General features: G+C 67.8%; 63 protein-coding genes and 1 tRNA gene (2 of these 64 only partly in view). 40 read left to right on the forward strand and 24 right to left on the reverse strand.

Annotated features, from left to right (window positions below):
* The 3 genes in view from ACYVF3_RS18975 to ACYVF3_RS18985 are tightly spaced (each overlapping or abutting the next) and all read right to left on the reverse strand, a layout consistent with a single transcriptional unit that may run on beyond the window.
* Window positions 1-164 carry the 5' portion of a methyltransferase domain-containing protein gene (locus ACYVF3_RS18975; protein ID WP_461155562.1) on the reverse strand. Its footprint begins 448 nt before the window's first position, so 164 of the gene's 612 nt are visible here — the first part of the coding sequence; it begins with the start codon at window positions 162-164; its stop codon lies beyond the left edge, outside the window.
* Window positions 161-817, reverse strand: coding sequence for a TIGR04282 family arsenosugar biosynthesis glycosyltransferase (locus tag ACYVF3_RS18980; protein WP_461155563.1), 657 nt, complete (start codon window positions 815-817; stop codon window positions 161-163). The genes ACYVF3_RS18975 and ACYVF3_RS18980 overlap by 4 nt, the downstream gene beginning before the upstream one ends.
* On the reverse strand, window positions 814-1473 hold the full coding sequence (locus ACYVF3_RS18985; protein WP_461155564.1) for a glycosyltransferase family 2 protein: 660 nt from the start codon (window positions 1471-1473) through the stop codon (window positions 814-816). Before ACYVF3_RS18985 ends, ACYVF3_RS18980 begins: the two co-directional genes overlap by 4 nt.
* Before the next feature lie 134 nt (window positions 1474-1607).
* On the opposite strand from ACYVF3_RS18985, the gene ACYVF3_RS18990 reads away from it, so the two are divergent.
* The 3 genes from ACYVF3_RS18990 to ACYVF3_RS19000 are packed head-to-tail and all read left to right on the forward strand — an operon-like array spanning window position 1608 to window position 4647.
* Window positions 1608-2915, forward strand: a complete 1308-nt coding sequence (locus ACYVF3_RS18990) for a hypothetical protein (protein ID WP_461155565.1) — start codon at window positions 1608-1610, stop codon at window positions 2913-2915.
* Between the two features lie 5 nt (window positions 2916-2920).
* On the forward strand, window positions 2921-3619 hold the full coding sequence (locus ACYVF3_RS18995) for a response regulator transcription factor (protein WP_461155640.1): 699 nt from the start codon (window positions 2921-2923) through the stop codon (window positions 3617-3619).
* Window positions 3619-4647 carry a sensor histidine kinase gene (locus ACYVF3_RS19000; protein WP_461155566.1) on the forward strand — a complete coding sequence of 343 codons (1029 nt, stop codon included), beginning with the start codon at window positions 3619-3621 and terminating at the stop codon, window positions 4645-4647. Before ACYVF3_RS18995 ends, ACYVF3_RS19000 begins: the two co-directional genes overlap by 1 nt.
* On the opposite strand, the gene ACYVF3_RS19005 is transcribed toward ACYVF3_RS19000, so the two are convergent.
* Window positions 4621-5673: an NAD-dependent epimerase/dehydratase family protein gene (locus ACYVF3_RS19005; protein ID WP_461155567.1), complete on the reverse strand. Its 1053-nt coding sequence runs from the start codon at window positions 5671-5673 to the stop codon at window positions 4621-4623. The two genes, ACYVF3_RS19000 and ACYVF3_RS19005, sit on opposite strands and share 27 nt — an antisense overlap.
* A 136-nt stretch (window positions 5674-5809) precedes the next feature.
* Here ACYVF3_RS19005 and ACYVF3_RS19010 point away from each other — a divergent pair, with 136 nt between their 5' ends.
* From ACYVF3_RS19010 to ACYVF3_RS19020, 3 genes are all read left to right on the forward strand, one after another.
* Window positions 5810-7318, forward strand: coding sequence for a molybdopterin-dependent oxidoreductase (locus ACYVF3_RS19010; RefSeq protein ID WP_461155568.1), 1509 nt, complete (start codon window positions 5810-5812; stop codon window positions 7316-7318).
* 78 nt (window positions 7319-7396) lie between these two features.
* A complete protein-coding gene (locus ACYVF3_RS19015) occupies window positions 7397-8269 on the forward strand; it encodes an AAA family ATPase (protein WP_461155569.1) in 873 nt (290 codons plus the stop codon).
* Window positions 8266-9612 (forward strand): vWA domain-containing protein, encoded by a 1347-nt coding sequence (locus tag ACYVF3_RS19020; RefSeq protein WP_461155570.1) that lies wholly within the window; start codon window positions 8266-8268, stop codon window positions 9610-9612. The genes ACYVF3_RS19015 and ACYVF3_RS19020 overlap by 4 nt, the downstream gene beginning before the upstream one ends.
* Here ACYVF3_RS19020 and ACYVF3_RS19025 read toward each other — a convergent pair whose 3' ends face one another.
* Complete coding sequence (locus ACYVF3_RS19025) at window positions 9613-10392, reverse strand: alpha/beta fold hydrolase (RefSeq protein ID WP_461155571.1); 780 nt, start codon at window positions 10390-10392, stop codon at window positions 9613-9615.
* A gap of 339 nt (window positions 10393-10731) precedes the next feature.
* On the opposite strand from ACYVF3_RS19025, the gene lnt reads away from it, so the two are divergent.
* Together lnt and ACYVF3_RS19035 are read left to right on the forward strand one after the other, a co-directional pair.
* Window positions 10732-12288 (forward strand): apolipoprotein N-acyltransferase, encoded by a 1557-nt coding sequence (lnt, locus tag ACYVF3_RS19030; protein ID WP_461155572.1) that lies wholly within the window; start codon window positions 10732-10734, stop codon window positions 12286-12288.
* Between the two features lie 52 nt (window positions 12289-12340).
* Window positions 12341-13114, forward strand: coding sequence for a polyprenol monophosphomannose synthase (locus ACYVF3_RS19035; RefSeq protein WP_461155573.1), 774 nt, complete (start codon window positions 12341-12343; stop codon window positions 13112-13114).
* 184 nt (window positions 13115-13298) lie between these two features.
* Here ACYVF3_RS19035 and ACYVF3_RS19040 read toward each other — a convergent pair whose 3' ends face one another.
* The 3 genes from ACYVF3_RS19040 to ACYVF3_RS19050 form a co-directional block, all read right to left on the reverse strand.
* Window positions 13299-13637, reverse strand: a complete 339-nt coding sequence (locus ACYVF3_RS19040) for an RNA polymerase-binding protein RbpA (RefSeq protein ID WP_145735711.1) — start codon at window positions 13635-13637, stop codon at window positions 13299-13301.
* Between the two features lie 478 nt (window positions 13638-14115).
* On the reverse strand, window positions 14116-15522 hold the full coding sequence (locus ACYVF3_RS19045) for an MFS transporter (RefSeq protein WP_461155574.1): 1407 nt from the start codon (window positions 15520-15522) through the stop codon (window positions 14116-14118).
* Between the two features lie 105 nt (window positions 15523-15627).
* The gene (locus tag ACYVF3_RS19050) at window positions 15628-16443 is read right to left on the reverse strand and encodes a glycerophosphodiester phosphodiesterase (RefSeq protein ID WP_461155575.1); all 816 of its coding nucleotides are present in this window, start codon (window positions 16441-16443) and stop codon (window positions 15628-15630) included.
* Window positions 16444-16544: 101 nt separating this feature from the next.
* On the opposite strand from ACYVF3_RS19050, the gene ACYVF3_RS19055 reads away from it, so the two are divergent.
* Together ACYVF3_RS19055 and ACYVF3_RS19060 are read left to right on the forward strand one after the other, a co-directional pair.
* Complete coding sequence (locus ACYVF3_RS19055) at window positions 16545-16898, forward strand: hypothetical protein (protein ID WP_461155576.1); 354 nt, start codon at window positions 16545-16547, stop codon at window positions 16896-16898.
* Between the two features lie 119 nt (window positions 16899-17017).
* Window positions 17018-17650, forward strand: a complete 633-nt coding sequence (locus ACYVF3_RS19060) for a VOC family protein (protein WP_461155577.1) — start codon at window positions 17018-17020, stop codon at window positions 17648-17650.
* 211 nt (window positions 17651-17861) lie between these two features.
* On the opposite strand, the gene ACYVF3_RS19065 is transcribed toward ACYVF3_RS19060, so the two are convergent.
* The gene (locus ACYVF3_RS19065) at window positions 17862-18821 is read right to left on the reverse strand and encodes a tyrosine-type recombinase/integrase (RefSeq protein ID WP_461155578.1); all 960 of its coding nucleotides are present in this window, start codon (window positions 18819-18821) and stop codon (window positions 17862-17864) included.
* 59 nt (window positions 18822-18880) lie between these two features.
* Window positions 18881-20233: a M20/M25/M40 family metallo-hydrolase gene (locus ACYVF3_RS19070; RefSeq protein ID WP_461155579.1), complete on the reverse strand. Its 1353-nt coding sequence runs from the start codon at window positions 20231-20233 to the stop codon at window positions 18881-18883.
* A gap of 121 nt (window positions 20234-20354) precedes the next feature.
* On the opposite strand from ACYVF3_RS19070, the gene ACYVF3_RS19075 reads away from it, so the two are divergent.
* The 5 genes from ACYVF3_RS19075 (at window position 20355) to ACYVF3_RS19095 (ending at window position 24272) form a co-directional block, all read left to right on the forward strand.
* A tRNA-Leu gene (locus ACYVF3_RS19075) sits at window positions 20355-20440 on the forward strand.
* A 113-nt stretch (window positions 20441-20553) separates the two neighbouring features.
* Window positions 20554-21033, forward strand: coding sequence for a hypothetical protein (locus ACYVF3_RS19080; RefSeq protein ID WP_461155580.1), 480 nt, complete (start codon window positions 20554-20556; stop codon window positions 21031-21033).
* Window positions 21030-22082, forward strand: a complete 1053-nt coding sequence (locus ACYVF3_RS19085) for a tyrosine-type recombinase/integrase (protein ID WP_461155581.1) — start codon at window positions 21030-21032, stop codon at window positions 22080-22082. Before ACYVF3_RS19080 ends, ACYVF3_RS19085 begins: the two co-directional genes overlap by 4 nt.
* A 358-nt stretch (window positions 22083-22440) precedes the next feature.
* A complete protein-coding gene (locus tag ACYVF3_RS19090) occupies window positions 22441-22920 on the forward strand; it encodes a hypothetical protein (RefSeq protein WP_461155582.1) in 480 nt (159 codons plus the stop codon).
* Window positions 22917-24272: a pentapeptide repeat-containing protein gene (locus ACYVF3_RS19095; protein ID WP_461155583.1), complete on the forward strand. Its 1356-nt coding sequence runs from the start codon at window positions 22917-22919 to the stop codon at window positions 24270-24272. Before ACYVF3_RS19090 ends, ACYVF3_RS19095 begins: the two co-directional genes overlap by 4 nt.
* A gap of 158 nt (window positions 24273-24430) precedes the next feature.
* Here ACYVF3_RS19095 and ACYVF3_RS19100 read toward each other — a convergent pair whose 3' ends face one another.
* Together ACYVF3_RS19100 and ACYVF3_RS19105 are read right to left on the reverse strand one after the other, a co-directional pair.
* A complete protein-coding gene (locus tag ACYVF3_RS19100) occupies window positions 24431-25426 on the reverse strand; it encodes a hypothetical protein (RefSeq protein ID WP_461155584.1) in 996 nt (331 codons plus the stop codon).
* A gap of 79 nt (window positions 25427-25505) precedes the next feature.
* Window positions 25506-25754 carry a hypothetical protein gene (locus ACYVF3_RS19105; protein WP_461155585.1) on the reverse strand — a complete coding sequence of 83 codons (249 nt, stop codon included), beginning with the start codon at window positions 25752-25754 and terminating at the stop codon, window positions 25506-25508.
* Between the two features lie 463 nt (window positions 25755-26217).
* Here ACYVF3_RS19105 and ACYVF3_RS19110 point away from each other — a divergent pair, with 463 nt between their 5' ends.
* The 3 genes from ACYVF3_RS19110 (at window position 26218) to ACYVF3_RS19120 (ending at window position 28498) form a co-directional block, all read left to right on the forward strand.
* Window positions 26218-27426 (forward strand): helix-turn-helix domain-containing protein, encoded by a 1209-nt coding sequence (locus ACYVF3_RS19110; protein WP_461155586.1) that lies wholly within the window; start codon window positions 26218-26220, stop codon window positions 27424-27426.
* A gap of 91 nt (window positions 27427-27517) precedes the next feature.
* Window positions 27518-27748 carry a hypothetical protein gene (locus ACYVF3_RS19115; protein ID WP_461155587.1) on the forward strand — a complete coding sequence of 77 codons (231 nt, stop codon included), beginning with the start codon at window positions 27518-27520 and terminating at the stop codon, window positions 27746-27748.
* 222 nt (window positions 27749-27970) lie between these two features.
* The gene (locus tag ACYVF3_RS19120; protein WP_461155588.1) at window positions 27971-28498 is read left to right on the forward strand and encodes a hypothetical protein; all 528 of its coding nucleotides are present in this window, start codon (window positions 27971-27973) and stop codon (window positions 28496-28498) included.
* A 424-nt stretch (window positions 28499-28922) separates the two neighbouring features.
* Here the strand turns inward: ACYVF3_RS19120 and ACYVF3_RS19125 are convergent, their stop codons facing one another.
* Genes ACYVF3_RS19125 through ACYVF3_RS19135 form a run of 3 tightly spaced genes read right to left on the reverse strand, consistent with a single transcriptional unit; the run spans window position 28923 to window position 30633 of the window.
* On the reverse strand, window positions 28923-29180 hold the full coding sequence (locus ACYVF3_RS19125; RefSeq protein WP_461155589.1) for a hypothetical protein: 258 nt from the start codon (window positions 29178-29180) through the stop codon (window positions 28923-28925).
* Window positions 29177-30310, reverse strand: coding sequence for a putative T7SS-secreted protein (locus tag ACYVF3_RS19130; RefSeq protein ID WP_461155590.1), 1134 nt, complete (start codon window positions 30308-30310; stop codon window positions 29177-29179). The genes ACYVF3_RS19125 and ACYVF3_RS19130 overlap by 4 nt, the downstream gene beginning before the upstream one ends.
* A complete protein-coding gene (locus tag ACYVF3_RS19135) occupies window positions 30310-30633 on the reverse strand; it encodes a hypothetical protein (protein ID WP_461155591.1) in 324 nt (107 codons plus the stop codon). Before ACYVF3_RS19135 ends, ACYVF3_RS19130 begins: the two co-directional genes overlap by 1 nt.
* Before the next feature lie 522 nt (window positions 30634-31155).
* Between ACYVF3_RS19135 and ACYVF3_RS19140 the strand changes: the two genes are divergently transcribed.
* Together ACYVF3_RS19140 and ACYVF3_RS19145 are read left to right on the forward strand one after the other, a co-directional pair.
* Window positions 31156-31836: an RNase H family protein gene (locus tag ACYVF3_RS19140; protein ID WP_461155592.1), complete on the forward strand. Its 681-nt coding sequence runs from the start codon at window positions 31156-31158 to the stop codon at window positions 31834-31836.
* Window positions 31837-33149: 1313 nt separating this feature from the next.
* Window positions 33150-34622, forward strand: a complete 1473-nt coding sequence (locus ACYVF3_RS19145; protein WP_461155593.1) for a helix-turn-helix transcriptional regulator — start codon at window positions 33150-33152, stop codon at window positions 34620-34622.
* A 33-nt stretch (window positions 34623-34655) separates the two neighbouring features.
* Here the strand turns inward: ACYVF3_RS19145 and ACYVF3_RS19150 are convergent, their stop codons facing one another.
* Window positions 34656-34841 carry a hypothetical protein gene (locus ACYVF3_RS19150; RefSeq protein WP_461155594.1) on the reverse strand — a complete coding sequence of 62 codons (186 nt, stop codon included), beginning with the start codon at window positions 34839-34841 and terminating at the stop codon, window positions 34656-34658.
* A 425-nt stretch (window positions 34842-35266) separates the two neighbouring features.
* Between ACYVF3_RS19150 and ACYVF3_RS19155 the strand changes: the two genes are divergently transcribed.
* Window positions 35267-35596 carry a hypothetical protein gene (locus tag ACYVF3_RS19155; protein WP_461155595.1) on the forward strand — a complete coding sequence of 110 codons (330 nt, stop codon included), beginning with the start codon at window positions 35267-35269 and terminating at the stop codon, window positions 35594-35596.
* A gap of 50 nt (window positions 35597-35646) precedes the next feature.
* Here ACYVF3_RS19155 and ACYVF3_RS19160 read toward each other — a convergent pair whose 3' ends face one another.
* From ACYVF3_RS19160 to ACYVF3_RS19180, 5 genes are all read right to left on the reverse strand, one after another.
* Window positions 35647-36498 (reverse strand): aminoglycoside phosphotransferase, encoded by an 852-nt coding sequence (locus ACYVF3_RS19160; protein ID WP_461155596.1) that lies wholly within the window; start codon window positions 36496-36498, stop codon window positions 35647-35649.
* Window positions 36498-37244: an AAA family ATPase gene (locus tag ACYVF3_RS19165; RefSeq protein WP_461155597.1), complete on the reverse strand. Its 747-nt coding sequence runs from the start codon at window positions 37242-37244 to the stop codon at window positions 36498-36500. Before ACYVF3_RS19165 ends, ACYVF3_RS19160 begins: the two co-directional genes overlap by 1 nt.
* A 7-nt stretch (window positions 37245-37251) precedes the next feature.
* Window positions 37252-38139 (reverse strand): radical SAM protein, encoded by an 888-nt coding sequence (locus tag ACYVF3_RS19170; RefSeq protein WP_461155598.1) that lies wholly within the window; start codon window positions 38137-38139, stop codon window positions 37252-37254.
* A 95-nt stretch (window positions 38140-38234) separates the two neighbouring features.
* On the reverse strand, window positions 38235-38543 hold the full coding sequence (locus tag ACYVF3_RS19175; protein WP_461155599.1) for a hypothetical protein: 309 nt from the start codon (window positions 38541-38543) through the stop codon (window positions 38235-38237).
* Window positions 38540-38911, reverse strand: coding sequence for a zinc finger protein (locus ACYVF3_RS19180; RefSeq protein ID WP_461155600.1), 372 nt, complete (start codon window positions 38909-38911; stop codon window positions 38540-38542). The genes ACYVF3_RS19175 and ACYVF3_RS19180 overlap by 4 nt, the downstream gene beginning before the upstream one ends.
* 209 nt (window positions 38912-39120) lie before the next feature.
* Between ACYVF3_RS19180 and ACYVF3_RS19185 the strand changes: the two genes are divergently transcribed.
* Window positions 39121-40359: an XRE family transcriptional regulator gene (locus ACYVF3_RS19185; protein ID WP_461155601.1), complete on the forward strand. Its 1239-nt coding sequence runs from the start codon at window positions 39121-39123 to the stop codon at window positions 40357-40359.
* Here the strand turns inward: ACYVF3_RS19185 and ACYVF3_RS19190 are convergent.
* On the reverse strand, window positions 40331-40888 hold the full coding sequence (locus tag ACYVF3_RS19190) for an NUDIX hydrolase (RefSeq protein ID WP_461155602.1): 558 nt from the start codon (window positions 40886-40888) through the stop codon (window positions 40331-40333). The two genes, ACYVF3_RS19185 and ACYVF3_RS19190, sit on opposite strands and share 29 nt — an antisense overlap.
* Before the next feature lie 615 nt (window positions 40889-41503).
* Entirely contained in the window at window positions 41504-42016 is a 513-nt protein-coding gene (locus tag ACYVF3_RS19195) for a DUF6624 domain-containing protein (RefSeq protein ID WP_461155603.1), read from the reverse strand.
* A gap of 427 nt (window positions 42017-42443) precedes the next feature.
* On the opposite strand from ACYVF3_RS19195, the gene ACYVF3_RS19200 reads away from it, so the two are divergent.
* The 18 genes from ACYVF3_RS19200 to ACYVF3_RS19285 all read left to right on the forward strand — a co-directional run bounded on the left by ACYVF3_RS19200 (window position 42444) and on the right by ACYVF3_RS19285 (window position 54455).
* Window positions 42444-42914 carry a hypothetical protein gene (locus ACYVF3_RS19200; protein ID WP_461155604.1) on the forward strand — a complete coding sequence of 157 codons (471 nt, stop codon included), beginning with the start codon at window positions 42444-42446 and terminating at the stop codon, window positions 42912-42914.
* A gap of 125 nt (window positions 42915-43039) precedes the next feature.
* Complete coding sequence (locus ACYVF3_RS19205; RefSeq protein ID WP_461155605.1) at window positions 43040-44437, forward strand: ParB/RepB/Spo0J family partition protein; 1398 nt, start codon at window positions 43040-43042, stop codon at window positions 44435-44437.
* A gap of 94 nt (window positions 44438-44531) precedes the next feature.
* Window positions 44532-44723: a hypothetical protein gene (locus ACYVF3_RS19210; protein WP_461155606.1), complete on the forward strand. Its 192-nt coding sequence runs from the start codon at window positions 44532-44534 to the stop codon at window positions 44721-44723.
* A gap of 45 nt (window positions 44724-44768) precedes the next feature.
* A complete protein-coding gene (locus ACYVF3_RS19215; RefSeq protein ID WP_461155607.1) occupies window positions 44769-44957 on the forward strand; it encodes a hypothetical protein in 189 nt (62 codons plus the stop codon).
* Window positions 44958-45089: 132 nt separating this feature from the next.
* The gene (locus ACYVF3_RS19220; protein ID WP_461155608.1) at window positions 45090-45431 is read left to right on the forward strand and encodes a hypothetical protein; all 342 of its coding nucleotides are present in this window, start codon (window positions 45090-45092) and stop codon (window positions 45429-45431) included.
* Between the two features lie 88 nt (window positions 45432-45519).
* Window positions 45520-46428 (forward strand): bifunctional DNA primase/polymerase, encoded by a 909-nt coding sequence (locus tag ACYVF3_RS19225; protein ID WP_461155609.1) that lies wholly within the window; start codon window positions 45520-45522, stop codon window positions 46426-46428.
* 261 nt (window positions 46429-46689) lie between these two features.
* Window positions 46690-47724, forward strand: a complete 1035-nt coding sequence (locus tag ACYVF3_RS19230; protein ID WP_461155610.1) for a DUF4192 domain-containing protein — start codon at window positions 46690-46692, stop codon at window positions 47722-47724.
* Window positions 47725-47892: 168 nt separating this feature from the next.
* On the forward strand, window positions 47893-48450 hold the full coding sequence (locus ACYVF3_RS19235; protein WP_461155611.1) for a hypothetical protein: 558 nt from the start codon (window positions 47893-47895) through the stop codon (window positions 48448-48450).
* Between the two features lie 96 nt (window positions 48451-48546).
* Window positions 48547-48765 (forward strand): hypothetical protein, encoded by a 219-nt coding sequence (locus tag ACYVF3_RS19240; protein WP_461155612.1) that lies wholly within the window; start codon window positions 48547-48549, stop codon window positions 48763-48765.
* A 105-nt stretch (window positions 48766-48870) separates the two neighbouring features.
* Window positions 48871-49296 carry a hypothetical protein gene (locus ACYVF3_RS19245; protein WP_461155613.1) on the forward strand — a complete coding sequence of 142 codons (426 nt, stop codon included), beginning with the start codon at window positions 48871-48873 and terminating at the stop codon, window positions 49294-49296.
* 238 nt (window positions 49297-49534) lie between these two features.
* Window positions 49535-50047: a hypothetical protein gene (locus ACYVF3_RS19250; protein ID WP_461155614.1), complete on the forward strand. Its 513-nt coding sequence runs from the start codon at window positions 49535-49537 to the stop codon at window positions 50045-50047.
* Window positions 50044-50334 carry a hypothetical protein gene (locus ACYVF3_RS19255; RefSeq protein ID WP_461155615.1) on the forward strand — a complete coding sequence of 97 codons (291 nt, stop codon included), beginning with the start codon at window positions 50044-50046 and terminating at the stop codon, window positions 50332-50334. Before ACYVF3_RS19250 ends, ACYVF3_RS19255 begins: the two co-directional genes overlap by 4 nt.
* Window positions 50335-50534: 200 nt before the next feature.
* Window positions 50535-51542, forward strand: a complete 1008-nt coding sequence (locus tag ACYVF3_RS19260; RefSeq protein WP_461155616.1) for a DUF4192 domain-containing protein — start codon at window positions 50535-50537, stop codon at window positions 51540-51542.
* A 66-nt stretch (window positions 51543-51608) separates the two neighbouring features.
* A complete protein-coding gene (locus ACYVF3_RS19265) occupies window positions 51609-51989 on the forward strand; it encodes a hypothetical protein (RefSeq protein WP_461155617.1) in 381 nt (126 codons plus the stop codon).
* Window positions 51986-52234: a hypothetical protein gene (locus ACYVF3_RS19270; protein ID WP_461155618.1), complete on the forward strand. Its 249-nt coding sequence runs from the start codon at window positions 51986-51988 to the stop codon at window positions 52232-52234. Before ACYVF3_RS19265 ends, ACYVF3_RS19270 begins: the two co-directional genes overlap by 4 nt.
* Before the next feature lie 308 nt (window positions 52235-52542).
* Entirely contained in the window at window positions 52543-52986 is a 444-nt protein-coding gene (locus tag ACYVF3_RS19275; protein WP_461155619.1) for a single-stranded DNA-binding protein, read from the forward strand.
* 85 nt (window positions 52987-53071) lie between these two features.
* Complete coding sequence (locus ACYVF3_RS19280) at window positions 53072-53653, forward strand: hypothetical protein (protein WP_461155620.1); 582 nt, start codon at window positions 53072-53074, stop codon at window positions 53651-53653.
* Window positions 53654-53813: 160 nt separating this feature from the next.
* On the forward strand, window positions 53814-54455 hold the full coding sequence (locus ACYVF3_RS19285) for a hypothetical protein (RefSeq protein WP_461155621.1): 642 nt from the start codon (window positions 53814-53816) through the stop codon (window positions 54453-54455).
* A 503-nt stretch (window positions 54456-54958) separates the two neighbouring features.
* On the opposite strand, the gene ACYVF3_RS19290 is transcribed toward ACYVF3_RS19285, so the two are convergent.
* A protein-coding gene (locus ACYVF3_RS19290) for an alpha/beta fold hydrolase (protein WP_461155622.1) crosses the window boundary here: on the reverse strand, window positions 54959-55476 show its 3' portion. The gene runs 427 nt beyond the window's last position; the window shows 518 of its 945 coding nt (coding positions 428-945); its start codon lies off the right edge, out of view — the gene reads right to left on this strand; it ends in the stop codon at window positions 54959-54961.

The raw sequence follows: 55476 nt of genomic DNA on the forward strand, positions 1-55476 counted from the left end.
CAGCCGATGTCCAGGACCGGTCCCCGGCACGCGGCCAGCACGTGCCGGTCGGCGGCGTCGGGCTGGGCGATCCAGCGGTGACCGGGCAGCCTGCGGACACTGCCGTCGCTGGTCTCCAACCTCGCCGGGGCACCGCCGAGCGCCGCGTCGAACTCGCCGCTCACCGGGGGCACCCGGCCACCGCCGCGGCGAAGCGCCCGCGCGGCACCAGCTCAGCCACCGCGCGGGCGTCGGGCATGGTGTCGACGTCGGTGAGCTCGGGCAGTTCGCAAACGCGCAATCCGGCCGCGCGCAGCGCGTTGAGGGTCCGCCTGCCGGTGTCGGGCCGGGACGTCGGGACGTCGGCGAGCAGTGCGGCACACCGGGGATCGCGGAAGCCGACGGCCCACCAACCCCCGTCGGCGGCGGGGCCGTACACCGCATCGGCCGTGGCCAGCCGCTCGCAGGACTCCCCGAGCAGTGCCGCGGTGACCTGCGGGGTGTCCATCCCGATCTGCAGCACCGGCATTCCCGGCCAGGCGGCGGCGGTGTCGGCGTGCGCGTGCGCCAGGCGCTGCGGGAACCCGTCACCGCGCTGCGGCAGCACGCGCCCGGTCGCGAGCCCTTCGCGCAGTTCGGGAGCCCGGGCGGCGAGGTCGAGATCGCCGGTGAGGGCGACCACCGCGCGGGTCCCGTGCGTCGCGCGCACGGCGTCGAGGGTGTCGAGCAGGCTGGCGGCGGCGATCTCGGCGGCCTGCTCAGGCGTGGCCGGTGGGCACAACCGGGTCTTGGCGAGTCCGGCGACAGGCGCCTTGGCAACGACCAGCAGGGCGGTCATCGCAGCACCCGCGCCATGTCGCGGACTGCCCGCAGCGTGCCCCGCGCGGATCCGGAGACCTTCGAGCGGGTTCCCGCGGTGCGCGGCCGGTACTCGACGTCGATCTCGACGATCCGCCAGCCCGCGCTTCCCGCCCTGCTCAGCAGTTCGAGGGGATAGCCGAAGGCGCGGTCAGCGACCCCGAGCTCCAGTAGGTCGGCGCGGCGGGCCGCTCGCAGCGGAGCGATGTCGTGGACCGGCACACCGCGCCGGCGCAGCAGGGCGGCGATCAGCGCGTTGCCCGCTCGCGCGTGCAACGGCCAGGCACCGGAGACGGCCGGGACGCGCCTGCCGACGGCCAGGTCGGCCCCGCGCCGCACCTGCTCCACCAGCTCCGGCAGCGCCGCCGGGTCCAGGGAGCCGTCGCAGTCGGCGAAGCACACGATCTCGGAGCGCGCGGCTTCGAGCCCGGTGTGCACGGCGGCCCCGTAGCCGCGACGGGGTTCGGCGATCACCGTCGCACCCCGGGCCTGGGCGATTCCGGGTGAGGAGTCGCGAGATCCGTTGTCCACCACCAGTGCCCGGTATCCAGGGGGCAACGCCGCGAGCACTCCGGGCAGAGCGGCGGCTTCGTCGAGGCAGGGCAGCACCACGTCCACTTGGTCCACGCGGATCATGAAAGCGCACAGTGGACCCCGCGAAAAGTACTGCGACGCTTACCGAATCATTACGCCCGAGGAGTTGTTACGGGATTCTGACGGATCCCCGCGCACCGTGGCCGGGAGGCAGGTGCGCGACTACCTTCGCGGCGGTGCCCACCCTGCCCCGACGCGCCGAGCTGATCGCGCTCGCCGCCGCCGCGATGGTCATCGCCGCCACGGCGATCGCCGGACACGTCCTCAACCGAGCCGGCGTCCCGCTGCACGCCGACGGCGCCCCGCTCTTCGGCTTCTGGCATCCCCACCTCGGCCCTGGAACGCCCTTGGCGATCGGCCTGGCGGTCGCGGTCGTCGCGTGGGGTCCACCGCTGGCGGCGCGGCTGCCGTGGCGGGGACTGCTGGCGGCCGGGTACGCGGCGGCGCTGGGCTGGACCGTGTCGCTGGCGCTGGTGGACGGGTGGCGCGCGGGGTTCACCGAGCGGCTGACGGACTGGACCGAGTACCTCCACGACGTGCCCCGCGTGCACGACATCCCGATGATGCTCGGCGAGTTCACCCAGCACGTGCTCGCCGGCCGGCCCGGGTCCTGGACGGTGCACGTCTCGGGACACCCACCGGGTGCCCTGCTGGTCTACACGTGGCTGGACCGGCTCGGACTCGGCGGCGGCACCTGGGCGTCGCTGGTGACGGTGCTGGTGGCCTCGACGACCGCGATCGCGATCCCGGTGACCGTCCGGGCGCTGCGCGACGAGAACGCGGCGCGCGCGGTGGTCCCCTTCGTGGTGCTGCTGCCCGGTGCGGTGTGGATGGGCGTCTCGGCAGACGGCTTGTTCGCCGGCGTCACCGCGACCGGCATCGCGCTGCTGGCCCTGCGCCGCGCGCTGCCCTCCCTGCTCGGCGGCCTGCTGCTGGGCTTCGCGCTGTTCCTCAGCTACGGACTGGCGCTCGTCGGTGTGATCGCGCTCGCCGTGGTGCTGGCCCGCCGGTCGTGGAAGACCCTCCTGATCGCCGCGCTCGGCGCGCTGATGGTCGTCGGCGCTTTCGCCGCGGTCGGGTTCTGGTGGGTCGACGGGTACCACCTCGTGGTCCAGCGCTACCACCAGGGCGCGTTCGCCCAGCGGCCCTACTCCTACTGGGTGGTGGGCAACCTCGGCGCCTTCCTGCTCTCCGCGGGCCCGCTCGCCGCGGTCGCGCTGACCGCCGCGCTCTCCGGCCGCCTGAGCCGGGTCGCAGCGGGTGTCGACGCGTTGCGGGTGCTGGTGATCGCCGCGACGCTGGCAGTGCTGGCGGCGGACCTGTCGGGGTTGAGCAAGGCCGAGGTCGAACGGATCTGGTTGCCCTTCGGGGTGTGGTTCGCTGTGGGAGGTGCCCTGCTGCCCGCCGGTTCGCGGCGATGGTGGCTGGGCGCGCAGGCGGTGACCGCGCTGGCGGTCAACCACGCGATGGCGACGAGCTGGTGATGGGGATGCGCGAACAGGCCGGACGAGTGCTGGTCGTCGACGACGACCACGCGGTGCGCGACGTCGTCCGCCGCTACCTGGAGCGAGCCGGCTATCGGGTCGACCTGGCCGGTGACGGCGAGACCGCGCTGCGCCGCAACGCCGAGCTCAGGCCGGACCTCATCGTGCTGGACCTGATGCTGCCGGGCATCGGCGGCTTGGAGGTGTGCCGCAGTGTGCGCGAATCCCGGCCGGTTCCGGTGGTGATGCTGACCGCGCTGGGCGAGGAGTCCGACCGGGTCGCCGGACTGGAGCTGGGTGCCGACGACTACGTCGTCAAGCCCTTCAGCCCGAGGGAGCTGGTGCTGCGGGTGACCTCGGTGCTGCGACGGGCCACCCACGCCCCACCGGCGATGCAGGAGTCCATCGTGGACGGTTCGCTCGTGCTCGACCCGGACGCCCGCCGCTGCACCCTCGACGGCGCGGAGCTGGCGCTGACGACCCGGGAGTTCGACCTGCTCGCCCACTTGATGCGCAACCCCCGCAGGGCGTTCACCCGCGCCGAGCTGCTGGAAACGGTGTGGGGCTGGAACTTCGGCGACCAGTCCACCGTCACCGTCCACATGCGACGGTTGCGGGAGAAGATCGAGCCGAGACCGGACCGCCCCCACCGGATCAGCACGGTGTGGGGCGTCGGCTACCGCTACGACCCCGAGGCCGGCTGATGGACCTGCTCACCGAGCTCACCCACGTCGCGCCGTACGCGATCGGCCTGTCGCTGCCGGTGGCGCTGATCGGCGCCGGACTGCTCTACCTGCTCCGGCACCGGTCGTTGGCCACCGCCCTGACGGTGCTGGTGCTCGTGCCGCTCGTGGCCACCCTGGCCGGTGTCCTCGGGATCACCGGGTTCATGTTCGGCCCGCTGCTGACCACCGTGGTCGTCATCTGCACCGCCGTCGGTGTGGTCACCGTCCCGGTCGCGGTGGTGCTGGGCCGCAACATCGCGCGCCGGAGCGTGTGGGAGCGCGAGGCGCGCGCCCGCGAACGCGCCGCCGAGGCCTCCCGCCGCGAGCTGGTGGCCTGGATCAGCCACGACCTGCGTACCCCGCTGGCCGGGATCCGCGCGATGGCCGAGGCGCTGGCCGACGGCGTGGTCGACGAGCCCCGCGAGATCTGCTCCTACGCGGGCCGGATCCAGGGCGAGACCGAACGACTGTCGAGCATGGTGGACGACCTCTTCGAGCTCTCCCGCATCACGGCGGGCGCGCTGCACCTGGAGTTCTCCGCGGTGCCGCTGCACGACGTCGTCGACGAGGCCGTCGCCGCCGAGCACTCGCGCGCGCAGCGGCGCGGCGTGCGGCTGGCCACCGAGACCGAGGAGTGGCCGGTGGTGACCGGCAGCGACTCGGAGCTGGCGAGGGTGGTGCGCAACCTGCTGTCCAACGCCATCCGGCACACCCCGGCGCGCGGCTCGGTGGTGCTCAGCGCGGGACGTGACGGCCGCCAGGCGTGGCTGCGGGTCGACGACGGGTGCGGTGGCATCGACGCCGCCGATCTGGAGCGGGTTTTCGACATCGCCTACCGGGGTGATCACGCGCGCGGCGACCACGAGCACGAACCGGCCGGGGCCGGGCTGGGGCTGGCGATCGCCCGCGGCCTGGTGCAGGCGCACGACGGGGATCTCACCGCCCGCAACCACGGCCCCGGCTGCCGGTTCGAGGTCCGGCTACCGCTCGCCGACGGCGCCGCGTAGCGGGGCGTCGGCGAATTCCCGCACCCCGTCGGCGAAGGCGACCGAGGCTCGGAAGCCGAGAACGCGCCGAGCCTTCGCCGGGTCGGCGACGATGTGCCGGACGTCGTTGGGCCGCGCGCCGCCGACCACCTCCGGAGCCGGACCACCGCAGGCCAGCGACAGCTCCCGGGCCAGGTCGCCGATCGTGCGGGGTCGTCCGGAGCAGATGTTGACCGCGTCGAGCTCCCCCGGCGGCGCCGGCGTTGTCACGGCGGCGAGGTTGGCGGCGGCGACGTCCCGGACGTGCACGAAGTCGCGCCGCTGACCGCCGTCCTCCAGCACGGTCGGGGCCTCGCCCCGCTCCAGGGCGGAGCGGAACAGCGAGGCCACGCCGGCGTACGGCGTGCCGCTGGGCATCCTCGGGCCGTACACGTTGTGGTAGCGCAGCGCCCGCACGTCTCCCCCGGTCTGCCGGGCCCAGGCCGCCGCGAGGTGCTCCTGCGCGAGCTTGGTCGCCGCGTAGGTGCTGCGCGGGTCGAGCACGGCGTCCTCGGGCACCGACTCGGGCACCAGGGGCTCGGCGCAACGCGGGCACGGCGGCTCGAACCGGCCCGCGCCGATGTCCTCGGCTCGACGCCTGCCGGGCCGGACCAGCCCGTGCTCGGCGCAGCGGTAGCGGCCTTCGCCGTAGACCACCATCGAGGAGGCCAGCACCAAACGCCGCACCCCCGTCTCGTGCATCGCGGCGAGCAGCACCGCGGTGCCGAGGTCGTTGTGCGCGGCGAAGGCGGGCATGTCGAAGGGATCGACGCCGTGCCCGACCATCGCCGCTTGGTGGCAGACCAGGTCCACGCCGCGCAGCAGCTCGCGCACCAGGTCCGAGTCGCGCACGTCACCGCGCACCAGCGGATGCGGGGTCTCGGGAACGACGCCGTGGGCCTGGGGCAGCAGCGCGTCGAGCGCGACGATCTCGTGGCCGTGGGCGGTGAGGGTCTCGGCGATGGCCGAGCCGATGAACCCGGCAGCGCCGGTCAGCAGAATGCGCACGCCTCGACGCTAGGTCCGAGGCGGCCTGGACGAATCCGAGCGGACTGCGATGTCATTCTTCCGCAAGAACTTTCGACTCCCTTACGCGCGGCTTCCGGAACTGGCACCGGGCGGTGGAGCGAGCTCGAATGGAGGCATGACCTCCCTCTCCCGCGGCCGTGCGGTCGTGACCGGACTCCTCGCGGCCGGTTCGGCGCTGGCCGCCGGGCACCTGGTGGCCGGCTTCGGCGATCCGCGCACCTCTCCCCCGGTCGCCGTCGGCGGCGCCTTCATCGACCTGGTGCCACCCGGCGTCAAGGAGTTCGCCGTGGCGGTGTTCGGCACCGCCGACAAGCTCGCGCTCATCGTCGGGATGGCGCTGGTCATCGCCGCCTTGGGCGCGCTGGCAGGCCTCTTCTCGCGGCGCACGGCGCTGCCGGGCGCGCTGGTGATCGGCGCGGTCGGCCTGATCGGGGTGGTGGCGGCGCTGAGCCGTCCCGAAGGCGGTCTGGGACCCGCGCTGGTCTCGATGATCGTCGGGGTCGGCGTATTCGCACTGCTGCACCACCTCGGCCGGGCTCCGGCGGCTCCCAGCACCGAGATCGACCGGCGTCGCTTCCTGGCCACCTCGGGACTGGTCGTGGTCGGAGCGGGGTTGGCGGGCGTCGCCGGAAGCTCGCTGTCGAAGGGATCCGGGGTGGCCATCTCGCAGCGAGCCGTCGCTGCCCGGCTGCCCAAGGTCCCCGCACCACCGATCCCCGCGGGCGCGGACTTCGCGGCCGACGGCACGCCGAGCTTCATCACCCCCAACAGCGGCTTCTACCGGATCGACACCGCCCTGGTCGTGCCGCAGCTGCGCGCCGAGGACTGGCGGCTGCGCGTGCACGGGATGGTCGATCGCGACCTGGACCTGTCGTTCACCGACCTCCTCGACCGGAGGCTGGAGGCGCGCACCATCACGCTGGCGTGCGTGTCCAACGAGGTCGGCGGGAACCTGATCTCCACGGCGAACTTCGTCGGCGTCCCGGTCCGCGACCTGCTGCTGGAGGCGGGCGTCCGGCCGGGAGCGCAGCAGCTGCTGACCACCAGCACCGACGGCTACAGCGCGGGCACCCCGGTCGACGTGCTGCTGGAACCGGACCGGGGCGCGCTGCTGGCGTTCGAGATGAACGGCGAACCGCTGCCCGCGCGGCACGGGTTCCCGGTGCGCATGGTCGTTCCCGGTCTCTACGGCTACGTCTCGGCGACGAAGTGGCTGGTCGACGCCGAGGTCACCACCTTCGACCGCCCGGCCTACTGGCAGCAGCGCGGCTGGGCCCAGCGGGGCCCGATCAAGACCCAGTCGCGCATCGACCGTCCCCAGCCGGCGGCCCAGATCCCGGCAGGCCCGGTCACGGTCGCGGGCATCGCGTGGGCGCAGCACACCGGGATCGACGGCGTGCAGGTGCGCGTCGACGGCGGGCCCTGGCAGTCCGCGGAGCTGTCCACGGAAGTCGGCCGCGACACCTGGCGGATGTGGCGGGTCACGTTGGAGCTGCCCTCCGGTGACCACGTGGTGCAGTGCCGCGCCATCGACCGCACCGGAGTCCCGCAGACCGAAGCGCGCCAGGGCGTCGTCCCCGACGGTGCGACGGGCCTGCACGAGACCACGTTCCGGTGCGAGTGACCGGCATCACTTCCGTTGGACACGGGCGCTCGCGCTGAGCAACCGTTCAGCGTGGAACTCGGGTGAGGGGAGCGTGCGGTGACCGACGGCGGGACGGGCATCTTCAAGTCGGTGGACGACGTCGTCGAGAAGCTGGCCGAGACCGGCTACCTGGCTTCCACGGCAGTGGCCACCACCGTGTTCCTCGCCGACAAGCTCGGGAAACCGCTGCTGGTCGAAGGTCCCGCCGGCGTCGGCAAGACCGAGCTGGCCAAGGCGGTCGCGGCGGTCGCCGACGCGCGGCTCGTGCGGCTGCAGTGCTACGAGGGCATCGACGAGGCGCGGGCGCTCTACGAGTGGAACCACGCCAAGCAGCTGCTGCGCATCACCGCGGGCCGGGACGAGACCTGGGACGAGGCCCGCACCGACATCTTCAGCGAGGAGTTCCTGCTGGCGAGGCCGCTGCTGACGGCGATCAGCGGCGAGGAGCCGACGGTGCTGCTCATCGACGAGACCGACAAGGCCGACGTCGAGGTCGAGGGGCTGCTGCTGGAGGTGCTCAGCGACTTCCAGGTGACGGTTCCCGAGCTCGGCACCGTCACCGCGTCGCAACGCCCGTTCGTGGTGCTGACCTCCAACGCCACCCGGGAGCTGTCCGAGGCGTTGCGGCGCCGCTGCCTGTTCCTGCACATCGACTTCCCCGACGCCGATCTCGAACAGCGCATCGTGTCGCTCAAGGTACCGGGCCTCGACGAGGCGCTGGCCGGATCGCTCGTCGAGGTGGTGGGCGCGCTGCGCGGGATGCAGCTGCGCAAGTCCCCCTCGGTGGCCGAGACGATCGACTGGGCCCGGACGCTGCTCGCGCTCGGTGCCGACACCCTCGACGAGGACGTGGTCCGCGACAGCCTCGGCGTGATCCTCAAGCACCAGGAGGACGTCCGCCGGGCCACCGAGAAGCTGGTCGTGCCATGACCTTGCCGTCCCGCCTGGTCGGGTTCGCCGGAGCGTTGCGGGAGCAGGGAATTCGCATCGGACCGGGCGAAACCGTCGACGCGGCAGCGGCTCTGGAAGTGCTCGGGATGTCCGACCGGGAGCACCTGCGCGAGGGGCTGGCCGCGGCCCTGCTGCGAAACGACGGTCAGCGCAAGGTCTTCGACGCGGCGTTCGACCTCTACTTCCCGATCGGCGTCGGCGCGCCGGAGAGCGCGCGCAACGACGATGACGCCGAGCTCGACCAGCGGTTGGTGCAGGCCCTGGCCGGGGACGACTCGGGAGCGCTGACGCAGCTGGCCGGGGAGGCGGTGGACGCCCTCGGCGGAGTCGGGAGCGCGGACGGACCGCAGGGCTGGTCGGCGCACCAGACGCTGGAACGCCTGCAGCCGCAGACGCTGCTCGCCCGGGTCCTCGCGGCGATGCGCGGTGACTCCGAGGAGGACTTCACCGACCGCCTCGACCGCGACGAGATCCGCCGCCGCATCGACGGTTTCCGCGAACGCGTCCGCACCGAAGCGCGCCGGCGGTCCGCCGAGCTGCGCGGCACCGACCACGTCGTCAAGCACGCCATCGCGCCGAGCGCGGACCAGGTCGACTTCCTCAACGCCGGGCGTGATCAGCTGGCCGAGCTCCGCCGCGCCGTGCAGCCGCTGGCCCGCAAACTGGCGACCCGCATGGCCGCCCGGCGTCGCCGCGCGAGCCGCGGCAGCATCGACCTGCGCCGCACGCTGCGCCGATCGCTGTCGACCGGCGGGGTTCCGCTGCACCCGGCGCACGCCCACCGCCGTCCGGCCAGACCGGAGATCGTGCTGCTGTGCGACGTGTCGGGTTCGGTGGCCGGGTTCGCCAACTTCACGATGCTGCTGGTGCAGGCCCTGCGCGATCAGTTCAGCAAGGTCCGGGTGTTCGCGTTCGTCAACCGCACCGACGAGGTCACGCGCATGATCGAGCCCGGTGCGGCCGATCCCGCCGAGCTCGGTCGCCGGATCCTCACCGAGGCCACCGTCACCGGCTGGCACGACAGCAGCGACTACGGCAACGCGCTGTCCGAGTTCGTCGAGCACCACCTCGACGCGGTCGGCCCGCGCACCTCGGTGCTGATCCTCGGCGACGCCCGCACCAACGGCTGGAACCCCGAGCTCGACGCGCTGCACAGCATCAAGGAGCGAGCCCGGCGGGTCTTCTGGCTCAACCCCGAGCCCGAGAGCCGGTGGTCCACGGGCGATTCCGCGGCTCATGCCTACGCGCAGGTCGCCGAGATGCACGAGTGCCGCAACACCCGGCGGTTGACCCACCTGGTCTCGACGCTCATCCCCGTGTGATCACGCGGCGGGCGATTCCAGCGCGGGGCCGGCGAGGAAGCCTTCGAGCGTGGTGGCCAGCGCGATCGGGGTCTCGTCGATCGCGTAGTGACCGGCGTTGGGGAGGACTTCGAGGTCGCAGCGCGGATACCATTGCTGGAAGGTGGCTTTCATGGCCTCCTCCCCCAGGGCCGGGTCGTTCTCGCCGACGATCACCTTGACCGGCACCGGGTTTCCCTCGATCTCGGCGTGGAAGTCGGCCTTCGCCCAGGCGTGGAGGTAGTCGGCGACGGCACCCGGGTCGGCGTGCCGGCGGGAGTGCTCGACCATCGCGTCCAGCCAGACCGCGGTGAGCCGGTTGCCGGTGGTCAGGTCGATGATGGCGCGGCGGTTGCCGAGCTCGTCGGCGGCACCGGAGAACAACGCCCACGCCTGGTCGTCGAAGGGCACGCCGGAGGCCGGAACCGGTGAGATGCCGACCAGCGCATCCACCCGCTGCGAGGCGTCGGCCAGCACCCGCTGCGCGACGGCACCGCCCATCGAGTGGCCCACCAGCGAGAAGGTGTCCAGCCCGAGGCCGTCGGCGAGCGCGAGGACGTCGGCCGCGGCCTCGGCCAGGGTGTGCTCGCCGGGCTCGTCGATGCGCGCACCGTAGCCGCGGTAGTCCGGGAAGACGTAGCGGAAGCGGCTCGTGTCCAGGTGCGGGTGCAGCACCCGCCAGGACGCGGCCGAACCGAACCAGCCGTGCAGGGCGATGACCGCGTACTCGCCGTCGCCGATCTCCTCGTGTCCGACGCTCATCGGTGTCCTTCCGTTCGATCGCCCACGCGGGGTCTCCGCGCCTGCGGGTGAGGGGAGGTTCGAGCGCACCGGTTCTCCACCGCGACGGGCGGGCTGCTCGTCGAGTTCCAGCGGCGCGCGTCCTCCCACCCCCTGAGGTGGACTTTCGCGTCGCTGCGGCGATCACCGGGCGGGTCGGAGCGTAAGCGGCATCACACTCCGTGGTCAATCGCCTGCTCAGGGCCTATGTGCAGGACGGGACCGGCTCAGCGCGTACATTTGGGCTCAAGGCGTGCCTGGGCACGCGGACATCGTTGGTGGTCCCGGGCGGGGCCGAGAAGCACCGAGAAGGTTGGTCGGGTGGTAGTCCCCACGGCTCCTGCGCAGGACGTCGCGCAGCCGGATCGCCGCACGCCTGGACGACGGACCGCCTGGGCGCTGCGCCTGGTCGCGGTGATCGCCGCCGGATTCGCCCTCTACGCGGGCTCACCGCCGCGCGAGGCGTGGTGGGTCGCTCCCCTGGCGTTCGCCGTCCTGGCCGGCGTCGTGAGCCACCGCAGGGCACGCGCGGGCTTCGGCTACGGGCTGGTGTTCGGCTTCTCCTTCCTGCTCCCGCTGCTGGGCTGGCTGCAGGACTTCCTCGGCGCCGACTTCGGTCCGTGGCCCTGGCTGGGCGTGGCCGCCGTGGAGGCCCTGTTCATCGGTCTCGCCGGTGCCGGGATGGCGCTGGTCAGCCGGCTTCCGGTGGCGCCGGTGTGGATGGCGGCGGTGTTCGTGGTCGCCGAGTCGGTGCGTTCGGCGTTCCCCTTCGGCGGTTTCCCGTGGGGGCGGCTGGCCTTCACCCAGGACACCGGCCCGCTGCTGTCGCTGGCCGCGATCGGCGGGGCGACGCTGATCTCCTTCGCCGTCGCCCTGGTCGGCGGCGGTCTCGCCGAGCTGGTGCGCACGCCGCGTCGCTGGGTGGTGCCGGTGGTGGCGATCGCCGTGCCGCTGCTGGGCGGGCTGGCCTGCTGGCCGCTCGTGGGCACCGACGCCAACGCTGGAACGGCGCGCGTTGCCGTCGTGCAGGGCAACGCCCCCAACCTCGGTCTGGGCCTGCTCTACGAGGACGACGTCCTGCACGACAACCACGTGCGCGCCGCCGAGAAGCTCGTCGAGGACGTGCGCGCCGGCCGCGTCGCCAAGCCCGACTTCGTGCTGCTGCCCGAGCAGGTGGGCAGCTGGGGGCCGTCGCGCAGCGACCCGGAGCTCTCGGCGATCGCCTCGCGGCTCGGAGTTCCGCTGATCGTCGGCGGACTCGGGCAGGACCGCGACGGCCAGCTCCACAACCAGGTGGTGCGCTGGGACCCCAACACGGGTTTCGGCGACCGGTACGTCAAGCAGCACCTGGTCCCGTTCGCCGAGACGATCCCGATGCGCGAGGTCGCCCGGCTGGTCAGCCCGTTCGTCGACCGCTTCCAGTCCGACATGATCGCCGGTGAGGACCCCGGCGTGATCGACGTCGCGGGCCTGAAGCTGGGCGTGGGCATCTGCTACGACGTCGCCTACGACGACGTGTTCGGCCCGGCCGCCGCCGACGGCGCCACGCTGCTGGCGGTGCCGACCAACAACGCCTGGTACGGGCATTCGGAGATGAGCTACCAGCAACTGGCGATGTCCCGGCTGCGCGCGGTGGAGACGGGCCGCGCGGTGCTGGTGGGAGCCACCAGCGGGGTCAGCGCCGTGGTGGCGCCGGACGGTTCGGTGTCCGAGCGGACCGAGCTGTTCACCGAGCAGAACCTGATCGCCGAAGTGCCCCTGCGGGCGAACCGCACGCTCGCCACCGAGCTCGGTCCGGTCCCGATGTGGGCTCTGGCGGTTCTGGGGGTGGGCGCGGTGGCGGCCGCAGGGTGGCGGTCGCGGAAGTCCCGCGCCTGATCGACGCACACGAGCGCACGGCCGGCCGGGTTGGCCGGCTAGGAGGATGTGGATGGTGAGGCAAGCCCCGGCCGAGAAGGTGCTGGTGGTGATCCCGACGTACAACGAGCGGGACAACCTGGAGCCGATCGTGCAGCGGCTGTTCGACGCGCTGCCCGCGGCAAACGTGCTGGTGGTCGACGACGGCAGCCCGGACGGGACCGGTGAGGTCGCCGACCGGCTGGCCATCTCCGACGACCGGCTGCACGTCATGCACCGCACGGAGAAGGCCGGTCTGGGGGCCGCCTACGTCGCGGGATTCGAGTGGGCCCTGGCCCGCGAGTACACGGCGATCATGGAGATGGACGCCGACGGCTCGCACGCACCGGAGGACCTGCCGCGGCTGGTCGGGATGCTCGGCGATGACGGCACCGGAGCGGACGTCGTGCTGGGTTCGCGCTACGTCACCGGCGGCCGGACCGTGAACTGGCCCTGGTACCGGGAGTTCCTGTCCCGAGGCGCGAACGTCTACTCGAAGCTGGCGCTCGGCGTGCCGATCAACGACATCACCTCCGGTTACCGCGTGTACCGCAGGGAGGTCCTGGAGACGGTCCAGCTGCACAACATCGCCTCGCAGGGCTACTGCTTCCAGGTCGACCTGGCGCTGCGCGCGGTGGTGGCGGGATTCGTGGTGGTCGAAGCCCCGATCACCTTCGTGGAGCGCGAGCTGGGCGCCTCCAAGATGGACGCCGACATCGTCAGAGAAGCCCTGGTCCGCGTGACCAAGTGGGGCCTGCGCCGCAGAGCGGAACAAGCAGCAGGAACGCTACGAACCCTCCTGCCCTGACGCACGGTCGAAGAGCCGTCAGGCAAGCACCACAGGTGCTTTCCCCGTGCCCCAAGCGAGCAACCGGCACCGCCGCGGGTTCTGACACCGCACCGCTGAGCACGAGGACCACCGGGCAACGCCCCGAAACACACGTAAGCGCCCGAGCATTTCGCTCGGGCGCTTGCCATGCACTTAGAACGAACTACCGCCCGCGACGGGTGCGCAGCAGCTCCAGTCGCTCGTTGAGCAGCTCTTCCAGTTCCGGGATCGTGCGCCGTTCGAGCAGCATGTCCCAGTGGGTGCGCGGAGGCTTGACCTTCTTCTGCTCCGGCTCGTTGCCGTCGATGATCTTGGACTCGTTGCCGTGCAAGCGGCATTCCCAAGTCGGTGGGACCTCGGCGTCGTCGGAGAAGGGCACCTCGAACTCGTGGCTCTTGGGGCAGGCATAGCGCACCGTCCGGCGCGGTGCGAGGTCGTGGTTACGGTCGGTCTCGTAGCTGACAGCTCCGAGCCGGCTGCCACGCAGAACGCGGTCGGCCATGACGGTTCCTTTCCCTTCGGCCCGGGCGGGAAGCCCGAGCATTTGTGCTCACCGTGTGCAACGACGGAACACCCGTCGTCTGTTCCCGGTGTCGTGTTGCTGATCGCCGTCGGTGACATTGTTCACCGGTCAACAACGGCTGTCCTCCTAGAGACGCGCCCGAGCTGCGTTCGTGACGCGTTCTCCCGTAGCAATCTATAGGTGGGTTCGAACGGGTGATAGTGCCAGATGCTGAGTCACCATCGCCAAGCAGGACCCGGGATTGTTAGTCATTGTGGGATGCAGATCACGACCCGTACGGCCGATCCAGCGATCCGCTGTGTGACTGCTCGTAGTTCCATGTTCCTCCCCGTGACCACAACGCAGCGTACTGGCATATTCCGAATGCGCGGATTCCCCAGCATCCCTAGATCACCAGCATGGAGCAATGCCCGCTCGCTCGCGAGGCGAACACGCCTGACTACTCTGCGCGCACGCCCTAGAGAAGTTCCGGTGGCCGGTTGCCCACCGCCTCGATCGCTCGTCGGACCGGAACCAACGCGACCAGCACCAGCCCGACGGCGAAGAAGATCACCAGCGAGATGATGGCCAGCCGGAAGGAACCGGTCGCCTGACCGACGCCGGCGAACACCAGCGGTCCCAGCCACGACGTCGAGCGCTCCCCCACCTCGTAGAGCGAGAAGTACTCGGCCTCGCGGCCTGCCGGGACCATCTGGCTGAACAACGAACGGGACAGCGCGTTGGTGCCGCCCAGCACCATTCCGATTCCAACGGCCAGCCCGTAGAACTGCATCTCCTGGCCGGCCTGCACGAAGTAGGCCGCCACCAGCACCAGCAGCCAGGTCGCGAGGCTGACGAGGATGGTCTTCTTCGCACCGATGCGGCGAGCCAGCACGCCGTGCAGCACTCCGCCGACGAACGCGATGAACTGGACGATCAGCAGCGTCACGATCAGCGAGTCCTGCGGCAGCTTGAGCTCCAGGCTGCCGTACTGGGCCGAGACCTGGGAGACGGTCGAGATCCCGTCGGTGTAGATCCAGTAGGAGCCCAGGAACGCGAGCGTGAGCGGGAAGTGCTTGGCCTCGCGCAGCGTGGACAGCAGCTGCTTGAAGCCGGCGGTGACCGCCGCGGCCCCCTTCTCACCGCCTTCGGGCGCGTGGTGGCGGCGCAGCGCCATCAGCGGCAGCAGCGTGAACGCCGCCCACCAGATGCCTGAGGAGAAGAAGATCAGCCGGACCGCCGCGGACTCCGACAGGCCGACGGCGTCGTGGCCGAGGTAGATGACCAGGTGCAGCGCCAGCGCAGTGCCACCGCCGAGGTAGCCGATCGCCCAGCCGCGAGTGGAAACGTTGTCGCGCTCGTCGGCGTCGGCGATCTCCGGCAGGAACGAGTAGTAGACGACGATCGAGGCGCCGAAGCAGATGTTGCCGATGATGAACAGCACCACGCCCAGCTGCCAGTTCTGCCCGGCGACCAGCGCGAGCAGGCCCGTGGTGATCGCGCCGCCGAAGGCGAAGATCGCCAGCATCGTCCGCTTGCTCTGGGTGCGGTCGGCGATCGCACCGGTGATCGGCAGCACCAGCACCTGCACGACCGTTGCCACCGACAGCAGGTATCCCCACAGCGATCCCGCCGGGAACGCCAGCCCGAGGATCGAGATGTCGCAGTTGACCAGCGAGTTGTCGCCCGCGCAGGCGTTGAGCCCGTTGCGCGCGACATCGGCCTTGGCCGCGTCGGTGGCCACCGAGGTCAGGTACAGCGAGAGGAAGACCGTCGTCACCGATGTCGGGAAGACCGAGTTCGCCCAGTCGTACCAGCACCACCCGCGCTGTTCCCGGCGACGCTGCGCGGCCCCCGGTGCCGCTTCGCTGTCCATCACGCTCATTCCGTTCGGTCCTCCGCGGAGTGGATCACTCGATTGGAGGCACCTTACTGGCTAGCCGTGGGTTAGTGAGACGCGCTCGTGCACGTTCGGCGGAACTTCTTCCGGTTAGTCCGGCGCGAGTTCGCCCTCAGGATCCCGCAACAGCGCCTTCAGGAGGTCAGGCCGGTCGGTGACCAGCCCGTCCACACCCAGATCCAGCAACCGCCGCATCTCGGAGGGCTCGTCGACGGTCCACACGTGGACCTCCACGCCCCACCGGTGCGCCAACGCCACGAACCGCTCGTCGACGACCTCCAGCCCCTTGAACCGGGTCGGCACCTGCACTGCGGCTCCCCGGATCGGCCCGCGCTCACCACGCTGCGAGCCGACCGAGGGCAGCCGGGAGAGCAGCGGAAGACGGGACCACGCCCAGAGAGCGGCGACGCCGCGTTGACCGGTAGAGGTCAGCAGCCTCGGGCCGCCGACCTTGCGCAACAGGTCCAGCCGCCGGTCGTCGAAGGAGGCCAGGCAGACCCGGTCCCAGGCGTTGTGCCTGCGCAGGGTCCGCAGCACCGGGCCTGCGGCGCTGTCGGCCTTGACGTCGACGTTGAACAGCAGGCCGGGGAACTCCTCCAGCGCGGCATCGAGGCTCGCGACCGGTTCGCGACCGCCGATCTTCGCCTGGGACACCTCCGAGAACGGCAGGCGCGCGATGGCACCCGCCCGGTCGGTGGTGCGTTCCAGCGACGCGTCGTGGTGCACCACGACCACCCCGTCGCCGGTCGCGTGCACGTCGGTCTCGACGTAGCGGTAGCCCTCGTCGGCGGCGGCCCGGAAGGCGCTCAGCGAGTTCTCCATCGCGGCCAGCTCGCCCAGGTGCCAGCCGCGATGCGCGAAGGCGCGCGGCCACGGACCATCCAGGAAGGGGTGCGTCACGCTCAACACTGTGCCCCACGAGGGTGACGGGCCGGTGTCCGGCCGGTGACGCCGGAGTCGGCGTGGCGGCCCCACCAAGATCACCGGCATTGACTAACGTGATCAGCGTGGACAACTCCGTCGAGCCCACCCGGCGAGCTCGCCAGGTGCGCCACTGCGCTTGGTGCGGCAGGCGCGTCCCCGATTCCGGACGCCAGGGAAGGCCGCGCCTGTACTGCGCGCAGGCGTGCCGTCAGCGCGCCTACGAGCGCAGGACAGCGGTGCAGCGCGGTGGTCTCCCCGAGGACTCCGTGGTGCTCTCGGCCGCCGAGCTCGCCGACCTGCAGGACCGGCTCTTCCAGCTGCGCTGCGCAGCCGAGGACGTGGTGACCGCCGTCGACGACACCGCCGACCAGGCCGAGCTGCGCAAGCTCGCCTCACAGGTCGTCGACGTGGCGGCCGAGCTCGAACGCCTTCGCTGAAACGACCAGCACCACCCGGCCGACCCGGTGCAGCTCCCCCTAGCCTGGAGCGAACGGAGCATTGTGCCGGCCTGCGCGGGTGGCAAGATGAATTGATCCCCGGTGGCGAGGAAACGACGGTGCCCGCACGTCCCGAGGTCCGCGGTTTGCGCCGCGTCGACCTGCTCAGTCCCGATCCGATGGCTGCTGCCGTCTTCTACCGGATCGTGCTCGACTGGTCACCCGTGGCGGTCCGGGCAGGCGTGGACTGCTGGGTGGGCAACCGGCGCTGCGCCTACATCCGCACACCCCGTGCCGACGAAACCACCGGTTTCCGCCTGGTGTTCGCCGGTGCCCCGATGGACTGCTCGCTGACCGGCCCGGACAACGCTCTCGTCCAGGTCACCAAGGGACGTGCCCAGCACGGTCCGCAGGCACCGGAGCCGCGGCCGGGCGAGCCCTGCTGGGCCGAGCTGGCGACCACCGATCCGGACCGCGCGGACGCGTTCTGGACCGCCACGCTGGGCTGGACCCTGGACGGCGCGACCTACCTCTCCACCGGACGCCCCATCGCCGGGCGCGCCGAAGCCACCACCGGCCTGGGATGGCTGTGCTACTTCGCGGTCACCGACCTCGACGAGGTCGCCGGTCTCGCCACCGAACGCGGCGGCGAGGTCGAGCGCGTCGACCACCCCTCGCTGGGCAAGACGATGCTGCTCACCGACGAGACCGGAACCCGCATCGGCCTCGCCGAAGCCCGTTCCTGGGGCTAGGCACTACGACTAGGTCGTGTTGTGGAGCGGCGGTAGCCGTTGCTTCAGGTGTGGGACTCAGCTCGCACCGCCGCGGGTTCTGAGGTGGTTCTCCTGTGAGGACGCGTCGACGTGGTGTATTGGACATACATGAGTCGGCGCGCCCGGAGCAGGAGGGCCGCCTCAGAACCCGCTACCCGCACCGCCAAGCAACGTGATCCCACAACAGCTGTCAGCCGAGCTCGCCGAGCACGCGCAGGGTGCGGTTGGCCTTCACCGAGAGCCGCTGCTCGCGTGCCGTGACGTCGATGTAGGTCTGGCTGGAGTTCATCGACGAGTGCCCGAGGAGCTTGGCGATCTCGGCGGCGCTGGCGCCGTCCTCGGCGAGCCGGGTGGCGAAGGTGTGCCGCAGCGCGTGCACCATTGCGCCGGGCTGGACGCGGTCGGACACCCCGGCGGCCTGCAACGAGCGCCGCACCAGGTACTGCAGGCCGCCGCGCTGGAGCTTCTCGCCGCGATGATCGACGAACAGCGGTTCGGAGCCGGGCAGCCGGTTGCCGAAGCGCTGCTTGCGGGTGTGCAGGTAGGTCTGGATGAGCCCGTCGAGGCCGTCCTCGATCGGGATGGACCGGCTCTTGCCGCCCTTGCCCTGCACGTGCAATCGCCGGTCGCCGCTGCGGCCCGCCAGCGATGCCACGGTCAGCTCCAGCAGCTCCGCTGAGCGCACCCCGGTGCACAGCAGGGTCGCCAAGATCGCCAAATCCCGCTCGGGCCAAGGGTTTCGGGCTTTGCGCACGCCGGAGGCGACCTGCCGCAGCAGGCGTTCCGGGGTCTCCTCCCCCTGAAGCGGTTTCGGCGCTGCGGGTGCGCTGCGGGGTTTGGGCACGATCTGCATCGGGTTGCCCGACACCGCGCCTTCGATGACGCCGAACCCGAACAGGCCGTTCCACGTCGACCAGGCCCGCGTCACGCTCGCGGCCGAGCGTCGTGCGGCGAAGCGCGCGAAGGCCGAGCGGAGGACGGAGGCGTCCAGGTCGTCGACCGGGATCCGTTCGGCCGGGTGGCCGGTGAGCTCGACGAGTTCACCGGCCACCGACTCCAGGTCGCGGCGGTAGGCGCGCAACGAGTTGGCCGCGAGCTTGCGTGCCTGCAAGTGCTCCAGGTAGCTCTCCACCAAGCGCGCCAGGTCCACGCGGCACCTCCCGAGACGTTGATCAACTCCCGGGAGAGGTAACCAGAAGGCACCGACAGTCAGCTGTTGCGGATGAACCGGTCGAGCACGCGCACGCCGAACTTCAGGGCGTCGACCGGTACCCGCTCGTCCACGCCGTGGAACAGCGCCGAGAAGTCGAGGTCGGCGGGCAGCTGCAGCGGCGCGAAGCCGTAGCAGTTCATGCCCAGCCGGGCGAAGGACTTCGCGTCGGTGCCACCGGACATCATGTAGGGCAGCGCCTTCGCGCCGGGGTCCTCCGCGAGCAGCGAGGCCTGCATCTGCTCGACGATCCGGCCCTCGAACTTGGTCTCCACCGGCGGCAGCCCGACCCATTCGCGTTCGACGTCCGGCCCCAGCAGTTCGGCCAGCTCCCGGTCGAATGCTTCCTCGCGGCCGGGGAGGATGCGGCAGTCGACCGCCGCCTCGGCGACCGACGGGATGACGTTGTGCTTGTAGCCGGCGGTGAGCATCGTCGGGTTCGCGGTGTCGCGCAGCGTCGCCCCGATGATCCGCGAGATGTTGCCGAGCTTGGCCACCGACCCTTCGAGGTCGTCCTCGGGGAAGTCCCAGCCGGTGATCTCGCTGACGCCGTCGAGGAACTCCTGCACGCTGTCGCTCATGATCAGCGGGAAGCGGTGGTTGCCGAGCTTGGCGACCGCCTCGGACAGCTGGGTGACCGCGTTGTCGTGGTGCACCATCGAGCCGTGCCCCGCACGCGCCCGCACGCGCAGCTTGAGCCAGCGGATGCCCTTCTCCGCGGTCTGGACGAGGTAGGCGCGCACGCCGTCCTTGAGCGTCAGCGAGTAGCCGCCCACCTCGCTGATGGCCTCGGTGCAGCCCTCGAACAGCTCCGGCCGGTGGTCCACCAGCCACTGCGCTCCCTGGAAGCCTCCGGCTTCCTCGTCGGAGACGAACGCGAAGACGATGTCGCGAGGCGGGACGATGCCGTCGCGCTTGTAGCGGCGCGCGATGGCCAGGCTCATCGCCAGCATGTCCTTCATGTCAACGGCCCCGCGCCCCCACACGTAACCGTCCTGCACGGCCCCGGAGAAGGGGTGCACGGACCACTCGGCCGGGTCCGCGGGCACGACGTCGAGGTGCCCGTGCACCAGCAACCCGCCCCGAGACGGGTCGGCCCCGGGCAACCGAGCCACCACGTTCGCCCGACCCACCTGGTCGCCGGCTTCGACGTAGGTCACCTCGTACCCGACCTCGCCGAGCTTCTCGGCCACGTACTCGGCCGCAGCCCGCTCAGGCACCACCGTCGCGGCGTCACCCGTGTTCGTGCTGTCGATGCGGATCAGATCACTGGCCAGCTGGACGACCTCGTCCTGAGCCAGAGCCAACCCCGCGTCCTGATCACTACCGGAGATCCCGTTGTGCTCGCTCACCAGGCATTTCTATCATCCACTGGGCCAACAGGGGGGGTCCCTGCGAGGCCTAGATGACCATGAGCTAATCTATTAACACAACACAGCGGGAACGCCCCGGAAACGGCGGTAGACCCGAGATGTCCGAGTGGCGGAATGGCAGACGCGCTAGCTTGAGGTGCTAGTGCCCTACTAATGGGCGTGGGGGTTCAAGTCCCCCCTCGGACACAAAAGTGCGTGCAATTTCACCAACGCACGGCAGGCACTCTAACACCGCAGCGATCCTCTGATCGCTGCGGTGTTGCTGCGTTCACCGGCGCCGCCTCGGGGCGGTGGTCAGGGTGAGCGAGCAGATCATCAGCGGACTGGTCCCGCCCCGAATCGAGTCCCCACGTCAGCACAGCGGGGCTCGTCAGGCCCAGCGGCCGATGTCGGTGCCCGCGATCCGCACCGAGCCAGAGCCACCCGCGACCCTCTACGGGATCGGCCATGTCGACCGGGCGGGCCGGGTCTCAGCCAGCCCGATCCTGCGAGCACTGGGATGGCCTCCTCGGCAACCCATCGCGGTCAAGGCGACGACGACGGCACTGGTGATCTATCCCGATCCCACCGGTGTCCATCGCCTTCCGGCCACGGCCTCCATCGTCTTGCCCTCCCGGGCCCGGCAGTGCTGCGGCATCCGGGCCGGCGACGCCGTGCTCCTGGCCGCCGACCCCGACAGCGACCTGTTGCTCATCGACACCCTCACCGCCCTCGATACGGCCCTGGCCACCCGCCACGCGGCCGCGCGAGCCGAACTCACTGAGAAGGCAACACCATGACCCACACCAGTAACTCCGGTTCCAGCGATCTTGATGCCGCCCGCCTGCTCCTGGAGCGCCTCGGCGTCGCCCCCGAGGACCTCGTCGGCACCTCCGCGCCGAAGCCACAGGCGCCGACGTTCGCCGACTACATCCCCGAGGTCGCCAAAGCCGTCTCCCCCGGCACCAAACGCGTCTACGGCACCTACTGGAACCGCATCCTCGAACACTGGGGAGACAGGCACCTCGACGAACCCACCACCCTGGAGATCCAGCAACTCGCCGAAACCGTCCGCTCCCAGGTCGTCGTACGGCGCAACGGTCGCGGCGGGCGCGGCGCGGCCGAGCACCTCATCGCCGCCATCCGCTGCCTCTACAACCACGCCGTCGACGACCGGCTCATCTCCGAGGGCGACAACCCCGCCAAGAACGCCACCAAACCCCGACGGCTCGCCAGCACCCGACGTGGCCTGCCGGATAACCGGCTCAACGAGATCAACCACGTCGCCGCCACCACCGGCGACGACCCGGCGCTCGACACCCTCATCCTGCGCCTGCACATCGAAACCGCCTGCCGCCGCGGCGGCGCCCTCGCGCTCACCCTCCGCGATCTTGATCCGGACCAATGTCTGGTCCTGCTGCATGAGAAGGGCGAGACCATCCGGTGGCAGCCTGTCTCCCCCACCCTCATGGCGCATCTCCGTGAGCACGCTCAGCAGCGCGGCGCCACCAAGCCGGATGACCAGATCCTGCGCTACCGCAACGGGGCACCCATCACCAGACGCCGCTACGACCACCTCTGGAAGCGGATCGGCGAGCACCTGCCCTGGGTGACCACCCAAGGCGTCAGCACCCACTGGCTCCGCCACACCACCCTCACCTGGGTCGAACGCAACCACGGCTACGCCATCGCCCGCGCCTACGCAGGACACACCACCACCAACAGCGACACCGGAACCACCACCACCTACACCCGCGCCGGCATGACTGAAATCGCCACCGCACTCGCCACCCTCACCGGCGAACCCCACCCACTTGCCACCAACACCACAACCCAATCCGACCACTAGCCCGACAATGCCCGCCAAACCGAACAGCCTCGTGGGAGATTTCGCGGGGCGAGGTTGTTCGGTTTGGCATCGGCACTTCTCTGTGTGGAACTGGCAGTAACCCCTTGACTGCCAGGCACATCACACAGGTGTGCTACATGCACCGCCTGCCGCGCTGACCAGCTACGGCGGTCCTCCCCCGTCCACATCGGTCCACAGCCGTCGCCACCGATTGACAGGCAGTTAGACAGGCAGAGAACTGAACGAACACGTCAGCCCGTAACTGACTCGCGCGTCCTCACGAACGGGGCAACGCTCATCCGTTAAGCTCACGCCGCACAGCAGTCTTCCGCGATCATCCCGATAGGAGCGGGCGTACGTGGCTGATGCAGCAGAGCACGAGACCCGCGTCCTTCGTGAGGATACCGAGGCCGACCTGGTGCCACGCCCAGCGTCCGAGGGCACCCAGCTCACCTTCGAAGTGCATGTGGTGCTCGATGGCTCATCCGGACCGGCACAGCGGCTCTTCCGGAAGGCACTCCAAGAGTACGGCGAGAAGTTAGCCACCGAGAGCGCTCGTCAGGAGATCAGTAGCCGAGCGCCCGGCGCCCACAGCACAGAGATCACCGAGTCCGCTGTGATCCGTGGACGGGAGGCACTCGAAGCGCAAGCCGCCAGACGAAACCGCCCCGGTACCAAGCTTGAAGCCGTCGCCCTTGCTACGACCCCAATTTGTACGCTGGCGGCAGGCGTTGCGGGTAGCTATCTCACAAGCTCTCTGAATTGGGCAGTCTTTGGTGTACTTGCGGTAATCTCAATCTCGTGCGTCCTCTATCTACTCAAGAGGAGGCTGCTGTGAAGTTCAGGCCACACACCCGGCGGCCACGCTGGCAAGCAGTCGCCATATTTTCATTTTTCTTGACCGTTTCGCTCGCCGTAGTAGCACTCGCGGTTGTAAGCGTCTCTTTGTCATCCGATTCCCCTGACAAGTGGTCCTCTATAGTAGGCGCAACAGGGGCACTAGCAACCGCAATCTTCACCGCAGTTTTTGGTATTAAAAGTTCGCTACAGCAGCACGTCACCAAGGAATTTGGAAAACTCGAACGAATCGCCAGCGAGATTTTGAGCGAAAGAGCCGGATCCGCGCGCGAGGCGGCCTTTTCACGCCTACGTGAGGCCCTAATCAGAGAGGGAATCTGGTCGACATCAGACGCACGCGAATTCGACACCGCCCTAAAGGTTCGGAACGAAATCGTTCATGGCGACTCCACGGGCAGCAGCTACCTCAGGTTGATCAGGTCCCGCCAATCCCTACGGCACCTATATAAGAAAACCTCCGCCTTCGCATCCAAGTCCTACAGCTCCGATATCTTCACTACTGAACTTTACGACACCGCCATGGAACAGCTGATTTCAGATAAGTCGGCCGTTCGAATGGCGGGAATCTACGCACTGGGGCGACTAGGCCAAGCAAACCCGGACCACCGTCAGACTGTTGTAAACCTCTTGTGTGCGTACCTGCGGTTCCCGGTTACCTTTCCAGAGAGCGACTCACCTGAGACAGAGGATCAGGTCCGTATCGCAGCACAAAACATGCTCATTGCACACCTTCGACCCGACAGAGACGAGCAGGATAAACCAACCAATCCTGACTTCTGGCCAGATATCGACATCGACCTCTCAACCGCTTCCTTAAACCAGTGGAACTTCACGCGGTGTGAGACACGAAGTGCTGTCTTTACAGGGGCATCTTTCGACGGAGAAACTTGGTTTGATCTGACCAGCTTCAGCCGCAGAGTTTCCTTCGCAGAAGCACGCTTCAACGGCTATACGTCGTTTGGAAGAGCTCGATTTGCCGATCAGGCAACATTCGACAGCGCCCTCTTCAACAGTGACGTCTCATTCGACGAAGCATCCTTCCACAGAGGCGCCTCCTTCACCGAAGCGCACCTTAATGGCTATACGTCGTTTGGAAGAGCTCGATTTGCCGATCAGGCAACATTCGACAGCGCCCTCTTCAACAGTGACGTCTCATTCGACGAAGCATCCTTCCACAGAGGCGTCTCCTTCACCGAAGCGCAGGTGAAATTCGATCGCCACACGCCTCAGATCGCAGTGTGGCCGGAAGGCTGGACAGTATTGTCGGACGATGACTCAGCTGACAACGAGTCTCGGTGGGGCGAGCTCGTATACAACTGGCCAACTCCGTAGGGCGACGGTATCGAGCCGCCGCCCAGTTCCGGGTCACGTCACTTAAACAGCGTAGACCTCCCCGCCAAGAACAAGCTCGTCAATGCAGAATTGAAGCGTTGACTGACAGGCACATCACACAGGTGGGATACCGGCAACGCCTGCGCTGACCACCATATTCAATCCTTGCTGGAAATATAATCAAGACACGAACCACAGATCATTTCATCAGGATCGTGCAGGGTCATCTCACATCGAGTGCAGAATCCTGTCTCCTTCGTTGTCACAAACCCACACTCGAAGCAGACAGAATGTTCGTCATCCTTACCACGCACGGAAATACACAGGAACGACTCGGCCTCACACTCTGGACAGCGCAGAATTGACCAGCCGCTTCGCCCCTGAATGGCGAGGTGCCAAGATTCATCGAAAATGTTCTCCGCATACTCCTTGGCAATCGAATCCCCTGGCACCTTATTCCAGTCGCTATTACAAAATAGACATCGTGACCGCTGTCCATCCGGGTCGAACTCCCAAGCAACACGACGACAGTTCGGACAGTGGATCACGATCCCAATGCAAGCGTCCAGTTCTGGCTGAATCCGTACCATTCTCGCTTCGGATACAACTTCCATCTCGGGCAACGCTGCACGGATGACTTCCACTGCTTCATTCAGGGCATCTTTCTCTTCGGCAGGAGCCCCTGGAATCAGGTGCTCAAGTATAAAATGAACGAGAACATCAAGAGCGGCGGCAGCCTTAGCATTTACAACTTCATAGGTGCTAGTGGACCCAAAGTGCTGAAGCTTATTTCTCTCTTTCCCCAACTCTTGGAGGGCCTTGTAGTCGGACTTGCTCAGCCGAATTCCCCCCGTCACAGCCAGCCGCTTAAGCGCCTCATTTAGTGACACACTGCGAAATTCGCCGCTACGAAGCTTGCTCAAGTCCGCAGAGTACGGATCGTCAAATACATGCTCGAAGCCCTCACGCTGAAGCCGCACCTTAACTAGGATCTCGATTCCGGCCTGCAAGTGCAGAACTGCATATTTTGAGCTCCGCGGACCTTGAGGATGAAGCAGACATTCAATGGAACTCTCAAGGAAATCGACACCATTGACTACCGGAATAAACTTCAGACGCCCATCAGGCGATGCAGAGTACTCTTCACCTATCATGACTAGATATCGCACAAAGGACAAAAAATGTTACGCCTCGCACCCACGGAAGCATCCAGCTGGAATACAGCAGGTAGAATCACTCGAAATCCCCCCTAAGGAGGGGGATATCGTCCATTCGCTCTTGTAGATCTTCGATAGAGGCCTGCGCATTCTTGACCGCTTGTTCGGCCCTTTTTAAAGCTACCTCGAAACCCTGATCCCGGACTACTTCAATCAGGTCGCCATGGATCTCTTGATACCGGCGGGCAACCCCGGCGAGGTATTGGCTATAAAAAATCTGATCGTCATGCAGCTTCTTTAACAGCTCACGGGAAGAATCGACCATGACACACCGCCAGTATGAACACATACTATACGATCTTCTTGCATTGAATGCTCACAGAAGGCGGTGGCCTAAACTAGGGCGAAATTCCTCTTGCCCCGTTGCCGTAGGACGTAGGCGAGCTTGACCCAGATGAGGGTTCGCGCGCGTCTGGTCGGAGCCGGGTGCCCTGCAGCCCCGTCCTTGTGCGCCATGTGGTGTCCGCTCTGGAGTGCCCGTAGGGCGGGCCGATCGAAAGGGGTGCAGGTCGACCGGCCCACATCGAGCCGGTAGAGCTTCCCCATCGTCCCGACCCGACTTGCAAGCATTTTAGAACGCGCGTTCGAAAGATCGCCAGTTTTGCGTTGTGCTCGATCACGGCATGTCTTGCCTGGCATGCTGGATCTTGCCTCCCGCCGGAGGTGTTAGCCCCCAGGGGACACTCTGGGGGCGCCGGCGGGGGTTTCCGGCGGGAAGGTAGAGGACCATGTCCGAGGAGTCTTTCGGGCAGGCCTTGCGGCGGCATCGTCGTGCGGCTGGCCTGTCTCAAGCCCAACTTGCCCAGGAACTTCATCTCGACCAGGGCAATCTCTCCCGATACGAGAACGACCGGCAGCGCCCCGAGCCCGCGACCGTGGATTCCTTAGACGCGCTCCTGTGCGCCAGCGGCGAGTTCCGCGCCCGGGCGACCGCCGCCTCCCCGCAGACTGCGACCAGGGGCATCCCAGCCGCCGCTGCGATGCAGCCGAGCGACGAGACCGATGCGATGGAGCTTGCCCGCAGGGTCGCGGCCTCCGACATCAGCACCGAGACACTGGCCCAGCTCGAAATGGCTTTCGACGACCTGGCCACCGCCTACCCCGCCAGCAGCCCGCACGACCTCCTGCCTCGGCTGCGGGAGCACCTGGGCTACATCTCCCAGCTCATCGACGCACCCCGCAAGACCCTCGCCGCTCACCGCCACCTGTTGGTGCTCGGCGGCTGGTTCTCGCTGCTGGCTGCCACGGTGCACATCGATCTGAATCAGCACGCGCCGGCCACGGCCCGGCTGCGCACCGCCGCTGGCCTGGCCACCCACGCCGAGCAGGACGAGATCCGCGCCTGGTGCTACGAAACCGAAGCCTGGCGCACGCTGACCGGCGGCGACTACCGACGCGCCGCCGAGCTCTCCCAGCACGCCCAATCGATCGCCCCGTCCGGGAGCTCGGCGGAGATCCAGGCGACCGCGCAGGAAGGCCGCGCGTGGGCACGGCTCGGCGAGGCCGATGCCACCTACCGCACCGTCGAGCGCGTGCACTCGCTGTCGGCTCATCTGCCGAAGCCGGTGCCGGCCGAACATCACTACCGCTACGACCCCGGCAAAGCCGCGGCATACACCGCCACCACGCTGGCCTGGCTCGGCGACCCGGAAGGCGAACAGCACGCCCGCCAGGTCATCGACCGATTCCGGCCCACCAACGACTCTCAGCCCTGGCCCCGCCGCTACGCCACCGCCCACGTCGACCTCGCCCTGTGCGCCGCCCGCAACGGCCGCTTGGACGAGGCCGCCGATGCGGCCCAGACCGCGATCGAGTCCGGGCAGGTCGCCCCGTCCAACTGGTGGCGTGTCCGCGAAGTCGTCAACCACGTCACCGCAGGAAGGCTCCCAACCGCAGGCGAGCTCCAGGATTCCTACCGCACCATGACCAGCCGCTAACCACACATGGCTATGCGCATCGGCCCTGCGTTGATGCGCATAGCTCCGCATTTCCGATCACCGGCGGTGTTGCTTCGGCAGCGTTGGGTTCATGGATGCGGCACGACCAACGCCACCGCTCGACGCGGGCCTGTGGACCAGCCCTGACGGCTGCGTCCACATCCGCAACGCCGGCACCGGACACACCTTCTGCGGCCACCCCGTCGGCAACTACGGCACCCAACCCACCCACGCCTGCGACGACTGCGTCGCGGTGAGCCTGCGCGAGTACGCCCGCATCCACGCCTGCACCCTCATCTACCGGAAGCGGGGCGAGCCGTGAGCGCCCCGACGAAGTCCGAGCAGCGCTTCGCCCAGGTGTGGACCGATCACCTCGGCGTCGTGCACGAACGCCGCCAGGACGACCACGGCCTGACCCTCTGCGGCCTCACGGCACACTTCGCATCGAACCGGACGGACGCCGCGGGCATGCGGGCGCGTCTGTTCGAGTGGATCTCGCTAAAACCCCGCGAAGCCTCGGTCGGATGCGGCAGGCTGGACAACCATGATCACGAGCTTGCGGTCATGGCGCGTGTCTGCGCTGCCTCACCTATTATTCCCGACGATCCCGGTCGCGGCGGCGCGGTGGCTGGCTCTGCTGCCGGTGCTGGGGACCTTGGCGGCCTGCTGGGGAGCAGGATTCCTTCGCTACGGCAAGACCGCCACCGCAGTGTTCGTGGCCACCGTGCTGGTGATGCTGGGGATATGCCTGCTTGCCGGGATTCGCGCCGTAGTCCGGGTGATCGCCCACCGAAGCGCCGCCGCGGACGCCGGCAGAGGCGGCAGTGTCGTCGACGATGTCGGCCCCATGTTTGTCATCCTGGCATTCCCGTGCGCGGGGTTGTTGGCGCTCATCGGTATGGCAGTCATGGGAGTCATGACCGCCGGCGGCCTAGATTCGCCCACCGCGCCCGCGCTGAACTTCCCCGCCCAGATGGGCATCTGGCTCTGGATCGCCCACGAGATCTACTACAGCATCTGGGAATACCGCCGCACCTTGGCCGAGCGGCGCACCATCAGCGACACGGTGTAGACAATCCCTGAACGCGGATTTCGCGCTCACTCCCCCCGCGTCCCGTAACTCGGACTACGCCTCCAACGCTGGAAGATCGTGCCCAGGGATGGCCAACTCCTCGACTACCGCCACCACATCGAACCCGCCCCGGCCTCGAGACCACAGTTTTGCCGCCGAATCGACCAGGAAACGGCATCATCGAGCTCTTGCGCGTGTGCCTACGAACTACCCGACGGCGGCTTCCAACGTGAGCCCAACCAGGCACAAGAGCACATAGCCGACCACCGGGTCGGTTCGTGACCACTCGCGCCTGTGAATCTGCGTGTCATAGGTTCACTGCAGACCCGCTAAGCCCCCAGGTCGGTGGACTCGAGTCATAGAGTCACCGCCTGGTGCGCTTACGAGCGCATTCGCACGGTCGAAACCGTGCGTGCAGCTACGGTTAGCCGTCGATGGGCCAGCGGAGCAGGAATTTTCCCAGTGCGTCGTCGATGAGGCGTCCGCGGTCGGTCGGTTCGCCGTCGTCATCGATGTGTTCGCTGAAGGCGTCGGAGAGGATGTCTTCCACGGCTTCGCGTTCGTCTTGGCTGGGCTCGCTGCTGGCCCGTAGCGAGTTCAGTAGGTCGCTGTCGTGTTCGTTGAGGACTGCGGTGAACACGTCCTGGAGCTCGGGTGGCAAGGTGTCGATGACGTTGCTCATGGATGCCTCCATCCGTTCGAGTTGCGGGCCCACGTCGTGATCACCTGGCCATCGGAGCTGAGGATCACGGTGGCGTCTTCGCCGGTGTACTTGTACTTTCCACCGGCTTGTTCCTTCACCGGTTTCACCGGATTCTCCACCGCGTCCTTCATGGCCTGATCCGAGACCCCGTGACCGTCGCGCCCCATCGCCCGTTCTTCACCGTGCTTGGTCATCCCGGTGATCTCTTCAGGCGGCTTCGCCGGCGCCTCTTCCGCAGGCGCGGCCTCGGCACCGTCGGTGTCCACGGGTTGAACTTCGTCATCGCCAGCGGCTTCCGAGGCCAAGCCCGCCATCGCCACGCCCATCATACCGACGCCGGTCGCGATCCCCGCCGTAGAGACCGCGTTGAGCGGGACCCCGGCAACCGCGCCCGCACCGGTCGCATCCAGCACTACACCCGCTGTCTCGCCCGCTGCGCTGACCGCGGTCAGCGCAGCACCACCGGCCAATCCCAGAACCATCTCGGGATGATGGATCGCGGCATTACCCAGAGATGCCAGGCCATTGACGACCGTGCCCGCCGCGTTGCCGATCGCCTCTCCGGCTTGTTCCACGAAGTTCGGCTGCTCAGGAGCCTTGTCCCGAGCCTGTCCGACCGCGTCGGCAGCAACGTCACCCGCATTCCTGAGCTCGCTGCGCGCGTGCTGCAGAAGCGCCGTGGCGGCCTGGCGCTTCTCCTCACCCGGATCATGGAACGGCTGCTGCGGGGCGCCCTCCGGGGCTTGTTCGTGCTCGGCCCTCGCGCTCTTGGTCGCAGCTTCGCCCTCGTCCCACAGGCGGATCGCCTCAGCCGCTTGGCCTTGTGACCAGGTGAGCGCATCGGCGTAGCGCTCCAGTGCCCGGGCAGCGTCGTGGAAGCAATCGCCGGCTTCCAACCACCTGCTGGGTTCACCGTCGAAAGCGGAACGGAACTGCTCGGCCGCCTCGCCGCTCCACCCTTCGGTGCTGTCGATGCGCTTGAGACCTTCCCCTGCCTCATGCAGGACATCACCGTAGGAGACCATCGATGACGCCGTGCCGAGGATTCCATCGAGATCGCCGAGGATCAGTTCTTTCGGATCACGGCTGCTGCCGAGCTCGGCCGCCATCAGTCAGCCGCCGGGTCATCACCAGCGGAGCGCTCGATCAGCCCCTCCAACTGCGCTCGGGCTGCTTCGTCGGTCTGCCGATACACCTGTACGCAGTGCGCCAGTCGACCCGCGACTTCGCTGCCGTCCTTCACCAGGTGAGCCACACCCAGGTCCCAGCGATCACAAAAGTCGGTCACCGTCCCGGCAAGGCGGTCGTGACCGAACTCCACACTCGTGTCCATGTCGGTAACTCTGTCCTTGCGCACAGCCTGAACAGTGTCGCTGACCCTCTGGGAAGCCTCCTCCAAGGCATGCAGATCGACACGAAAGCCCTCCGACACGCGGCCCCCTCTACGCAACTACGTCTGAACGCACGCGCGACCTTAAACGAGTCAGCAGACCGCGTGTTCCAGACCATCTAAGTTCGCTCATTTGTCGGATCCAACGCCTCAATGAGCTGGACGGCGACGGCCGCCCACCAGAGCGGACCCAACTGCGCCAGGACATCGTCGACCACGCCCGAACAATCGCACGTGCGGCTGATCAGCAGGTAGCGCAAACCGCGGACGACTCGAAGGAATGGGAAGGCGCCCGCGGTCGGTCAGGCGCGTCTGTTCGGGTGGATCTCCGGTGGAGTCCCGGCCGAGTCGCTACTCGGCTGATGAGCCCCTAGGTTCCAGCACGCCCGTCGAAGAACTCCTCGCGGTCGAGTTCGGCGGGAGGCTTCTCGACGGCTCGACTTACGTGTGATTTGGCGCACAGTGCTAAGGTGCGAGCCCGCACGGGCGTGAACACTTCTCGCACCTTCACCGGCCAGTGCGCTGGTAGAACCCCGTGCCGGGGCGGGTTTAGCGTGCCGGGCTATGACCGAACGCGTGATCGCCGCAACGGACGGCTCGGCCCAGCCCAATCCAGGACCCACCGGGTGGGCGTGGGTACTGGGAGACGCTCAAGGCAACCCTCTCCGGGGTGAGTCCGGGTTTCTGGGGCATGCCACGAACAACGTCGGCGAACTCACCGCGGTCGCCGAACTGCTGGCCTCAACAGACCCGGCCGTGCCACTGGACATCCGCATCGATTCCCAATACGCGATGAACGTCGTGACCGGGAAGAACCGGGCGTCCAAGAACCTCGAACTGATCGCACACATCAAACAGACGCTCTCCGACCGGGACGTGACGTTCACATGGGTCGCCGCACACCAGGCCGACGGCGACCTCCTCAACGCCCATGCCGATCACGCAGCCCAAGACGCCGTCCGCAACCGCCAAGGACGGCACTGGACGGCAACCGACCTTCAGGCGCTCGACATCCGCCACGAGCCAGTTCCGCCCGATCACTCCCGCGCACCCATGACCAAGCCTGGCGGATGCAAGGCGACGACCAAGGCCGGGAAACCCTGCCCCATTGACCCGCGCCCCTCAGGGCTGTGCCATGTGCACGACCCAGCGGTGCAATGCCAAGCAATCACCAGCAAGGGACGCCGGTGTTCGGTGGCCACCGGAGGCGGCCGGTGCGACAAACACCGATACCGGCTCCTCTAGTCGAGACGCGAGGACGAAATCCCGTTGTGACCATGAGTCGTCGATTGTCGATCGGGCGGCGGGATCTGGGAATCAAAGCACCTGCGAATCGCGTGGAGAACGGAACGTAGCACGTAGGGATCCTTCGCTCGTTCCACCGGATCTTCTGGCACGGCAAAATCAGGGAGGGGTAGCAGCATCGTGGGCATGTCTGGTGGCAGGTCCCAACCGAGATCTCCGGACCAAGCGGTGACGTAGCCTTCTTGTCTTGGGTCGGCGGAGTTCCTTCCCTGGGATTCGCACATCATCGCTGCGTGGGCGTGGGCCCGGTAGAAGACGCCGAGTGGAGCTCATCGACGATCACATCGATGTTGCTTGTGTTGAGATGAAGCAAGGAAGCTGCCGCTCTGGCCGGCACCAGGACCGCGATGCCGCGCATTGAAGGCTTGATCCGCACAGTCGTGGGGTTTCCGCGGCTGTCTTCAACAGTGATTTCTCTCCAGTGCATGACTGACTCTCTAGGTAATCCGAGTTTGGGGCTCCGGCGGTGGGCAGGAGTCTTGACAGGCGGCCGACCGGGGACGAGTTGCAGGCGCCAAGCGCTACACAGGGGCTGGTGTTGTGTTGGCTTGCCGGTCCCCGGTCGGCACCTTTTCCGAGCGCCCCGTCCGACAAGCGGAACGGGTGCACGGAAATCAAGGGCTCTCGCGAGCGATCGGTCGATCGACTGCTCGAGGCGGCGTGTCGTCGACGAAATGCACCTGCCACAGAACCTGGTGCTCTCGGTCTCTCCCATCGTGGACGGGGCTGGAGCGTGTTCCGCGGGTGTGCGCGGCCGCAGCGTGCCAGCACTCGGCAACCTTCTCGGGTGAGGTGCTATCGAGGAGAGCGAGAAAGAAGCGGTCGGTTCGGGGTTCGTGTCTGACCGGCATCAACGCCAGATCCCGAACGGGGCCCGTCGAGTGATGTTCTGGATGGGCGGATACCTGGCGCGTCTCAGAAGCAGACGGGGCAGGGACCTTCGTTTTCCTCACCCAACGCATGCGGAGAGCGTCGGTGATCGTGGAGACAAGCGAGGGCACGACAGGACTCCTTTCCGTCAGTTTGCGAAGTGGGCCGGGGTTGGGCACGCCCGGCCTGTTTGACAACGCGCGCCATGAACGTGTTCGTTCATGGGTGCCGCGTTCTCCTATGACCTGGTGTGATGACGTCTCTCAGTTCACCAGCAGACCCGGTCACAAACGACCACGAGCAAGTCCCACCGATAACCCATTTCGAGGACATCGAGGGGACATTCCTGAGCTTTGGGGGTGGCACGGCTTACGGTGGCCTTCGTGTCCTCCCCGGAGCCCCGCATACCGAACACCGTGCTCGTGCGTCTGCGTGAGAACGCTGGTTTGTCCCAGCAGGACCTCGCCGACGAACTGACCACGCTCGCCGCCACCCGCTACAACAAGTACCCACAGATCACAAAGAAGACGGTCGGTCGATGGGAACGTGGCGAGGTTGTCTGGCCGCAGCCGTTCTACCGGCGGCTGCTCGCTGATCTGTTCCAGTGCGCAGGTGACGAGCTCGGGTTCCGTCGGCCGCGCCGTACCCACTCCGGCGAGGACAATGTGGAGTCCGTGGAGCCTTGGACGTGGGAATCCACGTCTGCATCCTCGGAACCGCTGGTAGAGGACAGCCAGACCGATTGGCGGCAGGTACGTGCTGCGCTGGGACGACACAGGCGTGGGCTCGCGGTGCTCGCTGAATCCCTACATCGCGCTCATCGCATCCCCGGTCTAGAGCGCACTGGTGCGATCAGTGTGCCCAGCTGGTTGCCCGCCGAGCCCATACCGCTCAACGAGGTCAAGCTGACGCTGGATCCTGCCGCAGCCGAACCCGAGATCACCGGTGACGAGCCCGAAAGTGCCGCCGTCCGACCACTCGCCACTATCGATACCCGATACCATCGGTATCACGCTGCCGTCCGAGACCTCGCTGCTCCGCGGCTGTTTGAGAATCGACTCTGCTTCCGAATGATGGAAGTCGACTGGCGCGTTCCTAACTTGCGGTTCGGCCAGATGGGCTTTTTCGACGCGGTCGACACCAACGAAGCCTTGGCACACGAATTCGCGCTGCACCATCTGGCCATCGACGGGGATCACGAAACGATCGTGGGCCGTGCCTCGCTGCGGCGGCTTGCGTTCCGCAAACGTCTCGCCGACCCGTTTGACCTGTCCCGGCGTCCGCTGATGGGCGCTATCGGCACACTCACCATCAAAGGCGGCACCAGCCCCAGCATCGTCCTCCACCAGCGCGACACCAGCAAGGTCGCCGGAGGTGGCGGTATGGCCCACCTGCTGCCCGCCGGCATCTTCCAACCCTCATCGGTCATCCCGGCTGCCGTCACCGCGGACTTCTCAATCTGGCGAAACATCCAACGCGAGTACGCTGAAGAGCTGCTCGGCCACGGTGAATACGACGGATCCGGAAAACCCATCCAATACGACCAACTGGAACCCTTCGCCACCATGGACCAGGCACTCCACGAAGGCCGTATCCAGGTGTACTGCCTCGGCATCACCCTCGACGCACTCACCTTCGCCGGCGACATCCTCACCACCGCGGTGATCGAGCCCGACACCTACGACGAACTGTTCGCCCATACCGTGGACACCAACGCCGAAGGATCCGTACCACGACAGATGTTCCCCTTCGAAGAAAACACCCTCACCTGGCTCACGAACTCCCAACAACTCTCACCAGGCGCAGCCGCCGCCCTCCACCTCGCATGGACCCACCGCCAACACCTCCTCACCTGACCCGGCTACCCCGATAGCCGCTCATCAGAGACCTCACTCGCGGCCAACATAATGCGGGTTGACCTCGAAGTAGGTCCTCGCCACCGCATCGAGGACCTCATCGGGATCCGACACCGTTTCCTCGAAGCACCCCTCGGCGGCCCGTTCAGTCAGGTCACACGGCTGGCTCTTGGCGATCCGCAATGCACTGCTCAACATGGTCGGGCAAACGCGGCTCAAGCGGACACGATCACAGTTACTTCCGGGCGAAGCCTTGACGGGGACACCAGTGACGCAGAGTATTCACCTCGCGCATGCCTGCTGACCTGCGATGACGAGGCATGTGTGGATGGTGGGGCGTCGGGGTTCTGCCGAGTCGGGGCGGGCGGCAGTCGGGGTCGCCCGCCCCGGCACTACCGCGCAACGACTTGGTCTGAGCTGAACGAGGAGCTGAGCCCAGGCAGTGATGAACGACTTCCCGTGACGCGACCCCAAGACGAGGGAGCCGGACGAGTGCCTGCCGTCGTCAAGGCCGCACCGGGAGCAGGAAGCAGCCGAGCTCCAGCCGCACTGATACCAGCACCCCTGGCACATGCCCCGCGTCGCTGACCGTCAAACGGAGCCAGCCCGTGCGTTCGGGAGCCGCAACCGCCATACTAGAACGCGTGTTCGACTTCATCCACCCGGAGCCATCGTGGAAGCGGGGCGATGATCGCCGGTTCACACCGGCGCGTCCGGTGTGGGTGAACTTGGCTCGCCTCTACCCACGCCCGACCGAAGTACGCCCGTTCCCCGAGGGGTGGGATCTGCAGGCCGTGGTGCCCGGTGAGCAGACCGCGTGGTTGAAGACCACCACGGGCGATTGGGTTGCCGAAGTCCGCTACAGCGTCCGCCGCGGCGATGGCGGCGGAGGCGTACCGCATACCGCGTGGGTGCCCGCAGACGCGGTGCAGCTACGCCAGGACGCCCCGGCCCGCAAAGGGCACAAACACTGAACTCACCTGAATCGACCCGCACATCGGATCCACGCAGGCGGTTTCGCCGATCAGGCGGGTCCGTCGAGAAGTGCGCGGGCGTGGGCCCGCAAGGCATCGGCGAAGTCGAGGCGCTGGTCCATCTCGACCCGGTGCAGCAGCCGGGCCGCGGCGTAGAGCTGCGAGACCCGTCCAGTCGGCGAGTCCAGGACATCGCCGAACTCTGAGCGGAGGGCGCGGTAGGTGTCGGGGTTAAGCAGGCTGCAACACAGCAGGCTGGCCGCGTCGGTGCCGGCCGGGCCGCGCCCCCAGCCTTCCCAGTCCAGCAGCCCGAACTCGGGCTGCATGAGGTTGTTCCAGTGCAGATCGCTGTGCACGGTCTCCCACCGCTCAACGTGGGTATCGACCTGGGAGCCGAAGGCACCACGGATACGACGAGTGACCCGTTCCTGATCGGCGTGGGTGCGGCGGGTAGGGGTGGCCGCCAACGTGGCGAGCGTGGCTCGTAGGGCGGCCCACCACGCCGGATCAAGCCGCAGCGGTGGCACGGGTGCGTCGTCGGTCGAGCACGGCCGCCCGGGTAGTCGAGTCGCGAGCTCGGCGCGCTGGCGACGTCCCTCTGCCCATTCGGTCGTCGCCAGGACTCGGGGGCGGGGAATGCTCGCCGGAAGCGTGTTCGCCTCGGCGTTGCCGGTCCAGAACTCCCCCGAAGCCCATTCCGGGAACTCCGAGACCACGCGCAACCACCGAGCCGCGCCGTGGGCGTCACGGGCCGGGGCGCCGATCGAGCGCAACCGCCACCCGAAGACAGGTTCACCCTCCACCTCGACAGCGAAGTGCGCGGCCGCACGCGCGAGGTTGCCGCGCATCCACTCGGCGAATCGATGGTCGGCCTCGGCGACCACGGCGTCCTGGAGCGCCATCAGTCGACGATATGGCGCAGGTAGTGATTCGGGTTGGCCAGGTAACGGCGCCAGTGGTCGACGAGTTCGAGTTCGTCCCACTTGAGCCGCCGGAACCCGTGCTCGCCCACCTCGATGACGTCAGCACCCGGTACGGCCGCCAGGATCGGCGAGTGCGTCGCGCACACCACCTGCGCACCGGACTGGCCGAGCTCGTGCATCAGCGCCACCAACCTCAGGCATGAGGTGAACGACAGCGCGGCCTCGGGCTCGTCCATGACGTAGAACCCGGGCTTGGTGAACATCTCCTGGAACACCGTCAGGAAGCCCTCGCCGTGCGACATCTCGGCGGTGTTGTCCTCCCAGTAACCCGGCACTCCACCGAGGTTCTCGGTCATCTGAAACGCCGTCTCCGCGCGCAGGAAGAACCCCTGCTTCCGAGACCTGGGGCCGCCGAGCATCCGCGACCCGGCCGCCGTGGTTTCCAGCGTCAGCACCTCACCGAGCGGCGTCTTCACGGCATCGGGCCGACCGCGTTTCGCCGCCAGCCGGCCACCGTAGGAGTCGAGCTTGAACCCCTCGGCAATGGCCTCGACCAGCGTGGATTTGCCGGACCCGTTGTCGCCCACGAAGAAGGTCACCGGAGCCTGAAAAGTCAAGCCCTCCTCGGCGAGCTCGGCCACGCACGGCACGGTGAACGGCCACCGGTCGCGCTCAGCGCGGCCGGGGCGGTTCGCCTCACGAATGTAGGCGCGACGGACGTACACCGGTCTCCTAGGCATCGTAGTTCGGTTGACACCCGCCGTTGGGTCCACACGGTCCGGCACCGGTCGGCCAGCACGATGGGTTGCAGGCGGGGCCGCAGTTCGGCCCGCACTGAGGATCGCACGCAGACAGCGGCCGGGTGGCGAAGTGGGTGCGCAGTGTCGCGCCCGTCTCGGCCATACGTGGGCCGGCCAGGATGTCGGCGAGCGCACGCTCGCGCACGTTGCCCACCGGCAACCAGCGGGAGAACACGCACGGCCATACATCCCCGGCCGGCGAGATCGCGATCTTGTCGTCGCCGCAGTGCCCACACAGCTGATCGAGGCCGGCCTGGCCAATGCGGACTCCACGGCCAACCTCGCGGAGCCGATCGGTGCCGATCTCGGTGACCCCGAGCTCATGTAGCTCGGCGACCGCATGGTCGCTGCCCTGGCCGTCCCATAGGTTGACCACGCCAGCCCGCACGGGAATCGACCGCCGAACTGCCTCGGCGATGTTGGCCTTCGTGCGCGCGTAGGTCGGCCGCTTCGTGATCTGCGCGTGCTCGGCAGCCTCAGTCGAGTAGTACGACGTCGCCAGCCGCACGCCCGGTTGCGCGAGGACGTCCCATAACCCCGGCGTTACGTGCACGAGGTTCGAGAACACCTCAACCTCGACTCCGCGCGTACGTGCGTGGTCGATCAGGGCTGGCAACGACAGGTGCAGCGTCGGTTCACCACCGATGAACTGCACCATCCGCGCCCCGACCTCGGCCGCTTCGTCGATCACCCTGCGCCAGTCGGTATCGACCATCGCGCCGTGGTCTCCCTCAGGGCCGGATTCGGCATAGCAGTGCCGACATTCGAGCTGGCACCTGCCCGTGATTTCCAACCACACGAACGAAACAGATGCATCCACAGGAACCTCCGAATTCGGTGGATCGACTGGCCCGGCCGGGGACTGTCGGGCGCTGCCCCGGCCGGGTGGAGACCGGTGTTGGTGCCGACCGGGGATTACGGCACCAACACCGGCGACTGTTCGCGAGCGAAGTGCTCCGAGACGCAATTCGGGCAGGCGCGCGCCGAGATCACCGAGTTCGAAATCCCGGCATTCAGGCCGCACAGAGACAGGCCAGGTTGATCCGGCTCACGCTCGTGCACATTGCCCTTGTCATCGATCCACACGTCGGCGACACTCGACATCGTCGGATCCCCTTGACGCTGTGCGGGACCGGTGCAGCCCGTGCCGCTGCTCACCGGCCCCGCCTGGAAGCCGCGCGCCAGCAGATAACCCTCCCGTGTCGCGTCGTGGCGTGTGCTCATGGGCGGGCCGCCGTCTCCTCGAGCACCGCCGACCGCCAGGCGATACCGAGCAACTTGCGCACAGCCTGGTCACAGCCCGGACAGGTTTCCCACAACCACGCCAACTCGCCGCGGGCTGAGGTCACCGTCTCGCCACACAACGTCGTGATCTCGACTCCGTCCGGGTAAATCGAGCAGCCTGGTGGGTACGGGTCGACGCTCGCGTGCCGCCGACCAGCTGCAGGCGCCCAGTGAAAAGGGTGCGGCTGAAAAGCCATGGCCGTGTCCTCCATGACCAGGAAGATTTCTGTCGCAGCCACTTTCACCGTGTGCAGCGGGATGGAAAACGACGAAACCGCATTCGATATACATGCCGCGAATATCTGCACGTGACCGGGAGTCGTGGACCATATACTGATCGTCACCTTGGACTGATGGGGTGACGATGGGCGCAAAGCACACCAGGGCATGCCGCACCTGTGGCAGTCGCCTGGGACGCGACCAGACCGACGTGCTGTGCAGCCCGTGTCGGCGGAAAGCTGCGCCCAATACCCCTAGCCCCGAACCGAAGAAACCGGGGTTTTGGCAGCGTCCTGAGGTGGCCGAAGCGCTCCGCTCCCAACATTTCGGACGCATCTTCTACGCGTATCGCTACGAGCACCGACCGGTGATCACTCAAGCAGCACTGGCACGGTGGCTCCACATGACGCAAGCCCAGGTCAGCAGATTGGAACGCGCGACGAAGGCTCCTACCGACCTCGACAAACTCGCATCGTGGGCCTCCACGCTCCACATCCCCGAATCTGAGCTGTGGTTCAGGCTCCCGGCGCGCACGGAAGCGCCACACAGGCGCGCCCACAAAACCGCTTTCGGGTGGTTCCGCGGCACTACGCTGCCCACTCTCATGCAGGAGACCGAGCGCGCGCCCGTCACCATTGAGTCGATCAAAGATACGACAGCGACATTCCGTGGCCTCGACAACCGGTTTGGCGGCGGACATGCTCGCGGCCTGGTGGGCACCTACCTCGCCGACGAAGTCGCCCCCGCGATGCACATCTATCGTCAAGGCAAGGGCCACATCGAGTTCGTCGTCGCCGTCGCCGAACTCAATCAGCTGGCAGGCTGGATGGCATACGACGTCGGCGACAACCTGGCGGGACGCCGGCACCTGCAGCAAGCTCTGCAACTCTGCCAGAGAGCGAGTGACGACGCGCTGTCAGCGGAAATGCTCGCGGGCATGAGCCACCAAGCCGCACACGCCCGAAACGGTGCGGTCTCGGTCGGCCTCGCACAAGCCGCCCGAGATACGGCCGCTGGCACTGGGCTGGCTGCCCTCGAATCCGAAACCGCCGTCATGGAAGCTCACGGACTGGCACTGCTACGCGACAAGCGAGGCAGTATCGCAGCCCTCAAGGACGCAGAAGACGCCTTCAGCCGAGCCGACCGACAAGAGCATCCGCACTGGCTCAGCTACTACGACGCCGCATACCTCGCCGCGAAGATGGCCCACTGCATGCGTGAGCTCGGAGAACTTCGCGCCGCCGAGCGTTTCGCCCGCCGCTCGTTGGAGATGAGCGCCGGCTATGAACGCGGCAAGCTCTTCAACACAGCGCTGCTCGCCTCCATCCTGGCCGACCTACGGGAGATAGATGAGGCATGCGCGGTTGGTCGTGACGCGCTGCAGCTCGGGCGCAAGCTGCAGTCAGCACGCACCGTCGTGTACCTACAAGATTTCGCCACCCGGCTCCGTCGGCACCAGGCCGCACCTGCAGTCGTCGAACTCGCCGACGAGCTCGCCGCGATCGGAATCAGCTTCGACGCTGAGCCAACAGCTTGAACAAGGCAACCTGTGCTGCAGCGCCGGGAATCTCGCCCTGCTCGATACGCTGGTGAATCTCGGCGAGCGGCACCCACTGAACACGTGCCGTCTCGTTGATGTCAGCAGGCTTACCGGTGTCCTCAGCTCCCTCTGCCAGGAAGAGCAAGTTCTCGAAGTCAGCCGTACCGGTCAGCGGCTGAAACCGACCGAACGCCCGAATCGACCGAGGGCGCCAGCCGGTTTCTTCCTCGACCTCGCGGGCCGCCGTCAACGCGGGGTCCTCATCCGGGTCGACGTAGCCCCCTGGCAATTCCCACACCCACTGGTCGAGGACGAACCGGTGCCGATAGATCATCAGTACGTGATCCGAGTCGATGACCAGAGTCATCGCTGCCTTGGGCATGCGCAGGACATACTGCTCGAACGTGACGCCGTCCGGGAGCTCGACAGACGCGATACTGAGCTTGAGCCGTCGAGTGTCATCGACAATTCGTTCGCCATGGATGGTCCAAGTCGCCAGCGCGGGCGCGTTCGTCTCGTTCGCCACGGAGCAAAACGCTACCGGAACGCCGCGTACGGCCTCCACAACGACATTGGTCACAGCAAACTGCTCCCGGTACCAAGCTCGGGACTGAGATCAGACGTAGCCTTACCATCTCGGACGGGGTCGCAAGCTGCAGTTGATCTACTGCGAAGTCCTCAGGAGCATGGTCAATGCAGCGGCTCCAGAGATCTGCACGGTCAGGCTAGCGCAGAGGTCGTCACAGATCGTGAAGGTCGAACCAGGCCACCCACCATCGCCTCCAGGGACAGCCGCGGTGACCAGGGCCTCGGGCTCGGGGCGCGACCAGGTTCTACCTGCTGTAGAGGCAAGGCGCCGACATCGTCCTGCTCATGGCCCCGGCACCATCACCAAGGAGAGCGCACCAGTGGATGCGCGCCATCGTCTCGGCGTCCCGATCCTGCTCGACAGCCTTACCAAACGACCAGCTAATGGGGCATCAACATGGAGCGTGCGGGGGCAACCGTTTCGGCCATCACCACCAACATCGATGTCGCTATGGAAAGCGCGACCGTTTCCGCGATACAGCCCACACGCGTCGAGATTCGCTATCCAGGGTTGCCGCCGATGCCGGAGAGGTGACCAGGCAAATCTGTCCGGTCAGTCGGTCCACAGGTCCTCGGCGCACCACGCGGCTTCGACGTCCGCCCTGCTGACCGGTGGTAGACCGAACTCGGCGCGCCAGGTGTTCACCTGCGCAGGATCGACGAGCGGGAACAGCCGATACCCGCGACCGTCACCTGTATCGACCCACTGCGTCCCGAACCTCTGCGGCCTGCGCTGACGGGTTTCGACCCGGTCCGCCAGGTAAGCCCAGTCTCGGGCCTGCGCTTCACCCCGATCGACCGCCGCACGCAGCAGGCCCACCCACTGCTGTTGATGTTCGGCGTCGGCGTGCTGCGCCAGCAACCACGCCGCGTGCGCCGCCTCGGTGCCGACCAGCGCATGACCCGGCCACCCGTGCTCATCGATCACCAGGTCCAACCAGGCGGTGTTGTCGTGATCGAGGCGACGAACCTCGCCCCACCCGCTCGATCCCGGCTGGTGCTGGGCGCGCGCCTGCTGATCCCGCTCGGCCCGACGTAGAAGCTCCTCGCGGAGTCCGGTGTCCACGCGCGGAAGCCTAGGCGGGACGCTGCAGCCGTAAGAGATGAGCAGGGAAGTCGCCTTGGATGTGGGGTATAGGGCAAACGGCGCCCTGGTTTTGTCAGTGGCTCCCGATACGGTGACGCGCCCCACTGATCCCGCTCCGGGTGCATCGCGGCTGTGCTTCTGCGCCTGTAGTCCGGTTGTGCCAAGTCCCCCGGGAGCGGGTGGCGCGTTTCGGTGTTTCTGCCTGCTAGCAGTGTGCTGGACGCCGGGCCTCTCCACGCAACACGGGCACCCCGGAGGGGACCCCGCCCGTGTTGCGTTCCGGACCCACCGCCCAGCCGTAGAGCCGCAGGCAGAACACCCAAGCGCCACCGCCCCGCCGTGCTCGGCTGGGCGGTGGCTGTGGGTTTTGCCCTTTTCTGGTTCCTACGGAAAAGGACTAATAGCTATGGATTTGCCGAACATCACTGTGTTTCGGTACGGCCACGACGAATCCCGCGTCTTCCTCAATAACGCTCATCTCATCGGCGTTCTGGAACATCCCAGTGGCGAGGAGCAGGTGCGGGTGAACTTCTACGGCCCGTCGGGTCAACGCTTCGCCCTCCCACAGGCTCGGGGGATCACCGATGCGGTGACGTCGATCATCATCGCAGCCCTGCAATACGACTACCGCTCCCACGAGATCGCCGTCGGCTACTTCACCCCGCGTGGCTACGGGATCTGGTGCCCGACCTGCCACATCGCCGGCACCGTGCTGTCGCGCTACTACGACGACCGTGTCGAGGCCGAGGAGCGCGCGGTGGGCGACCACGAGGATCTGTCGGGTCATCCGGCCGTGCTGGTGCCCAATCCGGGTCGGTTCGAGCCGGATTCTGCTCCGCCGAATGCGAGGCCGTCCACCGACCACGACCGGCCCTGAACACCCCCGCGAGCACCGACTCGCGTACCCCCTCACATCTGAAGACCACCTGCCACACAGCGGCGGGACCGGGCCTGGGCCCGGCCCCGCCGCTGTGTGTCGACTCCGATGAATAGAGAGCTCTCATGACAACGACTGAGAAGACGCTGCCGTATCTCGACGACCTCGATCCGAAGGATCTGGTGCTTCGGAACAATCCGCGCACGATCGCGGACCTGGAATCCGAGGAGCCGGAGATGCTGGCCAGCATCGGCACCCACGGCGTCCGGTTTCCCGTCCTCGCCACACCGACTACCGACGGTCCTGCGGTCATCGATGGTTTCACCCGCGTCCTCGGCGCCCTGCACCACAAGCAGAATCAGGTGCCGGTGTTGCTGGTCGACGAAGCCGAGGCGAAGGAGTGGCAGCGGCTTGTCGATCAGTGGATCGCCAACGAGCATCGCCGCGGTCTCGGTGAGGCCGACAAAGCCGCGATGATCGAGCAAATGGCCCTCTACGACTTCAGCCCGGACGACATTGCCGAGCAGCTCACGACCGATGTCACGGTCGTCAAGGCCGCGCTGAAGGTCCGTGGCAGCGCGAAGACGACGTCGCTGGCCCGGGCGCATGAGCAGTTGGACATGCTGCAGCTCGCGGCGATCAGCGAGTTCGAGGACGACGAGGACGCCTACGCCGAGATCGTCGACACCCTGCACAACCAGCCCGCCCAGCTCGGTCACATGATGGCCCGGTGCCGCCAGGAGCGTGAGGCACGGCAGGTCCGCGAGGCCGAGATCGAGCGCCTGACCAGTGCCGGTGTCACCGTCGTGGACGCAGCCGAGTTGCCGGATTCCTCGCGGCCGTTGTCGGCGTTGAAGGACGCCCAGGGCGAGGTCCTGGCCGACAAGGTCGAGAAGCACCAGTCCTGCCCGGGGCATGCGGCGAGCGTGCGGTCGATCTACACCGGCGAAGCACGCGTGTCCTGGCACTGCCTGGACTGGACCAAGCACGGCCACTACCCACGCTCCGAGGCCTCCTCTCCCGGTGGGGAGCAGGGTTTGTCCGAGGAACAGAAGGCCGAACGGGCGCGGGCCCGGGAGTACAACCCGCAGTGGCGTGCCGCGCTGGAAGTGCGGCGGGAGTGGCTGAGCGAGTTCCTGCAGCGCAAGACCCCGCCGAAGCAGGCCCGCCAGTTCCTCGCCTCCGTACTCGCAGCTGGCGACGAGCGGGTGACCAAGGCGATCAGCCGCGGCAACGGCTACGCCCGCACCGTGCTCGGGGACAAGCGGGTCGACCGGCTCAAGGCCGGTGGGCGCAGGATGAACGAGGACCAGGTCACCACGCTCGAACTCGGCCTCGTGCTCTGTGCCTACGAGGAGGGCTACGACGCCGCGCACACCGTGAGCACCTGGCGCTCCCCCACTCCGGCCGACCAGCGCTACCTCACCGCGCTCGCAGGCTGGGGCTACCCGCTGTCCCCGGTCGAACAGCTCGTTCTCAACCCGGACAGCGACACCGACACCTCGGACAGTCAAGCCGCCTGAACCTCCCGTGGCCGCGCATCTCGCGGCGGGTTCGGGTCCCCACGCACCGTTGGGGACCCGGGACCGCCCTTTGTCTTTGAGGGGAGGTTTTTCGGTGTCCGCTGAGGAGGAATCGGATCTGACGCGGGTGAGCAATGAGCATCTTGAGGTGCTGACGTTCGACGCGATCATCGAGCGCGATACCGGGCGGCTCGATGCGTTGCAGGCCGAATGGTTCCGCCGCGCCAACCGCAGCCGCCAACTCGGCGAACTTTCCCGCGACCACAGCCGCAAACCCCACGAATAGACCCGGCTCTACCTAACCGAACAGTTCAGAGAAGGAGTGTGTCCCATGTGGTTGTTCTGGATCATCTTTCAGATTCTCATTCTTGTTCTCGTCGGTGGTCTCGTCAGGGCAGGGCTGCGGCAGGCCGACGACCTCGTGACCGCCCTCATCGACCGCATCCGCAACACCACCACACCCACGGTGGTCGACCCCGCACGTGCTGAGTCCGCTGAGGACTCGGACGAATCCAAGTAACAGTCCTCGTGACGAACGCCGGTCCTGCACTGCGGGACCGGCGTTGTGTCATTCCCGGAGGAGGAATCCACTATGAACACCCGCACACACAAGAACGCTTGGTCGTCGCGGGATCCGGTGACGGTCCGGGTCTTGCATAACACGACCTACGACGCCCTGTTCTTCGGCTACACGCTGCGCGACACCGTCACCTGCGTCTACACCTACACCGATCCGGAGGTGCACCCCGCCACGACTGGAGTCGAGATCGCCGAGCGAGCCTTCGAGCTGTTCACCGTCGGCCGCTCCCCCGCCCACGCAAGCTCGGATCCACGGGCCGTGGCCTACCGCGAACAGGGGCACCGGTCGTTGTCGGTGGGGGATGTGGTGTGCGTGGACGGGCACTTCTTCGCCTGCGAACCGTTCGGCTGGAACGAGATCGACCCACCCCGCGAAACCCCACCCGAACAGACGGACGCCACCCGCGCACCGTGAGGACAGGCCGTGCTGGAAGGCCATTCCGGAGGTGCGACGGATTCCCTCCCGCCGGGCTTACCGTGGAGTCCAGGAAGGACCGTGCACCATGCCACCCACACCCGCCCGAGGCTCACCGGAACCGCGACTGATGCGCGTCGCCCTGGACGCCGCGGGCGCGGGACTCGCGGTGTTCCCGCTGCGGCCTCGCAGCAAGAAGCCGGCCATCGTCGAGTGGGAGGCCTCGGCGACCACCGACCCCGACCAGATCCGGCAATGGTGGCTGCAGGCACCTCGGAACGTGGGGATCGCCTGCGGCCCGTCCGGGCTGCTCGTCGTGGACCTCGACACCCCACACCACTCCTACGAGAGCGACGCCGCCGAACCTCACGGTGGCCGCGAGGTCCTCGCTGCTCTCGCGGCCGCGGCGGGTGAGGAGTTTCCCGACCACACCCGTACGGTGTCCACGCCCAGTGGCGGGCAGCACCTCTACTTCACCGCCCCAGTTGACCGGGAGTTGCGGTGCACGGTGGGGCGCTTGGGCCGCTGGATTGATACTCGAGGTGCCGGGGGCTATGTCGTGGCAGCCGGATCCGTGATCCCTGAGGGCCGGTATCGCGTGCACCGCGATCTGCCGGTTGCCCCGCTGCCGCAGTGGCTCACCGACGCGCTCACACCCCATCCGGTTTCCGAGTCCTCGGACCTGGGGCTTCCTCTCGAGCGTGCCGCCGCTTACGTCGCGGCCGTGGTCCGGGGTGAGGCCGAGGCCGTGGCCCAAGCGGTCACTGGACAACGCCATCACACGCTGCTGCGGGCCGCGGGCGCGCTGGGGCGTCTGGTCGGTGGCCAGGAGCTCGACTACGCCGCCGCCGAAAACGCCCTCCGCCAGGCCGTCGAAGCATACCTCGGCCGGGACGGCTTCACCCCCGCCGAGGCCGACACCACCATCCGCGCCGGTCTCGCGTGGGGTATCCAGCGCCCCCGCCGCATCAGCGACACCCGCCGCGCCCAGGACTAACCAGGGGGCGCTTGCGAGCCGTGTGACGGGCCCGAAGGGGTCGTCGATGGGCTGCGCAGCCCATCAGGCCCCCGGCCGGGGCGGCAAGGGCGCCTGCGGCGTCGCTGCGCGATGCGCTGCGCGCACCCCCGCCACCCCGGTCGGCGTCCTGATCCCCCTCACCCGTATCGACCGCCCCCTTTCGTCCCTGGCCACCCCGCTCGTGGCCGGGGCGACAGGGGGTCTTTTCATCCTGTCTCCGATTCGTCAGGGAGTACCTCCATGTCCAATCCGATCGCGGTGGCGCTCAACACCGTCGACGACGTGCTGCCCGCGCTGCCGCACATGCTCGGCTTCTACCCGACCGATTCGCTGGTGATCGTGACCATGCACCAGCACCAAGGCGGCCAGACGCAGCTCGGTGCGACCATCCGGCTCGACCTGCCTACACCCGAGGAGTACGCGGAGTTCGTGGGCTTTCTGGACGCCGGGACCGGACCGCTCCAGACTCTGCGGCCCGATGCACTCATGCTGTTCGTCATCACCGACGCCGAATTCGAGCAGGCAGAGGGATTGCCGCATGACCGGCTCGTCGAGCAGCTCAACGCCGCGCTGCCCGCAGCCGGATTCCCGGTGCTCACCACCCTGTGGACCCCGTACATCCGCCACGGCGCACAGTGGGTCTCCTACCTCGATCCCACCCTGCACGGCACGGTCACAGACCCGCAGGCCTCCGCGCTGGGTGCCGAGCTGACCGCACAAGGCAACGTGCTGTTTTCCAGCCGCGAGGACATGAGCGCACTGATCGCCCCCGAACGCGACGGGGCCACCGCCGCCGAGTGGGCCCTCAAGCTCGACGGGTTCGGACTCGACGACACCCACACCGACACAGATGCCGTGGCCGACCGGGTTCAGGCGATCGGAGAGGCCGTCGCAGATATCGCAGGTGGCGAGTATCCGGATGAGGACTCGCTGGTGCGGATGCTGCACTGGATCTCCGACAAACGTGTCCGCGACGCGCTGCTGCCCACCGCCCTGGGCGAGCACGCCGGCGCGGCGGAATCCCTGTGGGTCACCCTCGTCCGCAAGGCACCGGCCCCCGAGGTCGCCGAGGTCGCCACGCTGCTGGCGGTGGCGACCTACGTGCGCGGCGACGGAGCCCTTACCCACATCGCGCTCGACCGCGCGCTGGAAGCAGACCCCGCACACACCCTCGCCGCCCTGCTCCACCACGCGCTCGGCAACGGTATCCCGCCATCGGAGTTCACCCAATTCCTCCGGGACTACACCGACACCGCCGACAACACGGACCAGTAGTAGAGCCCCGCGCGGGCGTCGATCGCCAGACAGGGCCCGGTTTCACGCGCCACACCGAGCGAAACCGGGCCCTTCTCATGACCACCCCCGGGCTCAACGCGGGTTCCGCGGCCGCCAGATATCCGATTCCGCCAGCAGAACACTGTTTTCACATAATGGGAGAGTCCTATGTTGACAGAACTCGTCGACGACGTGCGACGGGAACTCACTCCGGTGTTCGACATGATGGAGTGGGGCGAAGACGAAATCAGTACTGCGCGACGGCGCCATCCCGCCCACGCTGACACGCTGCACCACAGCTTCACGCTCCTGCGCCCCACCAACGAGCGGATGCGCACCGAGTTCGTCTACCGCGGGCACACGCGTGAACTCCTCGACCGTGTCGCCCAGGGCGAGGACACCCGGCAAGCCACCGGCGCCGAAGTCGTCCTGGCGCTCTGCCAGGTCAGCCAGACCGCGCCGCTGAACGCCACCGCGACCGGGTTGGTGGGCCGCCTGTGGCAGACGGCTTTTCCTGACCAACCTGTGGATCTCGGTGACGAGCAGGAGCACCGGGAGAAGTTGTACGGCAGCAGCATCGATGACGCTGAAGCCGACATCCGCGCCAGACTCGCCGTCCCCGGCCGTGTCCTCGGGACCATCGAGTGCGGGGGCTGGCATCACGGTGAACCCGTGGCATGCCACTACGCGCCACTGCACCTCCGCCCGGGCGAGCACACCGCCTAACCCTGGGGCCGGGTGCGCACCCGGCCCATGCTCACACATCCACCCCGCGCGAGCCCGCCCCTTCCCGGCACCGCGTGGGTGTTCTGGGAGAACGACGTGACCACCCCGAGTGCGGTGCCCTCGTACTACGACCCTGGCGAGATCCTGGCCGAGGTCTTCGACGACGGCATGCTCGCCGACGACGTCGCCGGATTCCTGACCTGCATCGAGGTCAACGTCCTCGCTGGATTCCTCGACGCAGTAGGCCGCCACGACGGAGCCGAGGACTGGCTGCAATGCCACCGGGCCGGCTGTCCCACACCCCACCTCCACTAGCAAGGAGAGTTTGCCTTGTACTCGCCGTTACGATCCTCGACCGACCGGCGGCACGCCCTGCGATCGGGCCGGCATCGTCGGCGCCGTGGCGTAGCATCGCTGGCCATGCGGTTCCAGCCCCTCATCGTCTACGCCCGGCTCTGCGGTGCCGCCGGGCTGGGCGTGCTGCTGGGCGCCGCCGCCACCGGTCTGCTCAACGTCCTCACCGGCAGCGTGTTCACCCACCTCCCCTACTGGCTGGCCGGTGTCCCGGTGCTGGCCGTCCTCGGCGCCCCCACCGGGCTGCTGACGGGGTGGCTGACCCGCCGGTGGCTCGCACCCGAGGCTCCACGTCGCCGGTTGGTGGTCACCGTGGGCGGTGCCGTGGCGGTACCGCTGGCCACTGCCGTGCACCCCGGTTCGATCGCCCTGGGCTTCCCGCTCATGCTGGGTGCCGCGGCGGTCACTATCGCCCTGTGGGTGCGCGGGTTCCGCCGCGAAACCGCCCAAGCCCGCGCCCTGATGTACGGCTACCACCGCCACACCCGCTAACCCACCACCCCACCCCGGGTTCGTACTGATCGGGTTCGGGGTGTTTGTCGTTGTGTGGGTGGCGGTGGGGGTTCTGCCTTTCTGCAGCCTGCTGGATCGTGGGCCGCTCCACGCAACACGGCACCCCAGAGGGGACCCCGCCGTGCTTGCGTTCCGGACCCACGATCCAGCACATGCGGCCGCAGGCAGAACGACCCCACACCGGCCACCCCACCGTGGCACTGCTGCTGAACAAGCGGTGTCGGTCGTCTGCTCTTTTTCTCTTGCCTGTCAGGAAAAAGGAGCCGCGATGTTGCCCAATGTCGTTGTCCAACCTCTTGATCCCACTCGCTGCGCCGTGTTCTACGGTCCCCATCTGATTGGGGTGCTCAGCGAGCACCCCGACCAAGACCGGGTGCGTGTGGTTTTCTGCGGACCTACCGGCCGACGGTTCCCGCTGCCCGACCACCTCACCCGATCCGCCGGGACCGCGTCGCTGATCGTCGCCGCGCTGAACTATCACTACCAGCCGCACGAGATCACCCTCCGCGAGTACGACGGCGCGATCCACCTGTGGTGCCCCACGTGCCACGGCGCGGGAATCCCCTCCGGCCCCAGCTATCCCAACGCCCACGCCGGCAGGGCGAACGCGCAGGCCAACCACACCAGCCTCACCGGCCAGCCGGCGGTCTTCGTCGACGCGCCCGCAGCACTGCCGCCCGATCTCGCCCCCGACAACGCCGTGGCCACCGACGAAACGAACACCCCATGAACACCGACCTCAGAGCCGAGTTGAGACGGGATCCGATCGTGCGGGACTTCGCCGACCGCATCCAGCAGTGCGGCATGCCCCGGTCGTTTTTCCTCGCCGACGACGGCAGTCGCGATCTGTGCCCGGTGTTCATCGACTCGATCCGGCGCGGCTACCGACAACGAGGCGGCACGGTCCAGGCCCATCCGGCGGTGGTCGCCGACGTCGTCTTCAGCCTCGCCTTCACCCCGGTACCCAAGCCCAGTCTCCTCGACCGGCTCAGCACCCTCCTGCGACGCGCCCGGTAACTCCAGCTCGCTTCGAGGCCCGGATTCCCTGCGCGACACGGGGGAATCCGGGCCTCGACGTGTGCGCAGCCTCCAGCCGGGGCCACCCCGAGATCACGTCGTGCGCCCGACACCATCGCGTGCCCCGCGCGCGGCGTGCATGCCCACGTGAGTTCATTCGATTGTTGGGAGAGATGATGAACGACCGTCACCGCATGCCCGTGAGCCTGGATAGCCCGGGTGATCTTCTGGCCGCTGTTCCGCATCTGGTCGGGTTCTATCCGGTCGATTCCGTGATCGTGCTGACCTTCCGCGACATCCACACCCAGCCCCGTCTCGCCGCGGCCATGCAGCTCGACGTGCCCTCGCCCGCCGTCTACGAGGGCTTTGTCGCGGCCGTGAGGCCGCCGTTGCTGGCCGATGCGGGCGTCGAAGGTGTCATCGTCATCGTGACCACCGCCGCCGGTGACCTCGCCATCGAGGGACTGCCGCACCACGCGCTGGTGAGCAGACTCGCCACTCTCTGCAGCGAGGTCGGGGTGCCGCTGCTGCAGGCGTTCTGGACACCGCAGTTCCGCGCCGGCGCCCCGTGGGGCTCCTACGCCGACCCTCTGGCCACCGGCACCGTCGCCGATCCCAGTTCGTCTGCGTTGGGTGTCGTGGCCGCGCTAACGGGTGAGGTCACCTACGCAAGTCTCCGCGAGATGACCGCTCTGCTCGCACCCCAGCACGACGAGGGCAGTGCGGCGCGCTGGCGCGCCGCGCTCGACGCACTCACCGACCAGACCACGGCAGCCACGACGGGCGAGCAGACGGCCGTCGGATACCGGTTGGTGCTGGAGACGATCCAGGTTTTGGCCGAGGGCGGTGCGGTCGGCGAGGACATCCTCATCCGCGTCCTGCACGCCATCGGCGACAAGCAGATCCGCGACACAGTCTTCCGCACGGCTCTGGGACCCCACGCCCGCGCGGCCGAAGGACTGTGGATCACCCTGATGCGCTGCACCCCGACCGGTCCGGAGGTGGTGGAAGCGGCTGTGCTGCTGACGTTTTCCTCCTACGTGCGCGGCGACGGCACTCTCGCGGCCATCGCCGTCGAACGCGCCCTGCACCTCGATCCCGACCACTGCTTCGCGCGCCTGCTCGACCAGGCCCTGTCCTACGGGATCCCCCCGGACCGGATCGCCGCCCTCGCCCACACCAACCCCACACCGGTCAGCGACCGATAACCGCAGCCCACCGCCCTGCGTGGACGCACCGACCTGTCCGAGACACGCACGATCGAAAGGCCCGTCATGACATTGCCCGAACACCCCCACGCACGCATCGAGGAACTGCAGCGCGCGCTTGAGCACGCCCGCGCCGACCTCACCGCGTTCCGCACACAGGTCCGGTCCCGCATCATCCAGGCCCACACCGACGGCGACATCTGTCTCACCGGCATGAACGGCGGCCTGCGGGACCTGGACCTCCCCGAGTACGTCCCGGGCTGGAAAGGCACGGTCACCCTCTCCGTCGAGGTCGTGGTCACCGGCACGGGAAGTGAGGACGTTGCCCGCCGCTGGGCCCTGGACGCCCTCGTCGTGTCCTCACAGGACTCCGACGTCCGGGTCGAATCGATCGAGCGCGACGCCGAGGACTTCGACGAAGCCGACGAAGAGGACCTGGACCTGTGAAGACACCCCACGACCTCCGCGCCCTGGCACGCCAGGCCCTCGCCCGTGCCCGGGCGGGTGAGCCCGGCATGCGCCGCTACGCCCGCGGCCTGCTCGACGAAGCCCGCCGACGGGAACTCACCGAGCACTCGATCACGGTCGGCCGCCGCAACGTTACCCCCACCAGCTACCGCACCTTCCTCCGCCACCAGCTCACCACCACACCCCAATCGCGTGTATCCACTGTGGAGCCTCAGATCGCCTGATACCGAACATCCGCAGGGCGGTTCACGTGGGTTTCGCGGTGGGGTTGCTGGTGTTTGGTGTGCGCGGGGGACGGGGCCGTGTGGCTGCGGGCAGGGCGATCTGGGGCGAATCAGATCAGCACGGGCCGGGTGCCACAAGGGCGCCTGCGGCGTCGCTCCGCGATGTGCTGCGCACACCCTTGCATCACCCGTCCCGTCCCGATCGCGCGGTCGCAGATCGACACTCCACAACCACACAACCCAGCCACTTCTGGGTTTTCGGGGTGTCGGTGTTGGAAGCAGGTTTTCGTGGATTGAGGAGGCCCGTTGTGGCTGGAGAAACCGAAATCACCATCGTCGGCAACCTGACCGCCGACCCCGAGCTCAAGTTCACCCACTCCGGCGCGGCGGTCACGAACTTCACCGTCGCCAACAACCCGCGCTTTCTCGACCGCGCGAGCGGAGAGTGGAAGGACGGCGAGTCGCTGTTCCTGCGCTGCAATGCCTGGCGCCAGCTCGCCGAAAACGTCGCCGAGTCGCTGACCAAGGGCACGCGGGTGCTCGTGCAGGGCCGGTTGAAGCAGCGCTCGTTCGAGACCCGCGAGGGTGACAAGCGCACCGTGGTCGAGCTCGACGTCACCGAGGTCGGCCCCGCCCTGCGCTACGCCACCGCCACCGTCCGCAAGGCCACCCGCAACACCACCGACGAGTCCCCGGCCGACGACATGTGGGGCTCCGCGCCCGCCGGAGCCGCCGCCGACGCGCCGTTCTGATCACCGCTTCCACAGGGGTGGGTGCCGTCCAATCGCTGGACGGCACCCACCCCTTTTTCCACCAAGCCGAAGGAGGAAGTCCGTCATGACCCTGCACCCCGACGCCGCCACCTGGCACGCCACCCCGCAGCACGACACCTGGTGGGTGCCGTCAACGCCGGAGATGATGCCCGCGATCCTGCTCACCAACGAGGGCGCGGGCATCATCGAACTCCCCCGCCACCAGCCCCAGCACGCCATCCGCGAGCGGGTCGGTGACCCGCTGACCGAACGCGTCCGCTACACCCCCGATGCCCTGATCTGGGTCGGCGACAACAGCCGGCGCACCAGCGAGTTCAACCCGGGCGCCACCTCGCTGATCACCCAGCTGCTCCACCACATCAGCACCGGTGACTACGCCGCCAGCGACCACGCCCGCGCCCACACCCAGACCTTGCTGGACACCCCCGGGTTCGTGCCCGCCATCCACGGCCACGCCGTGATCACCGGCGTCACCGACGACGGCGAACCCGGCCCCCTCTCGGAGGCCTTCACCCACTGGTTCGACACCACCATCGTCCAGCCCATGCTCGACGCCGAAGCCCTCGCCCTGGCCGCCCTCCTCGACGCGCTCGGCATCGACCCCAGCACCGTCCTCGAAACCTCGGATTCCCCGGACTCCCCCTAACCAACACGGCCGGCCTCGTGCCACGGCCGGGCTCCGGCCGCACAATCCGGCACTCCCTCACGACCAGGCCCCCGCAGGAGTCGTCATCCCGACCGACTCCAGCGGGTGCCTCATGCCGTCTTCACCCCGTTCACCCCCACTGCGAAAGGCAGACTTCGTCATGCACCAGCCACCCCATGCCCTCCTCGACGACCTCAAGAAGCTCCTCTCCCCGCTCACCGATCCGCAGGAGCCGTCCCCGGCCGACCATGGGTTCTGGGATGTTTCCGGGCCGGAGATGATGCGCGCCGTCCTGCTCGACCAGGACCGCATCGAGCTCATCGAGCTCCCCCGCGCCGACCCCGTTCCCGCCATCTCCACGCTTGCCGGAGACCCACTCGCCGAGCTCATCCAGTACACCCCCGACGTACTGATCTGGGCCGGTGAAGACGGCGCACGCACCAGCCGGCTCAACGACACCGCCACCGGGCTTGTCTGTGAACTCATCGTCGACGTCGCCGAAGGCACCTATGCCTCCAGCGAGCTCGGGCATGCCCACGCCCAGCGCCTCGCCGTCACCCCCGACTTCGTGCCGACCCTCTACGGCCCCGTGGTGCTCACCGGCGCCACCCGGCACGGCGAACCCGCGCCATTCAGCGACACCTTCGGCCAGTGGATCCGCGCGATCCTCGACCAGATCGACCGCACCGCCGCCCGAATCCAGGCCCACGCCGCCGTCGAGGCGACCCTCGCCACGTTCGCGCCGTCCCGTGCGCCCCGCCCCAGTGCTGAGGACTCCGACGGCCCCACCGGCCCTCGCTGACGCTCTGCCGCGACGGTAGGCCCGCTGACCGGCAATACGGTCGGTCAACGGGCCTGCTGGCAGTTACGCATGTCCTCAACTAGCTACGCGACCACCGCGCCCCAACGACACCAGGGCGTTCGTCGTCCGGCAGCTGGTCGCAGGGGCGTTCGTGCGTCGAAGCCTGGCTCGCCCAGCACCGCGTCCCAGCCGACACCTGACGCCCCGGGAGGACCTACCTGTCCGTCGGCTCCTCCGCAGGTTCGAGAAGCCATGCCGCCGAGCAGAGGCGCGGGTCACTGCCCCGACACCCCGCAGCCCGCTCCCGGTGGCCGGGCGCCGCTTCCCCGGTGCCCGGCCACCGGTCCTACGCGCGCTCTCCCGCACCTGAACCCACCTCGCGCACAACGAGGCGCCGCCCGAAGGACCTCGGCCGGGTCTCGGTCGACGCGCTCTCCCGGTAGTGGTTCGCGTGGCGTGGCGGCTCTCCTGGCCCCGAGCCCTCTGACCTTTTCGGCTCTTAGTTAGTTCTCCTGATCGAGGTAGTCAAGGACGAGGTCACACACCGGCCCGGGAACTGCGAGGATGCCGTGGCCGACGTCGGGGAGGATCACCGTGGTCGCTCCGGCGCGCTCGGCGGCTTGAGCTGCGGCGTGTGGGTCGTGGATCTCGCTCGCGCCAGCCAGGACCGCCAGGGTGGGAACCGGCGCCGAAGGCAACGGGTCCAGCAAGTGGGGGTTCACGATCGGGGAGGCCGGGAAGTGCGCGGCACCGTGGGCGAGCAGGTCGAAGTAAGCCTCCAGAGCCGGCGGGTGTTCGCCCGGGGGTCCCTGGGCGAACAGTGCGCGAGCGTCGTCGAAGGACGGGTTCGGGTCGCGGTTTTTGCCGATCTCCTCGAACTCCGGGCTGAAGCCGGCGAAGACCAGCGGCGGATCAAGCAGGACCGACCGCGACACCCGTTCCGGCTGGGTGAGTGCGAAGCGGAATGCAAGGTGGCCGCCCAGGGACTGGCCGCACAGGTCGGCATCGGTCAGGCCGAGGA

It is taken from the genome of Saccharopolyspora tripterygii, assembly GCF_054778355.1.

What these genes read in the sequence shown, in the direction of transcription:
- ACYVF3_RS18980 (WP_461155563.1), bottom strand. Translation starts at nt 817, where the DNA reads ATGACCGCCCTGCTGGTCGTTGCCAAGGCGCCTGTCGCCGGACTCGCC.
- ACYVF3_RS18985 (WP_461155564.1), bottom strand. Translation starts at nt 1,473, where the DNA reads ATGATCCGCGTGGACCAAGTGGACGTGGTGCTGCCCTGCCTCGACGAA.
- ACYVF3_RS18995 (WP_461155640.1), top strand. Translation starts at nt 2,921, where the DNA reads ATGCGCGAACAGGCCGGACGAGTGCTGGTCGTCGACGACGACCACGCG.
- ACYVF3_RS19000 (WP_461155566.1), top strand. Translation starts at nt 3,619, where the DNA reads ATGGACCTGCTCACCGAGCTCACCCACGTCGCGCCGTACGCGATCGGC.
- ACYVF3_RS19010 (WP_461155568.1), top strand. Translation starts at nt 5,810, where the DNA reads ATGACCTCCCTCTCCCGCGGCCGTGCGGTCGTGACCGGACTCCTCGCG.
- ACYVF3_RS19020 (WP_461155570.1), top strand. Translation starts at nt 8,266, where the DNA reads ATGACCTTGCCGTCCCGCCTGGTCGGGTTCGCCGGAGCGTTGCGGGAG.
- ACYVF3_RS19025 (WP_461155571.1), bottom strand. Translation starts at nt 10,392, where the DNA reads ATGAGCGTCGGACACGAGGAGATCGGCGACGGCGAGTACGCGGTCATC.
- ACYVF3_RS19035 (WP_461155573.1), top strand. Translation starts at nt 12,341, where the DNA reads ATGGTGAGGCAAGCCCCGGCCGAGAAGGTGCTGGTGGTGATCCCGACG.
- ACYVF3_RS19040 (WP_145735711.1), bottom strand. Translation starts at nt 13,637, where the DNA reads ATGGCCGACCGCGTTCTGCGTGGCAGCCGGCTCGGAGCTGTCAGCTAC.
- ACYVF3_RS19045 (WP_461155574.1), bottom strand. Translation starts at nt 15,522, where the DNA reads ATGAGCGTGATGGACAGCGAAGCGGCACCGGGGGCCGCGCAGCGTCGC.
- ACYVF3_RS19085 (WP_461155581.1), top strand. Translation starts at nt 21,030, where the DNA reads ATGACCCACACCAGTAACTCCGGTTCCAGCGATCTTGATGCCGCCCGC.
- ACYVF3_RS19100 (WP_461155584.1), bottom strand. Translation starts at nt 25,426, where the DNA reads ATGATAGGTGAAGAGTACTCTGCATCGCCTGATGGGCGTCTGAAGTTT.
- ACYVF3_RS19105 (WP_461155585.1), bottom strand. Translation starts at nt 25,754, where the DNA reads ATGGTCGATTCTTCCCGTGAGCTGTTAAAGAAGCTGCATGACGATCAG.
- ACYVF3_RS19110 (WP_461155586.1), top strand. Translation starts at nt 26,218, where the DNA reads ATGTCCGAGGAGTCTTTCGGGCAGGCCTTGCGGCGGCATCGTCGTGCG.
- ACYVF3_RS19115 (WP_461155587.1), top strand. Translation starts at nt 27,518, where the DNA reads ATGGATGCGGCACGACCAACGCCACCGCTCGACGCGGGCCTGTGGACC.
- ACYVF3_RS19120 (WP_461155588.1), top strand. Translation starts at nt 27,971, where the DNA reads ATGATCACGAGCTTGCGGTCATGGCGCGTGTCTGCGCTGCCTCACCTA.
- ACYVF3_RS19125 (WP_461155589.1), bottom strand. Translation starts at nt 29,180, where the DNA reads ATGAGCAACGTCATCGACACCTTGCCACCCGAGCTCCAGGACGTGTTC.
- ACYVF3_RS19130 (WP_461155590.1), bottom strand. Translation starts at nt 30,310, where the DNA reads ATGGCGGCCGAGCTCGGCAGCAGCCGTGATCCGAAAGAACTGATCCTC.
- ACYVF3_RS19140 (WP_461155592.1), top strand. Translation starts at nt 31,156, where the DNA reads ATGACCGAACGCGTGATCGCCGCAACGGACGGCTCGGCCCAGCCCAAT.
- ACYVF3_RS19160 (WP_461155596.1), bottom strand. Translation starts at nt 36,498, where the DNA reads ATGGCGCTCCAGGACGCCGTGGTCGCCGAGGCCGACCATCGATTCGCC.
- ACYVF3_RS19175 (WP_461155599.1), bottom strand. Translation starts at nt 38,543, where the DNA reads ATGAGCACACGCCACGACGCGACACGGGAGGGTTATCTGCTGGCGCGC.
- ACYVF3_RS19200 (WP_461155604.1), top strand. Translation starts at nt 42,444, where the DNA reads ATGGATTTGCCGAACATCACTGTGTTTCGGTACGGCCACGACGAATCC.
- ACYVF3_RS19205 (WP_461155605.1), top strand. Translation starts at nt 43,040, where the DNA reads ATGACAACGACTGAGAAGACGCTGCCGTATCTCGACGACCTCGATCCG.
- ACYVF3_RS19215 (WP_461155607.1), top strand. Translation starts at nt 44,769, where the DNA reads ATGTGGTTGTTCTGGATCATCTTTCAGATTCTCATTCTTGTTCTCGTC.
- ACYVF3_RS19225 (WP_461155609.1), top strand. Translation starts at nt 45,520, where the DNA reads ATGCCACCCACACCCGCCCGAGGCTCACCGGAACCGCGACTGATGCGC.
- ACYVF3_RS19230 (WP_461155610.1), top strand. Translation starts at nt 46,690, where the DNA reads ATGTCCAATCCGATCGCGGTGGCGCTCAACACCGTCGACGACGTGCTG.
- ACYVF3_RS19235 (WP_461155611.1), top strand. Translation starts at nt 47,893, where the DNA reads ATGTTGACAGAACTCGTCGACGACGTGCGACGGGAACTCACTCCGGTG.
- ACYVF3_RS19245 (WP_461155613.1), top strand. Translation starts at nt 48,871, where the DNA reads ATGCGGTTCCAGCCCCTCATCGTCTACGCCCGGCTCTGCGGTGCCGCC.
- ACYVF3_RS19255 (WP_461155615.1), top strand. Translation starts at nt 50,044, where the DNA reads ATGAACACCGACCTCAGAGCCGAGTTGAGACGGGATCCGATCGTGCGG.
- ACYVF3_RS19265 (WP_461155617.1), top strand. Translation starts at nt 51,609, where the DNA reads ATGACATTGCCCGAACACCCCCACGCACGCATCGAGGAACTGCAGCGC.
- ACYVF3_RS19280 (WP_461155620.1), top strand. Translation starts at nt 53,072, where the DNA reads ATGACCCTGCACCCCGACGCCGCCACCTGGCACGCCACCCCGCAGCAC.
- ACYVF3_RS19285 (WP_461155621.1), top strand. Translation starts at nt 53,814, where the DNA reads ATGCACCAGCCACCCCATGCCCTCCTCGACGACCTCAAGAAGCTCCTC.